Raw genomic sequence first — 54053 nt, forward strand, 5'->3', positions numbered from 1 at the left:
CTGATCGGGCCGATGATCTGGCCCGAAACGCCCCATCAACGCGAAGCATTGGCTGGCGGATAAGGTTGTTCAGAGCCGACTAAAAAGAACAGCGCGCCCGCGGCCTTCATCGCTGCCGGTCGAGCGGCCCTGCTGCACATCCAGGCGAACCGCCACCTGCTGCCGAAGTGCCGGGCCAAGTCAAAGACCACCGGCCAGCAATGCCGCCAATTCCCGATGGGGAACGGCCTTTGTTATTACCACGGCGGCAAGACCCCGAAGGGCAAGGATTGGCACCGGCCTCAGTGGCCGAAGAAGTCCTCGCCCGATGCCGAGCGCAAAATGGTGGCGCATCTGCGCGACCTGGAGCGGCGCGAAAAGCAGCGCTTGAAGCGGCTGGCCAGGATGACGGCCGAAGAACGTGCCAGCTATGACAAGTGGCACCGCGACAGGCCGTTGGGAACGCCCGCGCACCGTGCGGCCAAGCGCCTTGCCAGGCAGCAGAACGCAGAGATGCAGGCGCGCTATGCCAGCCCTCATCCTGCGCGCCCCGTCGACCCGGAACTGGCAGCCATACAGAACAGGATCGCTGAACTGCGGGCCCTGATGGCCGCCGTGCAGGGTGCAGACGCCCCGATCGAGGACCACCCAGCAGAAAGGACGCATGATGCCTTGAACAAGCCCTGAAACGGCGCCCTGCACGTGCGTCTGCTTCTGTCGAGACAAGCTGCCACCATCAGCGGGATTAACCTTCAGAACAGGAAAGGGCATCAGATGCCAAAGAAAGACCCCATGACGGCGCAGCGCGATCTGCTGCGCCGTGTCCAGTGCGAAGGCCTGGAAATTGCTTACGACGCGCTGGTAGCGGTCTGCAAAGACCCGAAGGCCCCAGCCCCTGCCAAAGCTACTGCAGGGGCCGCCCTGTTTCGGGCCGGGGGCGCATTCGATAAGGACGCCCAGCGGGGCAACGCCAAGCCGCCCGAAGAAATGACAGCAGAAGAGATTTCCGCCAGACTGGCAGAACTGCGGGCGCAGCAAGCAGAGTTTCTTGCGGGCGCACAAGATGCCGAACTGATCGAGCCCGAAGAAGACAAGGACGACGATACCGGCAGCCCTGACGACGAGGACGACCCCAAAGACCCGTTCGGCTAACGAACAGCGCCTGCGGCAATGGCAGCCACGGGCGCGAGACTGGAACAAGCGGCGGGGCAGCCTCTATGCCCCGCCGCAGTCGCCGGCAATAGTGCTACGCAGGAATGACGTGTGGCAGCAGCAGCAGGACCGTCCAAACCTCGCCTGACGGGGTCAGGACCGAACAACCAACGGGGGCCACGGTGCATCGTCGTCATTGGCCGGTTCAACATAAGGGAACGGTTCTGGGGGCAGGTCCCAGAAGACGTCGAGCGATCCGAAACGATCGGTGCAGCCATTGGTCCGGTATCTGTCTCGGTGCCTGTCCAGTTCCCGGACTGCCCGATTTCGGATAGCAGCATTCTGTGCGCCCAGCGCCAGAAAGGCGATGTCATCTAGCGCCCACCAGATTTCCACTTGATCGCGTAGCAATTTCGCTTTCGCCAGTTCGTTCATGCAGGCGAGAAAAAGCGAGGCTTCGCGGCGGGCGGCGGATTGAGTTTCAATGTCCATGGAAAAAGGTCCTGTCGATAAGCGATGGGCGATTGGTGTGCGCAGTTATCAGGCTGGCGCGGCGTGGTTTAAAATCCGGTAAACGCTGGCGCGGCCAATACCGAGACGCCGGGCTATCTCAGTCCCGCCCACGCCTTCCTTGTGCAGCTTCAGGACGTCTTCAGCCTTGGCTTGGGCCGTGGGCGCGCGTCCCTTGTATTTGCCGGCGGCCTTGGCCTTGGCGATGCCTTCGCGCTGGCGCTCCAGCATGATTTCGCGCTCAAACTCTGCCACGCCGCCTAGGACGGTTAACATCAGCTTGCCGGTAGGGGTGGAGGTATCGATGCCCATTGCCAGAATGCGCAGGGCAACGCCCTTGCTTTCGAGGCGGGCCAGCAACTCGACCAGATGCGCCACAGAGCGCGCCAGGCGGTCCAGCTTTGTAACGACCAGCGTGTCGCCTGTTCGGGCAAAGGCCAGCGCCTCTGCAAGCTGTTCGCGCTTCGCCACGTCGACCGACGAAACTTCCTCCGTAAAGATGCGCTCGCATCCGGCCTGCTCCAGATCGCGCAACTGCGCGGCCAGTCCGGCCTTCTGATCGATCGTCGAGGTTCTGACATATCCTATAAGCATTCTTACGACCCCTTAGTGTGTCTCACTGCTTCTAAGATGTTGTAAGCCGAACTGTCTCACAGCGTCAACAGTATTCTTGCGGGACAATTAACATGCCTTGCCGATACGTCCCGCTAGGGCTTGCTCTACTGGGACAACGTGTCTTTCAGTGGAGAGGAGCAGATGTAGTTGGCCCGAAGGAGCAGAGAGCCTTTCCACATATCAGGTGTAGATATAGCGTCACTACGAGCAACAGGCCGCCGACGGCGGAAGAAAGGATGTCGATGACCCTCAGCATAGATGACTTGGATAAAGCCAAAGCTGATCTCGCCAACTTGGAAGAACGAGACAGCATGGACACATCTGGCAACCCAGAAAAATACCACACCAGGATTCAACAGGCGCGGCGTCACGTGCGTGAGGTAGAAAAGGCACTGAAGGCAGCGGGCGCGATCCCCTACACTGACCAAGAGCGACTGGAACAACAACTAGACGCAGCTTTCCCAAAGGCCAGAAGTAAGGAAACGGTCGATTTCGAGGGGTCGCGCTATCGGCGGCAGTTTAAACCACTGAGCAAAAGTCGGTCTGGGAAGACTGTTACGCAGTGGCATCCCTATTGGGTGAAGCTAGCAGACGACTAATTCTAGACGTCCTAGAAGGCGCCTCAGGCAGGTGAGGAAGGGCGCCCCCGGCCCCTCCCTGGATAGTCCGAAACGCATCCCGAGAGCGGGCGCCCCCGACTGCAAGAAATTTGCTGCCCGCTGGAACTTTGGCCTAGGCCGGGACGCCAAGTATTGTCCGGCGGCGAGCCGTAAGCACATTCTCCTGTCTTGCGTGAACGTGCCCGTTCTGCCGAAGATGAGAGCAAGCGATTCTTCGGAATGTGCCATGACCGAAGCCGAAGCTGCACTGCGCAAGGCCTTGCTGGACGTGCTTATCGCGCTGCCCGTCAGCCGCCATAGCAGTCAGCAGACCTATGAGGAAGCGGCCGCAGCGTATGAAAAGGCAGCCGAGGATGCTCATCCTGCAGTAGCGGAAGTTTTCAGGGAAGCAGCAAAGAAGGTTCGCGGGTGAGCCTGTCCGTGCTGATTGACGGGCAGCCGCAGATGAAGTGGCAATAGTGGCTTTGGAGAGAACTTTGCGTGGATAAGGCTGACATTGCTCTGCTAGTTTCGAGTATTTCCGCAGTAGGCGCCGCTGCGAGCGCTGCTTTTGCTTGGCGACAGTCAAGCCTGACCAAGAGGTCCATGAAGCGGAAAAGGCTATCCGTTGAGCCGCAGATCGGCGCCGTTGCCGATCAAGATGGATGGACGATGGTGCGTCTGGTCATCCGCAATTTCGAGCCGCACGAAGCCCGCGCGACTCGCCTTGTCGCTTCTCGTGGCGCTGTCTTCTATCTTGACCCGAAACACACAAAGGGAGCCATGGACAAAACGCCGCTTCGCACCCGAGATATCGCGGTAAGGATCGCTCCGGCCCCAGCACATGATGTTGCCATCGTCCTCATGGCAAAGGGCGTAAAAGGCGCAAAGGACATCAGAGTAAAATGGCACTGGCTTGACGGAGAGCCGTTGTAACGATCGGCCAAGGTTCAGGCCGCAGCCATCAACAAACTGATGACCAAGGCCATGGACGATCCCAAGCTAGCGGCCGAACTACTGCGCAAGCACAACCCGTATGATGCCCAGGTCATGGGCCGGCAGATGCTGCGCAAGTGGAGCCTGCGGGTGCCGCAACTGGCCAACATCCTGAACGAGGACCTAGGCGGCTACAGCGAACAGGATCAGGCGCTGGACGAATTTATAGACGCAGACTGACTGACTATGATGCCAATCCCCAAGGCTGATTGCGGGACTTGCTATTCTAGCGGCCCCGCGTGGCCCTAAAGGCTCCACAGCAAGGAAGAGATAGACCCTTTCGCTTTTGTCTGTATTAGATCGCCGGAAGGATTCTTCCATCTAAGTTGAGGATTTGATGAAGTACTTGGGAACCGCAGGCGACGACTTTCTTTACGACGAATGGGAAACCATCACCGACGACCTGTTTGACGGGGGCATGGGCAACGACACCATTGCATCCTCCGGGGGCTACGACACCCTGGTGGGGGGAGCAGGAGACGATCTCTTCCGCATCCGGAACCAGGGTGATGTTCGGAAAGTCACCGTTGAAGGCGGCGAAGGACTTGATAGGCTCGTACTCGAGTCTTCGGATATTCCACTGGACGTGTCCGGCGTCGAGGTTCTCGTGCCACAAGGTATCCTTCAGCTGAGTGCGGATTTTCTGAACTCCTTCGAGCAAATTGAAGTGCTCAGGGAAAGCCGTACAGAGGCATACTTTGATGTTGTTGGTCGCGGGACCGTTAAGATACACGCCACCGCCGGTGAGTGGGTGAACAGGTTCCCTGACACTGCAGTTACAATTGGGGCTTCTGAAGAGGGCGGCCGGATTGATGGGTCCGCTTCAACGCTTGCTCTACGTCTAAATGCAAGCAGCCATGATGACGTACTGATCGGCGGGAAAAGTAATGACCACATTTTAATGGGTCAAGGCAAGGACGTCGCCTATGGCGGAAGCGGGAATGATTACATTTACGCCTACTTTGACCACTGGTCGTATACTGGAACAAATAGCCAGTACGGTGAAGGCGGGAATGATACTCTTCAAGGCGGGTATTACGACGATCGTCTGTTTGGCGGCTCCGGCAATGACCGTCTTCTTGGTGCGACCGGGAATGATGTCCTGAATGGTGGCACGGGAGCCGACCGGATGATCGGTGGCGCCGGTAACGATACCTATGTTGTGGACCATGCCAAGGATACGGTCGTTGAGCGGGTCAATGAAGGGCGCGACACGGTCAAGGCGTCCATTGACTACCGTTTGACCGCCAATGTTGAGAACCTTGTTCTTTCTGGGCGTAAGGACCTGAGCGGGATCGGCAATAAGCTGGCGAACGTCCTGGACGGGAATGCCGGTGACAACACACTGAACGGTGCTGCTGGGAACGATCTGCTTCGCGGTGGTGCTGGCAATGATACGTTGCTGGGCGGCCAAGGGGCGGATCGCCTTATCGGCGGTGCAGGCGCCGACCGCCTCAATGGGGGTGGAGGTGCAGACACATTCATCTTCAACTCTGCCTCGGACACCCTTGCGACAGCCCGAGATACGATCTCTGACTTTGGCACGGGCGACAGAATATCGCTGAAAAGAATTGATGCGGATACCTCACTCGCTGGAAATCAAGCTTTCGACTTCCTCGGATATAGCAAATTCACGGGTGATGCTGGTGAGCTAACTCTTTTGTCGAGCAGTCGGGGCACCTTGGTTCGTGGCGATGTGGACGGTGATAAGAAGGCAGATTTTGCGATCTTCGTTCTGGGCGCATCCGACCTAACGGCCGACGCCTTCATCTTCTGATACGAAATTGCTCGCTGCCATTTCTTGGCAAGCACACAACATGGCCCAGGCCGCGTAGCCGCGGCTGGGCCGCATCACTAAATGCGCTAAAATTACGCAGTTCGTTGCCATTGGCCGCCGTGCCGCCATTGCATCCGAACTAGAACTGGGAACATCATACGGCCTAACCGATCAGGCCGCCCAGATACACCCGAAGGCGATCCGCGCTCTCTGCCTGCAGCGCCTTGAACAGTTCGGTCATCGTCTTGACACCTGCCGTCTTCAGCAGCCCTTGGCACGCTCCATAACGGCCTTGTCGCGTAGATGCTCCAGCAGGTCATGGCCGGGCCACTCTGTGGCGTGGATCGAGTAGAGCAGGAAAACTTCGTCGGGCTCAGTTCCTCCGACGCGCTGCATCGTTGCGTCGATGAACCCTTCATTCGCCAGGCGTGCGACATGATATGCAATGGCATGGTCATCCCGGCCCGGCAGCACTATCTTGTGGATGCCGTCATGGGCAACGATCTGGTTCTCCCGATCCAGAGCAGGATGTCTCGAATCAGGTCCAGATCAAGCTTCCCTAATGGAGTCTCCTCAACAGCATGCTGACGGCCCAACGATGCAAGCGGGAAGGCCTAGGGGCAGGGATACAGCAAGCAGAACGGCAGTTGCCTACGCATTGCTTCTAAGCAGCCTGCTTACAAACTGCTTACAGAAGCGCCTAGCCGCGCTGCGGCTTGGCCGCTGCGCTTCAGGCTAACTTCTTGAAAAGAAAGGCTGGTACCCGAGGTCGGACTCGAACCGACATGCCTTGCGGCGGCGGATTTTGAATCCGCTACGTCTACCATTCCGTCACTCGGGCCTCTCTGGTGCCTGCCCTAGCGCGGGGCAGGCGTCTTTGCAAGAGGGGTCAGGCGCGGCCCAGCTTGTGCAGGCGGGCTTGGCGCAGCCGCGCGAAGTCGTCGCCCGCGTGATAGGACGACCGGGTCAACGGCGTGGCCGAGACCATCAGGAAGCCCTTGCCGAAGGCCGCCTTTTCATAGCCCGCGAATTCCTCGGGCGTGACGAAGCGGTCAACGCGGTGATGCTTGGGCGTCGGCTGCAGATATTGGCCGATGGTCATGAAGTCGATGTCGGCCGCGCGCATGTCGTCCATGACCTGCAACACGCTGCTGCGATCCTCGCCCAGGCCTACCATGATTCCCGACTTGGTGAACATCGACGGATCCAGTTCCTTGACCTTCTGCAGAAGGCGCAGGGAATGGAAATAGCGCGCGCCGGGGCGGACGGTGGGATACAGCGCCGGGACGGTTTCAAGGTTGTGGTTGAACACGTCCGGCCGCGCCTCGACCACGATCTCGACCGAGCCGGGCTTCGACTTCAGGAAATCGGGCACCAGCACCTCGATGGTGGAATCGGGGCTGCGGTGGCGAATGGCGCGGATCGTCTGGGCGAAATGGTCCGCGCCGCCGTCGTCGAGGTCGTCGCGGTCCACCGAGGTGATGACCACGTGCTTCAGCCCCAGCTTCTGGACGGCGTGGGCGACGCGGCCGGGCTCGAACACGTCAAGCGCGTTGGGCTTGCCGGTGGCGACGTTGCAGAAGGTGCAGCCGCGCGTGCAGATCTCGCCCATGATCATCATGGTGGCATGGCCCTGCGACCAGCACTCGCCGACGTTCGGGCAGCCCGCCTCCTCGCAGACGGTGGACAGGCGGTTGTCCTTCATGATGTCGCGGGTGCGCTTGTAGCCTTCCGACGTGGGCGCCTTGACGCGGATCCAGGACGGCTTCTTGGGCTGGTCTTGATCCGGCCGATGGGCCTTTTCCGGGTGTCGCTGGTCGGGAATCCGAAGATCGCGCAAGGCCATGTCCTTTCGGTCGCGGTTCCGACTGAAATAGCCCTTTCGGCCGCCGAACGCAACGGAGGGGCGCGATGCGAGATCCGGCAGCAACTAACGGAATGCAAGGAAGGCCGCGCGGTTCCGCCGGAAAGGCCAACAAACTCGTGTCTTCCGATGCGTGGAACCACTGTCGGCTCAAGGGGTTAGTCCGTCAATCAGACCATGAACACATGATGGAGGAATACCAGATGTCTTTCAAGTCGCTTACCGCCCCTGTCGCCCTGGCTGCCGCCCTGGGCTTCGGCTCGACCGCATTCGCCCAGACCATGGTCGGCACGCAGGAAATCAGCGCCGCCGATCTGGCTGCCGTGACCGAACATTGCCGCACCCTGGCCGCCGGGTCGGATGACCAGGCTACAAGCGCGACCGATCCCGGCGGCGAGGCGGGCAATTCCGGCAATGCCGACAACGACTCGGTTTCGGGCACGATGCCGGACACCGATGCGGGCACCATGGACGCAGCCCAGCCCACGACGGGGAACGAAGGCAACCAGGACGACGACTCGCGCGATCCGGCGGCGGCTGCCATGGCCAGCGACAATTCCGCGACGGCCACGACCGGCCTGGAAGGCAACCAGGACGCCGACCAGTTCTCGGGCACGATCAACATGGAGATCATCACCCTGGCCGACTGCCAGGCGGCTGGCCTGTAAAAGCCACGCTGAATATCGGCATTGCCGGATGATCCAGAAAGGCAGCCATCGGGCTGCCTTTTCTTTGTTGCGGCGCGGAGCCTGCGACATTTTCTCCACCCCCGGCCGTCGCGTCATGCGCGCCTTGAAGACCCGGCCCCCGGGGCCCATCTGATGCCTGTGACGGCCGGGCCTTGCCTGACCGCCACGCCTTACCGCACTGCCAAGACGCCGCGAATTGCGCCCGTGCCTGTGGCTTTGCGCCCGTTGACCCCGCTTGCCCACAGGTCTAAACGGACGCTCAGCTAACCCGTCGCGGGCAGCCACAGCTTTTCCGCGGCCGACAAGGGGAACTTGCCCGTGGAAACCTTGCTTCAGGACTATCTGCCGATCCTCGTCTTCGCGGGAATGGCCTCTGCCCTGGCCTTGATCCTGATCCTTGCGGCCGTTGTGGTTGCCGTGCGCAACCCGGACCCGGAAAAGGTCAGCGCCTATGAATGCGGCTTCAATGCCTTCGACGATGCGCGGATGAAGTTCGACGTGCGATTCTACCTGGTGTCGATCCTGTTCATCATCTTCGACCTGGAAGTCGCCTTCCTGTTCCCCTGGGCGGTCAGCTTTGCCGGCCTGTCGGACGTAGCCTTCTGGTCCATGATGGTGTTCCTTGGCGTGCTGACCGTGGGCTTTGCCTATGAATGGAAGAAAGGTGCGCTTGAATGGGCGTGATGACCGGAGCGAATACCGCTGGTCCCGACCGCGAGGTCGCGACCGCCAGCCTGAACCGCGAGTTGCAGGACAAGGGTTTCCTGCTGACCACGACCGAAGACATCATCAACTGGGCGCGCAACGGCTCGCTGCACTGGATGACCTTCGGCCTGGCCTGCTGCGCGGTTGAAATGATGCAGGCTTCCATGCCGCGCTATGATATCGAACGGTTCGGGACCGCGCCGCGCGCCTCCCCCCGCCAGTCGGACCTGATGATCGTCGCGGGCACCGTGACCAACAAGATGGCCCCGGCCGTGCGCAAGGTTTATGACCAGATGCCCGAGCCGCGCTATGTCATCAGCATGGGAAGCTGCGCCAATGGCGGCGGCTATTACCACTACAGCTATTCGGTGCTGCGTGGCGTCGACCGCATCCTGCCCGTGGACATCTATGTTCCCGGCTGCCCCCCCACGGCCGAGGCGCTGCTGTATGGCATCCTGCAACTTCAGCGCCGCATCCGGCGCACCGGCACGCTGGTGAGGTAACCCGATGTCCGTCTATCCCGATCTCGACGCGTTGGAGCAACTGGCCGAGCATATCAAGCTGCGGCGCGGTGATGAAATCCTGGACACCCAGATCGCCTTTGGCGAGCTGACGGTGACCACCGACCTGTCCAGCCTTCTGGACCTGGTCGAGTTCCTGCGCAGCGACAGCAGCTGCCGGTTCACGACCCTGATCGACATGACGGCGGTGGACTATCCCGAACGCGCGCAGCGGTTCGACGTGGTCTGGCACCTGCTGTCGATGTACCAGAACCACCGCGTCCGGCTGAAGATCGCGATCCGGGATGACGAGATCGTGCCGTCGCTTGTGCGGATCTATCCCTGCGCCAACTGGTTCGAGCGCGAGGTCTTCGACATGTTCGGGATCCTCTTCTCGGGGCACCCGGACCTGCGCCGGATCCTGACCGACTATGGCTTCACGGGCTTTCCGCTGCGCAAGGACTTCCCGACGACCGGCTATGTCGAGCTTCGCTATGACGAATCCGAGAAGCGGGTGGTCTATGAACCTGTGCGGCTGACGCAGGAATACCGCCAGTTCGACTTCCTCTCGCCTTGGGAAGGGACGCAATATGTCCTGCCCGGCGACGAAAAGACCAAGGGGTAAGGCCATGGACGGCGATATCCGCACCAACAACTATGACGACGGATCGTCCGACATGCTGGTCGGCGAACAGAAGATCCGCAACTTCAACATCAACTTCGGACCCCAGCACCCGGCGGCCCACGGCGTGCTGCGCATGGTGCTGGAACTGGACGGCGAGATCGTCGAACGCGCGGACCCGCATATCGGCCTGCTTCATCGCGGCACCGAAAAGCTGATGGAAAGCAGGACCTACCTGCAGAACCTGCCTTATTTCGACCGGCTGGACTATGTCTCGCCGATGAACCAGGAACATGCGTGGTGCCTGGCGATCGAACGGCTGACGGGCACCGTGGTGCCGCGCCGTGCCAGCCTGATCCGTGTCCTGTATTCGGAAATCAGCCGCATCCTGAACCACCTGCTGGGCCTGACCACAGGTGCGATGGACGTGGGCGCGCTGACCCCGCCGCTGTGGGGTTTCGAGGCGCGCGAACAATTGATGATCTTCTATGAGCGTGCCAGCGGCGCGCGCCTTCACGCGGCCTATTTCCGGCCCGGCGGCGTTCACCAGGATCTGCCGCCAGATTTGCTGGACGATATCGAGGCCTGGTGCGAAACCTTCCCCAAGGTCGTGGACGACCTGGACACCCTGTTGACCGAAAACCGGATTTTCAAGCAGCGGCTTGTGGGCATCGGCGTCGCCACCGAACAGGATGCGCTTGACTGGGGCTTCACCGGGGTCATGGCGCGCGCCTCGGGCCTTGCCTGGGACCTTCGCCGGTCGCAGCCCTACGAATGCTACAGCGAATTCGACTTCAAGATCCCGATCGGGAAGAATGGCGACAGCTATGACCGCTTCCTGATCCGGATGCAGGAAATGCGGGAATCGACCAGCATCATGAAGCAGGCGATCCAGAAGCTGCGGGCCGAAGGTCCGGGCGATGTCTTGGCGCGCGGCAAGCTGACCCCGCCCAAGCGGGGCGACATGAAGCGCGACATGGAAAGCCTGATCCACCACTTCAAGCTTTACACCGAGGGCTTCCGCGTCCCCGCAGGCGAGGTTTATGCCGCCGTCGAGGCCCCCAAGGGCGAATTCGGCGTCTATCTGGTCAGCGACGGCACGAACAAGCCCTACCGGGCCAAGCTGAAGGCGCCCGGCTTCCAGCACCTGCAGGCCATCGACTATCTGGCGCGGGGGCATCTGCTTGCCGACGTGCCCGCCCTGATCGCCACCATCGACGTCGTGTTCGGAGAGGTTGACCGCTGATGCTCCGCCGTCTTTCGCCCGTCCAGCCGGACAGCTTCGCGTTCACCCCCGCCAACCTGGAATGGGCGCAAGTCCAGATGTCCAAGTATCCGGAAGGTCGCCAGCAGTCGGCGATCATCCCGGTCCTGTGGCGTGCCCAGGAACAGGAAGGCTGGCTGTCGCGGCCTGCCATCGAATATTGCGCGAACCTGCTGGGGATGCCCTATATCCGGGCTCTCGAAGTGGCGACATTCTACTTCATGTTCCAGCTTCAACCGGTTGGCTCGATTGCCAATATCCAGATTTGCGGGACCACGACCTGCATGATCTGCGGCGCCGAGGATCTGATCGCGGTCTGCAAGCGCAAGATCGCGCCCACGCCCCATACCCTGTCGGCCGACGGCAAGTTCAGCTGGGAAGAGGTCGAATGCTTGGGCGCCTGCACCAATGCGCCGATGGCCCAGATCGGCAAGGACTATTACGAGGATCTGACGCCCGCGAAGCTGGAAGAACTGATCGACGCCTTCTCGGCGGGCCAGGTGCCCTTGCCGGGGCCGCAGAACGGCCGCTTCTCCTCCGAACCCCTGGGCGGCCCGGTCGCGCTTGCGGATCTGCAAGGGCAGGGCGATCCGCTGAATGCAAGCGCTGCCCTGGCCCGCGACATTGGCGAGACCGTCAAGCGCATCGACGGGACCGAGGTGCCGATCCTTGCCAAGTGGCTGCGCAAGCCCGAGGCCGCCGTGGACGACCGCACCGGCGTGGATACCGCCCCCGAACGCGCGCCGCGTCCCTCGGCAGGCAAGCCTGCCGATGCGACCGGCGTGACCGAGCAGGAGGCGCAGGCCGCCTCGGCCGCGCGTCCGCAGTCGGATCGCGAACCCGCAGGCGCGCGCGCTGTCGAGCGGTCGGAACAGAAGGACGATGCAACCGACCGCTGATGCGGTCCAGCGACGGGAAAAGGCCATGCGCATGATGATCCTGACCGACAGCGTCGCCTGCCCCGCACGGGCCTGGCGATGACGCGGCAGGGCGGCGACCGCGACGCGCGCCAGATGCGTCTGGCCGGTGCCGTGATTGCCGGGGCCATGGCGGCCTGGTTGCTGGTGCAATGGCTGGGCCAGCATTACGGCTGGGCTGGCAGATGGGCTTATCTGGCGGATCTGGCCGCCATTGGTGCTTTTGTCTGGTCGCTGATCGTGACCTGGCGTATCTGGCGGCGCAGGAACGCGTGACGCCCGGATGAGAGGATTGAGAACAGGATGCTGAAAGATCAGGATCGCATTTTCACCAACATCTACGGGATGGGCGACCGTAGCCTGGCCGGCGCGAAGAAGCGCGGCCATTGGGACGGCACGGCCGAGATCATCTCGCGCGGGCGCGACAAGATCGTGGAACAGATCAAGGCCTCGGGCCTGCGCGGGCGGGGCGGGGCAGGTTTCCCGACCGGCCTGAAGTGGTCCTTCATGCCCAAGGAATCGGACGGCCGCCCGTCCTACCTGGTCATTAACGCCGACGAATCCGAGCCCGCGACCTGCAAGGACCGCGAAATCATGCGCCACGATCCGCATACGCTGATCGAAGGCGCGCTGATCGCCAGCTTCGCGATGGGCGCGCACGCGGCCTATATCTATATCCGGGGCGAGTTCATCCGCGAGAAAGAGTCGCTGCAGACCGCCATCGACGAATGCTATGACGCGGGCCTTCTGGGCGCGAATGCCGCCGGGTCTGGCTGGGACTTCGACATCTACCTGCACCACGGCGCCGGCGCCTATATCTGCGGCGAGGAAACGGCGCTGCTGGAAAGCCTGGAAGGCAAGAAGGGGATGCCCCGCATGAAGCCGCCGTTCCCGGCCGGCGCGGGTCTTTATGGCTGCCCGACCACGGTGAACAACGTCGAATCCATCGCCGTGACGCCGACGATCCTGCGGCGCGGGCCGGAATGGTTCGCGGGCTTCGGCCGCCCGAACAACGCGGGCGTCAAGCTGTTCGGCCTGACCGGCCACCTCAACACGCCCTGCGTGGTCGAGGAAGCCATGTCGATCCCCATGAAGGAGCTGATCGAAAAGCACGGCGGCGGCGTGCGCGGCGGCTGGAAGAACCTCAAGGCCGTGATTCCCGGCGGCGCGTCCTGTCCGGTCCTGACGGCCGAGCAGTGCGAAAACGCGATCATGGACTATGACGGGATGCGCGAATTGCGGTCGTCCTTCGGCACCGCCTGCATGATCGTGATGGACCAGCAGACCGATGTCATCAAGGCGATCTGGCGGCTGTCCAAGTTCTTCAAGCACGAAAGCTGCGGGCAATGCACGCCCTGCCGCGAAGGCACCGGCTGGATGATGCGGGTGATGGAACGCCTGGTGCGCGGCGATGCCGAGGTCGAGGAAATCGACATGCTGCTGGACGTGACCAAGCAGGTCGAGGGCCACACCATCTGCGCCCTGGGCGACGCTGCCGCATGGCCCATCCAGGGCCTGATCCGCAATTTCCGCGAAGAGATCGAGGACCGCATCAAGGCCAAGCGGACCGGACGCATGGGGGCAATGGCCGCGGAATGATCGGGCGGGCGGCATATCACGCCGCTGTCGCGGGGTCGTGTCGGGCAAAGGGCCGGGCCGGTGGTTATGTCATCCGACATCAGCCATCGGAGAAACCTGCCATGATCCGCCAGACCCTTGCCGCGATTGCCGCCCTTGCCGCCTTGTCCGGGCCAGCCGCCGCCCTTCCGCCCTTGTCGCAGGAACGCCATATCAACGACAGCCTTGTGCAGGCCCGTGTGGCCGACATGCTGCGGAAGGGGTGCCCGACCTTGGACGCGCGGTTGATCCGGGCCTTCTCCGAGGCCCGCAAGCTCAAGCGTTACGCGCTTGACCAGGGATACAGTGATGCGCAGATCGACGCCTTTCTCGACAGCCGGGAAGAACGTCGCCGCATCTATGCCGAGGCCGACCGCTACATGGTCGCCAATGGGGTGGTGAGTGGCCAGCCCGAGACATTCTGCCGTCTGGGGCAGCAAGAGATTGAGCGGAAGACGATCGCCGGATCGCTTCTGGTTGCCAGGTAAGGAAGAAACCGATGGCCGATTTGCGGACAATCAAGATTGACGGGACCGAGATCGCGGTCGATCCCAACCTGACCCTGATCCAGGCCTGCGAACTGGCCGGGATCGAGATCCCGCGCTTCTGCTATCACGAACGCCTGTCCATCGCGGGCAACTGCCGGATGTGTCTGGTCGAGGTCGTGGGCGGCCCGCCCAAGCCTGCCGCGTCCTGCGCCATGCAGGTCAAGGATCTGCGCCCCGGTCCCGATGGCGCGCCTTCGGAAATCCGCACCAACAGCCCGATGGTCAAGAAGGCCCGCGAGGGCGTGATGGAGTTCCTGCTGATCAACCACCCGCTGGACTGCCCCATCTGCGACCAGGGCGGTGAATGCGATCTGCAAGACCAGGCAATGGCTTACGGCGTGGACTTCAGCCGGTATCGAGAGCCCAAGCGTGCGGCCGAGGAATTGAACCTGGGCCCGTTGGTCGAGACCCACATGACCCGCTGCATCAGCTGCACCCGCTGCGTGCGCTTCACCAGTGAGGTCGCGGGCATCAGCCAGATGGGCCAGACCGGGCGCGGCGAGGACAGCGAGATCACCAGCTACCTGAACGAGACGCTGGCCTCGAACCTGCAGGGCAACATCATTGACCTGTGCCCGGTCGGCGCATTGGTCAGCCGCCCCTATGCCTTCAAGGCGCGCCCCTGGGAATTGCGCAAGACGGAAACCATCGACGTGATGGATGCGCTTGGCAGCAACATCCGCGTGGACGTGAAGGGCCGCGAAGTGATGCGCATCCTGCCGCGCAACCATGACGGCGTGAACGAGGAATGGATCAGCGACAAGACCCGCTTCGTCTGGGACGGGTTGCGCCGCCAGCGGCTGGACAAGCCCTATATCCGCGAGAATGGCAGGCTGCGCCCCTCGACCTGGGCTGAAGCCCTGTCGGTTGCGGCCACCGCGATGAAGGGCCGCAAGGTTGCGGGCCTGGTGGGCGACCTTGCCTCGGTCGAGGCCGCGTTCAGCCTGAAGCAGTTGATGGAAAGCCTTGGCGGAAACGTCGAATGCCGCACCGATGGCGCACGCCTTCCTGTCGGGAACCGTGGCGCCTATGTCGGCAACGCCACGATTGCCGATATCGACAATGCCAAGCGGATCCTGCTGATCGGCACCAATCCGCGCGACGAGGCGCCGGTCCTGAACGCCCGCATCCGCAAGGCATGGGCGCATGGCGCACAGGTTGCGCTAATCGGCGAGGCCGTGGACCTGACCTATGACTATCACCATCACGGCGCCGATCGCGCGGCGCTCTCCGAACTGGTCAAGGGCGACTTCCAGTCGAGCCAGGGCACGCCGGGCATCGTGATCGTAGGCCAGGGCGCCCTGACCGAGGCCGATGGCGAGGCCGTGCTGGCCAACGCCATGCGCATCTGCGAACTGGACGACTGCAAGCTGCTGGTCCTGCACACCGCAGCGTCCCGCGTGGGTGCGATGGACGTGGGCGCCGTGACCGAGGGCGGCCTGACCGCGGCCATCGACGGGGCCGAGGTGATCTTCAACCTGGGCGCGGACGAGGTCGACATCGCCCCCGGCGCCTTCGTGATCTACCAGGGCAGCCACGGCGACCGCGGGGCGCATCGGGCCGACATCATCCTGCCCGCCGCCTGCTATACCGAAGAAAACGGCCTGTTCGTGAACACGGAAGGCCGGCCGCAGCTTGGCATCCGCGCGAACTTCGCGCCTGGCGATGCCAAGGAGAATTGGGCGATCCTGCGGGCCCTGTCCGCCGAACTGGGCGCGACGCTGCCCTGGGACAGCCTGGCGCAACTGCGCCGCGCGCTGATCCAGGCCGTGCCGCACCTGGCCCGGATCGACGAGGTTGTCGAAAACGACTGGCAGCCCCTGCAGCGGCTGGACCTGGGCCGGGCGAGCTTCCGCAACTCGGTCAAGGACTTCTACCTGACGAACCCAATCGCGCGGTCATCGCCGCTGATGGGCGAGTTGTCGCGAATGGCGGCGGCGCGCAAGGCGCCCGCCCTTGCGGCCGAGTGACATCGATGCGGCCGGCATTTCGCAAGCCCCGGATCCTGATCTCTGCCCTTGCCGGGGCCGTGATCCTGTCCGGCTGCGCGGATGATGCTGGCCGGGACGGACGGCCTCGGCCCAAGCCCGAGACGATGACCGCACGCGTTGCAACCCCCGGCGCCGCTGCCGGAGAGGCGCCGCTGACGCTGGCCCGCATCTCGACCAAGTCGGGCGAGATCCTGATCCTGGAACCGGACGGACAGGTGACGACTATGGCATTGGACAGCCCGGAAGGGCAGGACGCCTTTGCCGTGACCGAAGCGGACCTGATGGCGCTGAACGCCAATCTGGATCTGGACCTGGGCGGGATGGTGGCGGCGGACCTGCCGCCCCGGCAGACGGCCCAGGAAAAGGCGCTCGAGGCCTTTGCGGCGCGAACGCAACCCGCCCTGCCCACCTGGGCCGAGGGGACCGAGGTCGATCCCCGGGATTTCATGGGCGCGCGCGTGGCCTCTCTGGGTCCGAACGGATCATCGGATCTGGTCGAGGTGACAGCGAATTTGCGCGAGGGGGTAGACGCCGATATCGCCTTCTCGTATGCCACCTGCGCATTGGCCGGTTGGGCCCGGCAGAACGGCGAGCCCTATGGCCGCCATGTGCGCACGCTGCAAGATACCCGCGATGGCAAGCTGATGATCGGAGCCGCATTCACGCTGTCGGATCAGAAGCCGATGGGTCTGCGGGTGATGGAAACGGAAGACACCTTGCGTGAATGCAAGGCACGCGGCATTCCCGCGCTGTGATAGGATAGGGACGGGCGCATGGCTGAATTTTGGGCATCCTCTCTGGGCATGACGGTCATCCTGCTGGCGCAGGGTCTGGCGGTCATCGCCTTTGTCATGCTGTCGCTGATCTTTCTGGTCTATGGCGACCGCAAGATCTGGGCCGCGGTGCAGATGCGGCGCGGCCCGAACGTGGTTGGTCCCTGGGGCCTGCTGCAGACCTTCGCCGACGCGCTGAAATACGTGCTGAAGGAAATCGTCATCCCGGCAGGTGCGGACAAGTTCGTCTTCTTCCTGGCGCCCTTCCTGTCGATGACGCTGGCGCTGCTGGCCTTTGTCGCGATCCCCTTCGCGCCCGGCTGGGTGATGGCCGACATCAACGTGGGCATCCTGTTCATCTTCGCCGTTTCCTCGCTCGAGGTGTATGGCGTGATCATGGGTGGCTGGGCCTCGAACTCCAAATACCCGTTCCTGTCGTCGCTGCGCGCGGCGGCGCAGATGATCTCGTACGAGGTCAGCCTGGGCCTGATCATCATCGGGGTCATCATCTCGACCGGCTCGATGAACATCTCGTCCATTGTCGAGGCGCAGTCGGGCGCGGGCCTGCTGTCCTGGTACTGGCTTCCCCATTTCCCGATGCTGATCCTGTTCTTCATCAGCGCCCTGGCCGAAACCAACCGCCCGCCCTTCGACCTGGCCGAGGCCGAATCCGAACTGGTCGCGGGCTTCATGGTGGAATATTCCTCGACGCCCTATCTGCTGTTCATGGCAGGCGAGTATATCGCGATCTGGCTGATGTGCGCCCTGATCTCGCTGCTGTTCTTCGGCGGCTGGCTGTCGCCCATCCCGGGCGTTCCCGACGGCGCGATCTGGATGTTCCTGAAGATGGTCTTCTGGTTCTGGATGTTCGCGATGGTGAAGGCCATTGTCCCGCGGTACCGCTATGACCAACTGATGCGCATCGGCTGGAAAGTGTTCCTGCCGCTGTCGCTGGGCTGGGTCGTGCTGGTTGCCTTCCTTGCCCGCTACGAAGTGTTTGGTTCCTTCTGGGCCCGCTGGGCAGGGGCATAAACCATGGCTTATTCGAACAAGATCGCTGAACTGCTGGCGAACGCCTCGGAAACCGACAAGGCCGAGTTCGCGCATTTCCTGGCAAACAACCTGGACAGCGCCGAGCAGTCCCGTGACGGCGCAAGGATCCGCGACTATGTCGCGGCCTTCGACCGCTTCGCCGCTCCCAAGCAAGGGGAAGATTTCTGATGGCATTCGACATCGCCCGCGCCACCAAGTATTTCCTGCTCTTCGATTTCCTGAAGGGCTTCGGGCTGGGCGTGAAATATTTCTTCGCGCCGAAGCCGACGATCAACTATCCGCATGAAAAGGGCCCGTTGTCGCCGCGCTTCCGGGGCGAACACGCGCTGCGCCGCTATCCCAACGGCGAGGAACGCTGCATCGCCTGCAAGCTGTGCGAGGCGATCTGCCCCGCCCAGGCGATCACCATCGATTCCGAACCGCGCGAGGATGGCAGCCGCCGCACCACGCGCTATGACATCGACATGACCAAGTGCATCTATTGCGGCTTCTGCCAGGAAGCCTGCCCGGTCGATGCCATCGTCGAAGGCCCGAACTTCGAGTTCGCGACCGAAACGCGCGAGGAGCTTTTCTACGACAAGCAGAAGCTTCTGGACAACGGCGCCCGCTGGGAAGCCGAGATCGCCCGCAACCTTGCCATCGACGCGCCCTACAGATGAGCGACGCCTTCACCAAGCTGTTCCAGCAGATGATGCAGTCCGGGCAGGAAATGGCCCGGGCCTTCAACCCTGCGTTGGAAACCTTCGACCCGCGCGCCTTCGAGAAGATGATCCCGACCATGCCGGCGGACATGCTGGAAATGTGGTTCGGGCGCACCTTCAACCGCGACGGGCTGGACGCCAAGACCCGTCTGCTGGTGACGATCGCCGCGCTGACCGTGCAGGGGGCGCATGCCGAACCGCAGCTGCGCCTGACCATCCGCCACGCGATCGAGGCCGGGGCAACGGCGCGCGAGGTGGCCGAGGTCATCTACCAGATGGGGATGTTCGGCGGCATTCCGGCGATGCAGAAGGCCCTGGAGATTGCCCAGGGCGTATTCACCGAACATGAAGGGAAACAGGCCGAATGATCACCTTCGCCTTTTATCTGTTCGCCATCTCGGTCTGCACGGCGGGCTTCATGGTGGTGCTGTCCCGCAACCCCGTCCATTCGGTGCTGTGGCTGATCCTGGCCTTTATCGCCTCGGCCGGCTTGTTCGTGCTGCAGGGCGCCGAATTCGTGGCGATGCTCCTGGTGATTGTCTATGTCGGCGCGGTCGCGGTGCTGTTCCTGTTCGTCGTGATGATGCTGGACGTGGACTTTGCCCAGCTTCGCGGCGAACTGGCGGGCTATCTGCCGCTGGCCGGGCTGATCGGCCTTGTGCTGCTGGCGCTGCTGGTGATTGCCTTCGGCGGGTGGGAGATTTCGAACCAGGCGGTCGACCTGCGCGCGGCACCCGTGGTGGTGCAGACGCAGAACACCAATGCCATCGGCACGATCCTGTATGACCGCTATATCCTGCCCTTCCAGGTGTCCGGGCTGATCCTGCTGGTCGCGATGATTGGCGCCATCACCCTGACCATGCGCCACCGCCGCGACGTCAAGCGTCAGGACGTGCTGGAGCAGATGTATCGGGACCCGGCCAAGACCATGGAACTGCGCGACGTGAAGCCGGGGCAGGGGCTGTAGGGCCCCGCCCGACGCTGCCTGCTGATATTTGACGGGTAAAAGACCCGGAGGGACGAAAGACGATGATCGGATTGACACATTATCTTGTCGTGGGGGCGATATTGTTCGTCGCCGGCATTTTCGGCATCTTCGTGAACCGCAAGAACGTCATCGTCATCCTGATGTCGATCGAACTGATCCTGCTGTCCGTGAACATCAACTTTGTCGCCTTCTCGGCCCATCTGGGCGATCTGGGGGGGCAGGTCTTCACCATGTTCATCCTGACCGTCGCCGCGGCCGAGGCCGCCATCGGCCTGGCGATCCTGGTTGTGTTCTTCCGCAACCGCGGCTCGATTGCGGTGGACGACGTCAACGTGATGAAGGGCTAGGGACACATGGCGCAATTCATCCTGTTCGCGCCCCTTCTGGGCGCGCTGATCGCCGGTTTCGGCTGGCGCATCATCGGCGAGAAAGCCGCGATGATGCTGACGACGGGCATCCTGTTCGTGGCCGCGCTGTTCTCCTGGATCGTCTTTCTGGGCTTTGACGGCCAGACGCAGCACATCCCGGTCATGGACTGGATCGTCTCGGGCGATTTCAGCGCCGAATGGGCGATCCGGCTGGACCGGCTGACGGCGATCATGCTGATCGTGGTGACCTCGGTCTCGGCGCTCGTGCATCTTTATTCGATGGGCTACATGGCCCATGACGACAACTGGACCCATCACGAACACTACAAGGCGCGCTTCTTCGCCTATCTGTCGTTCTTCACCTTCGCCATGCTGATGCTGGTGACCGCCGACAACCTGCTGCAGATGTTCTTCGGCTGGGAAGGCGTGGGCGTCGCATCCTATCTGCTGATCGGCTTCTATTACCGCAAGCCTTCCGCCAACGCCGCCGCCATGAAGGCCTTCATCGTCAACCGGGTCGGCGACTTCGGCTTCCTGATGGGCATCTTCGGCCTGTGGTGGATGACGGGTTCCATCCAGTTCGACGCGATCTTCGCGCAGGTGGCCGATCTGGCGAATGTCCAGATGCGCTTCCTGTGGACCGAATGGAACGCGGCGAACCTGCTGGCCTTCCTGCTGTTCGTCGGCGCGATGGGCAAGTCGGCGCAGTTGTTCCTGCACACCTGGCTGCCGGACGCAATGGAGGGCCCCACCCCGGTGTCGGCGCTGATCCACGCCGCGACCATGGTCACCGCCGGCGTCTTCCTGGTCTGCCGCATGTCCCCGCTGTTCGAATTCGCGCCGGAAACCAAGATGTTCATCACGATCATCGGCGCCTCGACCGCCTTCTTTGCGGCGACGGTGGGACTCGTGCAGAACGACATCAAGCGCGTGATCGCCTATTCGACCTGTTCGCAGCTGGGCTACATGTTCGTGGCGGCAGGCGTGGGCGTCTATTCGGTCGCGATGTTCCACCTGTTCACGCATGCCTTCTTCAAGGCCATGCTGTTTCTGGGCGCGGGTTCCGTGATCCACGCGATGCACCACGAACAGGACATGCGGAACTATGGCGGGCTGAGAAAGAAGATCCCCTTGACCTTCTGGGCCATGCTGATCGGCACGCTGGCCATCACCGGCGTCGGCATCCCGCTGACCCATATCGGCTTTGCGGGCTTCCTGTCCAAGGACGCCGTGATCGAAAGCGCCTATGCCTCTGGCGTCAGCTACGCCTTCTGGCTGCTGGTGATCGCGGCGCTGATGACCAGCTTCTATTCCTGGCGGCTGATGTTCCTGACCTTCTGGGGCGCGCCGCGCCCGCAAAAGGTCTGGGACGCCGAGATCAAGACCGAGGAAGAGGTCCAGCCCTCGGCCTCGCATGGCCATGGCCACGACGCGCATGGACACGGCCACGGCCATGACGCGCACGGGCATCACGACCCGCTGCACGCGCATCACCATGCCCATGAAAGCCCGCCCGTGATGACGGTGCCGCTGGGCATCCTGGCGATCGGCGCGGTCTTCGCCGGCATGATCTGGTACGGCAGCTTCTTCGGCGACGATGTGCAGCGCTTCTTCGGCCTGCCCGAAGCCGCCCACGAACAGGCCGAGGGCGGCCATGGCGAGGCGCTTGACGGTGCCGTGGCCGAGGCGCCGCATGGCGAGCCTGCGGGTGCCGCAACCCATGCCGCCGCCGGCGCCGCCAGCGACCCGGCCGAGGAAACCGCCGCCGACGGCCACGCGGCCCTTGCAGGCTTCGAACGGGGCGCGATCTTCATGCGGTCGGACAACCACGTGATGCATGACGCGCATTACGTGCCGACCTGGGTGAAGCTGTCGCCCTTTGTCGCGATGCTGATCGGCCTGGGCTTGTCCTGGCTGATGTACATTCGCTATCCCGATGCGCCGGCGAAGCTGGCCGCGCAGCAACCGGGATTGTACCGGTTCCTGCTGAACAAGTGGTATTTCGATGAAATCTATCACTTCGTCTTCGTCCGGCCCGCGCTGTGGATCGGTCGCAAGCTGTGGACGGGCGGCGACACAGCGGTTATCGACGGCGCCATCAACGGGGTGGCCATGGGAATCATCCCGCGCCTGACGCGCTTCGCCGGTCGCGTGCAGTCGGGCTATGTGTTCCACTATGCCTTCGCGATGGTCGTGGGCATCGTGGGCTTGCTGATCTGGGTGATTATGCGGGGCGCGCACTGACATGACGAACCTTCTTTCGATCATCACCTTCCTGCCGATCGTGGCAGCGGGGATCCTGGCCCTGTTCCTGCGGGGCGAGGACGAGGCCGCGCAGCGCAATGCCAAGTGGCTGGCGCTTATCGCCACCTCGGCTACCTTCCTCATCTCTTTGTTCGTGCTGGCGGGCTTCGACCCGGCCGACACCGGCTTCCAGTTCGTCGAGGACCACCCCTGGATCATGGGACTGCGCTACCGGATGGGCGTGGACGGCATCTCGGTCCTGTTCGTCATGCTGACGACCTTCCTGATGCCGCTGACGATCCTGTCCACCTGGGACGTGAAGACCCGCGTCAAAGAATACATGATCGCCTTCCTGGTGCTGGAAGGCCTGATGATCGGCGTCTTCACCGCGCTTGACCTGATCCTGTTCTACCTGTTCTTCGAGGCGGGCCTGATCCCGATGTTCCTGATCATCGGCATCTGGGGCGGCGCGAACCGCATCTATGCGACCTTCAAGTTCTTCCTTTACACCTTCCTCGGATCCGTCCTGATGCTGGTGGCGATGATCGCCATGGCGCGCACCGCCGGAACGACCGACATCGCGCAATTGCTGGCCTTCGACTTCCCGTCTGAAACCATGCGCGTCCTGGGCTTCACGGTGGTCGGCGGAATGCAGACGCTGCTGTTCCTGGCCTTCTTCGCCAGCTTCGCGGTCAAGATGCCGATGTGGCCGGTCCATACCTGGCTGCCCGACGCGCACGTCCAGGCGCCGACCGCAGGGTCGGTCGTGCTGGCGGCGGTGCTGCTGAAGATGGGCGGATACGGCTTCCTGCGCTTCAGCCTGCCGATGTTCCCGGTGGCCAGCGACATGCTGCAGCCGCTGGTCTTCTGGATGTCGGCCATCGCCATCGTCTACACCTCGCTGGTGGCTCTGGTGCAATCCGACATGAAGAAGCTGATCGCCTATTCGTCGGTTGCCCACATGGGCTTCGTCACAATGGGGGTGTTTGCCGCGAACCAGCAGGGCCTGGACGGGGCGATCTTCCAGATGGTGTCGCACGGCTTCATCTCGGGCGCGCTGTTCCTGCTGGTGGGCGTGATCTACGACCGGATGCACACGCGGGAAATCGACGCCTATGGCGGCCTGGTCAACCGGATGCCGGTCTATGCCCTGGTCTTCCTGTTCTTCACGATGGCGAATGTGGGCCTTCCCGGCACCTCGGGCTTCGTGGGCGAGTTCCTGACCCTGATGGGAACCTTCAAGGCCAATACCTGGGTGGCCTTTGTCGCGGCGACCGGCGTGATCCTGTCGGCGGGCTATGCGCTGTGGCTTTACCGCCGCGTGACGCTGGGCGCCCTGGTCCGCGAAAGCCTGCGGACGATCACCGACATGACCCCGCGCGAGAAGTGGATCTTCGTCCCGCTGATCGTGATGACGCTGTTCCTGGGCGTTTATCCGCGCGCCGTCACAGACATCACCGGCCCCGCCGTCCAGGCGCTGCTGGTCAATTATCACGATGCCCTGCCGCATGACGGACGCGACGGGCTGGCCGTGACCGCCCAGGCGGAAGCGGCCGACGCCAGCCATTGAGGAAAGCACGATGACCGCGCTCGATCTTTCGACCATCCTGCCGGAACTTGTGCTGGCGATCTATGCGCTTGGCGCGCTGATGGCAGGGGCCTACCTTGGCAAGGACGCCATTGCGCGTCCGGTCCTGTGGACGACCGTGGCGGCGCTGCTGGTGATCGGGCTTTACGTTGGCTTTGCCGACCGCCCGGCCCAGGTGGCCTTCCACGGGATGTTCACCGACGATGCCTTTGCCCGCTTCGCCAAGGTGACGATCCTCGTCTCCGCCGCCGCCGTCCTGGCGATGAGCGCGGATTACATGGAGCGGCACAACCTGCTGCGCTTCGAATACCCGATCCTTCTGACGCTGGCGTCCATCGGCATGATGCTGATGGTGTCGGCCAGCGACCTGCTGTCGCTGTATATGGGGCTGGAACTGCAATCCCTGGCGCTCTACGTCGCCGCCGCCATGCGCCGCGACAGCGTGAAGTCGTCCGAAGCGGGGCTGAAGTATTTCGTCCTCGGCTCGCTGTCCTCGGGGATGCTGCTTTACGGTGCCTCGCTGGTCTACGGCTTCTCGGGGACGACCAGCTTTGCAGGGATCGTGCAGACCGTCGTGGGCGGGCAGCTTTCGGTGGGCCTGCTGTTCGGCCTGGTCTTCCTGCTGGTGGGCCTTGCCTTCAAGGTCTCGGCCGTGCCCTTCCACATGTGGACGCCCGACGTTTACGAAGGCGCGCCGACGCCGGTGACGGCCTTCTTCGCCACCGCGCCCAAGGTCGCCGCCATGGCGCTGATCGCGCGGCTGATGTTCGACGCCTTCGGCAACGTGCCGGGTGACTGGGGCCAGATCATCGCGGCGCTTGCGGTCCTGTCGATGTTCCTGGGATCCATCGCCGGCATCGGTCAGCGCAACATCAAGCGGCTGATGGCCTATTCGTCCATTGCACATATGGGCTTCGCCCTTGTGGGCCTTGCGGCGGGGACGGCCTTCGGTGTGCAGTCGATGCTGCTCTACATGGCGATCTATGCGGTGATGAACGTGGGCTCCTTCGCCTTCATCCTGTCGATGGAACGCGACGGCCGCCCGATCACCGACCTGGAAAGCCTGAACCGCTTTGCCCAGGCAGAACCCATCAAGGGCTTTGCTGTCCTGTTCCTGATGTTCAGCCTGGCCGGCGTGCCGCCCTTCCTGGGCTTCTTCGCGAAATACGGCGTGCTGACGGCTGCCGTTCAGGCGGGCATGTCATGGCTGGCGATCCTGGGCGTCATCGCCTCGGTCATCGGTGCCTTCTACTATCTGCGCATCGTCTACTACATGTTCTTCGGGGCCGAGAACGAGGGCGTTCAAAGCCGGATGGGGGCGGTCCAGTATCTGGCCCTAGTCGTTCCGGCCGCCGTGCTGCTGATCGGCGCGGTTTCCATGTGGGGCATCGACTCCGCCGCGGCGACCGCTGCGGAATCGCTGGTCGGCACGACCCTTGTGCCTGCCGAGGCCGCGCTTCTGCCCGATATCTCGGCCGAGACCCCTGCCGTTGAGTAATGGGGCGCCGCTGACAGCCTGGCCCGAGGGCGTGGCGCGCCACGTCCTGGATCAGGTTGACAGCACGAATGCCGAGGCAATGCGGATGGCGCCCGCGCTGTCCGGGCCGACCTGGATCATGGCGCGCCGCCAGACGGCGGGCCGCGGCCGAAGGGGCAGGGCCTGGACCGACCCCCCCGGCAATTTCGCGGCAACCCTGGTCCTGCGTCCCGAAGGCGGCCCGGCGGATGCCGCGCGTTTGTCCTTTGTCGCGGCGCTGGCCGTCCATGACGCGCTGCGCCAGCTTTGCGGGCCGCAGTTGAACGTGGCGCTGAAATGGCCGAACGACGTGCTGCTGAACGGCGGCAAGCTGTCCGGCATCCTGCTGGAAAGCATCGGATCCGGCGGCACCATCCAGGCCTTGGCCATCGGCATCGGCGTCAACCTGGCCGCCGCGCCGGATGCGGGCTTGGTGGAACCTGGCGCGACCCGCCCGGTCAGCCTGCTGGGCGAGACCGGCCTGACGGTCAGCCCCGACGACTTCCTGTCTGCCCTTGCCCTGGCCTTCGACGACTGGCACCGGCAGATGCGGGCCTATGGCTTCGGCCCCATCCGCGAGGCATGGCTGGCCCGCGCCACCCGCCTGGGCGAGACGATCATCGCCCGCACCGGCACGACCGAGACGACCGGCCGCTTTGACGGGATCGACGAAACCGGCGCGCTGATCCTGTCCGGTCCGCGCGGCAGGCAGGCGATCCCGGCGGCCGACATCTATTTTGCGGGGGTATGACCCGTGCTCTTGTGCATCGACACCGGCAACACCAACACCGTGTTTTCCATCTGGAACGGCGAACGGTTCCTGGCCCATTGGCGCATCGCCACGGACCATCGGCGGACGGCCGACGAATACTTCGTCTGGCTGTCCACGCTGATCGATGGGCAGAAGTTCGCGCTCGACATCGACGCCTGCATCATCAGCTCGACCGCGCCGCGCGTGGTCTTCAACCTGCGCGTCCTGTGCAACCGCTATTTCGACACCCGCCCGCTGGTGGTGGGAAAGCCCGATTGCCTGCTGCCCGTCGCCCCTCGCGTGGACGAAGGCACCGTCGTCGGGCCGGACCGGCTGGTGAACACGGTTGCGGCTTTCGACCGGCACGGGCCGGATCTGATCGTCGTGGATTTCGGCACCGCGACGACCTTTGACGTGGTGGACATGGACGGCGCCTATATCGGCGGCGCGATCGCGCCCGGCGTGAACCTGTCGCTGGAAGCACTCCACATGGGCGCGGCCAGTCTGCCGCATGTGGACGTGACCATGCCGGCCAAGGTGATCGGCACCAACACCGTCGCCTGCATCCAGTCGGGGATCTTCTGGGGCTATATCGGCCTTGTAGACGGCGTGGTCCGCCAGATCCGCGCGGAAAGGGGCCGCCCGATGAAGGTGATTGCAACCGGAGGGCTTGCGCCGCTGTTCGATCAGGGGTTTGACCTGTTCGAGGCAATCGAAGACGATCTGACGATGCACGGGCTGCGGCTCATTCACGATTACAACAAGGAGATGGGCAATGGCTGAGCGCCTGATTTATCTGCCGCTGGGCGGCGCGGGCGAAATCGGCATGAACGCCTATGTCTATGGCTATGGCCAGCCCGGACGCGAACGCCTGATCCTGGTCGACCTGGGCGTCAGCTTCGGCGACATGGACAGCAGCCCCGGCATTGACCTGATCATGCCGGACCTGACCTGGCTGCAAAAGAACCGCGACCGGCTGGACGCGATCTTCATCACCCACGGGCACGAGGATCACCTGGGCGCCCTGGGTCATCTCTACGGGCGGCTGGATGTACCGATCTATGCCCGCCAGTTCACCGGCGCCCTGGTCCGGCTGAAGCTGGAGGATGCGGGCCATTCGCCCTCGGTCGTCAACATCACCGGGCCGCGCCCCGAGGTGACGCAGGTCGGCCCCTTCACCGTACAGTTCGTGCCGGTCAGCCACTCGATTCCCGAAAGCTCGGCCCTGATCATCGACACGCCTGCGGGCCGCGTCGTCCACACGGGCGACTTCAAGCTGGACGGAACCCCGGTCGTGGGCGATCCCTTCGACCCGATCGCCTGGCACGACATTGCCGCCGAAGGGCGGGGCATCAAGGTCCTGGCCTGCGACAGCACCAACATCTTCTCGACCCATCCCGGCCGGTCCGAGGCGATGCTGGCCAATCCGATCCTTGAATGGGTCGTGGCGCAGAAGAACATGGTTGTCGCCACCACCTTCGCCAGCAACATCGCGCGGCTGAAGACCCTTTCTGATGCCGCCATTGCCGCGAACCGCAAGGTCTGCCTGCTGGGCCGGGCCATGCGCAAGATGGTCGCCGTGGGCCTGGAAACCGGCGTCCTCACCGATTTCCCCGACACCATCGGCCCCGAGGAAGCCGCAAGCCTGCCGCGCAACCAGGTCATGCTGCTGGCGACCGGCAGCCAGGGCGAACGACGCGCCGCCAGTGCGCAGCTGTCGCGCGGCCGCTATCTGGGGCTGATGCTGAAGGAAGGCGACAGTTTCCTGTTCAGTTCCAAGACCATCCCCGGCAACGAGAAGTCCGTGGGCCGCATCATGAACTCGCTGAGCGAGTTGGGGGTCGAGGTCTTTGACGCCGATGACGGCCTCTACCACGTCTCGGGCCACGCGAACCGCCCCGACATCGAGGCGCTGCACGAACTGCTGAAGCCGCAGATCGTGATCCCGATGCATGGCGAGCACCTGCATCTGCGGGAACATGTGATGATGGCCCGCGCCAAGGGCATCGCGGCCGAAATCGTCACCAACGGCACGATGCTGGACCTGACGGGCGATACCCCCCGCGTTGTGGACCAGGTGGAAACCGGCCGGCTGTACCTGGACGGCACCGTGCTGATCGGCGCGATGGACGGCGTGGTCCGCGACCGCATCCGCATGGCGCTGAACGGGCACGCGCTTGTCAGCGTGATCGTGGACGAGGATGACAACGTCCTGCCCGACGCCTGGGTGGAACTGATGGGCCTTCCCGGCCGCACCCGGGGCGGCGAGGATCTGGGCGCCCATATAGAAGGCGAGTTGTCCGAGTTCCTGGAGGGCGCCGATGCCCGCGTGGTGCGCGACGACGCCAAGATGGACGAGGCGATCCGCAAGATCACCCGCCAGGTCGCAATGGAGGAGATCGGCAAGAAGCCCGAGGTCACGGTCATCATCAGCCGGCTGATGGGCGAATAGGGCAGCGGGCAGGGGGCTTGACCCGCCGCGACTTGCGGTGCAATCCCCCGGCATGTCCGACACACCGAAATCCGCCTTCGACCCGAACCCGCCGCGCCGCAACTTCTATGGCCGGCGGCACGGGAAGACCCTGCGCCAAAGCCAGAAGGGCTATCTGTCCGAAGATCTGGGCGAGTTGCGCCCGCGCGGCATCACCGTGGGCGACAATCCCGACCGCACGCCGATCGACCCGGCCGCCATCTTCGGGGACGACCGCCCGATCTGGCTGGAGGTCGGCTTCGGCGGGGGCGAGCACATGGTCCACATGGCCGCTCGATACCCCGATATCGGCATCATCGGCTGCGAGCCCTTCATCAACGGCGTCGCCATGCTGCTGGGCAAGATCCGGGGCGCGGGCGTGACCAATGTCAGCGTGCATCCCGGCGATGCGCGCGACCTGATGGACGTGCTGCCGGATGCCTCGATCAGCAGGGCCTTCCTGAACTATCCCGATCCCTGGCCCAAGGCGCGCCATCACCGCCGCCGCTTCGTCACGCCCGAACACCTTATCCCCTTGGCCCGCGTCATGAAGCCCGGGGCCGAGTTCCGGGTTGCCACCGACATCCCCGACTACATGCGCCAGACGCTCGAGGAGGTGCCGCAGGCGGGCTTCGACCTGGTGGGCGACAGCCCGGTCGCCTGGGACGACTGGCTTAGCACCCGCTATGAACAGAAGGCCCTGCGCGAGGGCCGCGTGCCGCACTACGCCACCTTCCGCCGCAAGGGCTGAGGGCGAGGGTGACAGGGCCAAAAAAGCCCCTTGTCACCACCCCGGCCCATCCCTATACCGGCCAGCGGAGTGGTGGCCGAGTGGTCGAAGGCACACCCCTGCTAAGGGTGCAGGCGGGAAACCGTCTCGAGGGTTCGAATCCCTTCCACTCCGCCACTTGCACATCGCAAACCCGAAAATAGAGCTCTTGCGGGGGCCTTTTTTGCTCATGCATCACCGCGCTGACGGATTGTCCCGCTTCCCATGCCGAAACCGATGATCCCGGCCGGGTGCCGATCTGGAAATCCGCGAAGCCCAGCCTGGCCTATCTGCCTGCGTCCACGTCCCATGGCCTAAGACAAACGCTGATCGTTTCGGCGAAATCGGTATAAGTCTCGGCACGCTGGGACGATTTCCGCCAGGCCATGCAGATGCTGCGGGTCGGGGCCGGTGGATTTAGCGGGATGGCGACCACCAGTTCCTCGCGCATGACCTCGGACCGGACATAAAGCGCGGGCAGCAGGGCGATGCCCATTCCTGCAGCGACCATCTGGCGCAGGGTGTCCAGCGTGGTGCCGACATAGTCGCTGGCCTGGATCGCGCCCACGTCGCGGCAAAGGCGGGCCACGTCGTCGGTCGCCCCTTCGCGCCGTTCCATCGTCAGGATCGTCTCGCCGGCCAGATCGGCGGCTTGCACGTGCTTGTGGCCGGCCAGGCGGTGATCCTGCGGCACCACCAGGTGCAGCGGCTCGGTCACCAGGACATGGAAGGCGAAATCCTCGCGCACGGGGATCTCGGGCAGCAGGATCACGTCGTATTGGCCGTCGGCAAGGTTCCCCTGCAGTTCCTCGGACCGTTCCTCGCGGACATGGATACGGGTTTGCTGGTAGGACTGGCGAAGCGTCGGCATGGCGATGGACAGGACATAGGCGCCGACGGTGTGGACGACGCCCATGCGCAGCAGGCTTTGCATGGCATGGGGATCCTCGCGCCGGGCGATGTCGCGGATGTCGTCGATCTCGGCCACGATGATGCGCGCCCGCCTTGCGATCTCGGCGCCGACGGGGGTCAGAAGCACGCGGGTCCGGCTGCGTTCGACCAGCTTCGTGCCCAGCCTGGCTTCCAGTTCCTTGACCTGGATGCTGAGCGTGGGCTGCGTCACATGGCATTGTTCGGCAGCACGGCTGAAGTTCAGCGTATCTGCGATTGCAAGAAGGTATCGAAGCTGCTGGAGCGTCGGCATCGGCATTCCTTATAGAGAATGGCTATCGAACATCGTCTGATTATCAATTTCCATACCTTGCCGATACCGTGATTAAAATCTGGCGAACAAGAGATAGCTTTAAGGAATTGCCATGCTCGACGGCGCGTCTGACGGCGCGGGCCGGATGCTGGGTTATGCAGCGTCAATTCTTGCCGCCCTGATCCTTGTCGGCATGGCGCTGATGGCGCCTGCGGTCGTCGATGACCGTCCTGTCCTGTTCGCCCTGGACTGGGCGCCCTCGCTGGGGATCTCGCTGGCCTTCATGGTGGACGGGCTGTCGCTGATCTTCGGGCTTCTGATCAGCGGGATCGGGTCGTTGATCTTTCTTTATGCCACCGGCTACATGGGTGATCACCCCCAGTTCGGGCGGTTCGTCCTGTTTCTGTTCGCCTTCATGGTGTCGATGCTGGGGCTGGTGCTGGCCCGCGATTTGATCACGCTGTTCCTGTTCTGGGAACTGACCAGCATCACGTCATATCTGCTGATCGGCTTTGATCACGACAATCCCCGCGCCCGCCGCAACGCCTTGCAGGCGATGCTGGTCACGGCGGGCGGGGGATTGGCGCTGCTGGCGGGCTTCATCCTGATCGGCACTGCGGCGGGCGGATACGACCTGGCGCAGATCCTGACGGGTCCGGGGCTTCAGGACAGCAGCCTGTACGGGCCGATCCTGGTGCTGGTGCTGCTAGGCGCATTCACCAAGTCGGCCCAGTTCCCGTTCCATTTCTGGCTTCCGAACGCGATGGCGGCGCCGACCCCGGTATCGGCCTACCTTCATTCGGCCACGATGGTGAAGGCCGGGGTCTATCTGCTGGCCCGCCTGCATCCCGCCCTGGGCGGCACCCTGGCCTGGAGCGTGGCGCTGACAACCGCAGGGGCCATCACGGCGGTGCTGGCCTCGGTCCTGGCGATGCGGCAAAGCGACCTGAAGCAGGCGCTTGCCTATACCACGCTGATGGCCCTGGGCACGATCACGATGCTGCTGGCCGGGGCCCATCCCTATGCCCTGACGGCGGCGGTGACCTTTCTGATCGTCCATTCGCTCTACAAGGCCAGCCTGTTCATGGTCGTGGGCGCCGTCGACCACGGCACCGGCACGCGCGAGGTGGCACAACTGGGCGGGCTGGGGCGGGCCATGCCGCTGACGGCGCTGGCGGCGGTTCTTGCCTGCGCCTCGATGGCGGGCCTGCCGCCCATGATCGGCTGGATCGGGAAGGAGCTGATCTACGCGGGTGCGGAGACCATGACGGGCGCGCCCCTTGTCGCCGCCGCCGCCGTTGCGGCCAATGCCCTGATGTTCGCCGTGGCAGGGATCATCGCGCTGCGCCCGTTCTTCGGCGCGCCCATCACTACGCCCCATCACCCGCACGAGGCGCCGTGGCAGATGCTGGCGGGGCCGGTCATCCTGGCCCTTGGCGGGCTGGTCGTCGGGGTGCTGGCGCAGCCCTTGCTGGGGTCGGTCATCGGCAGCGCCCTGACGGGAAGCCTTTTGCAGGACCGCGCCGCCGGGCTGCACCTGTGGGCCGGGTTCAACCGGGCCTTTGTCCTCAGCCTGCTGACCTTCACGCTGGGGATCATGCTGTATCTGATGCGCGCGCGCTTTGCCGCCTTGGTGGATCCGGTCCTGCGGCGCCTTCCATCGCTTGACGACGGATGGGACAGGGTGCTTGACGGGTTGCGCGTCCTGGCCGCCTGGCAGACCCGGATGCTGCAGACAGGCAGGCTGACGGCCTATCTGATGGCGGTCTTTGCCGTGGTTGCCCTGGCGCTTGGGCTGACCATCATCCGCGGCCGGCCCGAGATCGCGGTGGAACTGCCGCGCTCGGCCTTCCTGTGGCTGACGGCGATCTTTACCGCGGCGGGCGCGGTGCTGGCGCTGAACACCCATTCCCGGATTGCGGCGATCGCAGGGATCGGAACCGTCGGCATCGGCGTCGCCGTGATCTTCATCTATGCGGGCGCCCCCGATGTCGCCACGACGCAGCTGATGGTCGAGACGCTGTCGGCCGTCATGTTCGCCATCGCCGCCCTGCGCCTGCCGGGCATCACCGAGCGTCGAAGCCCCCGTCGCCAGATGGCCCATGGGGTGGTGGCCGTGACCACGGGACTTTGCGTCACCGTGATCATCCTGTCGGTCACGGCATCGCCCCTTGACCGCAGCATCACCAGTTACTTCGAGGAGAACTCTTATGCCTTGGCACATGGGCTCAACATCGTGAACGTCGTTCTTGTCGATTTCCGCGCCTTCGACACCTTCGGCGAACTGATCGTGGTGCTGCTGGCATCCTTTGGCGCCTATGCCGTCCTGAAGCGCAAGCGGAAGGCAGGGCCATGAACTCACTGATCCTTTCGGTCGGCGCGCGGTTCCTGACGGGTCTGTTCCTGCTGTTTTCGCTGTTCGTGCTGCTGCGCGGCCATAACAGCCCGGGCGGCGGCTTCATCGGCGGGCTGATCGGCGCCGCGGGCTTTGTCCTTTACAGCTTCGCGGCGGGGGTCGAGGACGCCCGCCGGGCCCTGCGCGTCGATCCGCGCGCCATCGGCGTCTGGGGCATGGCGATTGCGGTGCTGTCCGGTCTGGCCTCGGCCCTGGCCAGCCTGGATCCGTTCACGGGGCTTTGGCTGATCCTTGAGGATCTTGCCCTGTCCACCGTGCTGGTTTTCGACATCGGCGTCTACCTGGCCGTCTTCGGGGCGATCCTGACGCTGGTCTTCGCGCTCGAGGAGACCGTCTGATGGAAACCCTTGTCGCCTGCCTTGCGGGCTTTCTGGTCAGCATGGCGATCTGGTTGATGCTGTCGGGCAACCTGATGCGCTTTCTGTTCGGCCTGCTGCTGCTGTCCAACGGCGTGAACCTGGCGATCCTGGCTGCGGGCCGCCTGACCCCCGGCGCGCCGCCGCTGCTGGGTGCGTCAGGCGCGTTGCCGCCCGACACAATGGCCAACGCGCTGCCGCAGGCGCTGCTGCTGACGGCCATCGTGATCGGCTTCGGACTGTTCGCCTTTGCCCTGGCCCTGACCATCCGGGCCTATCGCAGCTTCGGCCACCTTGAGGTTGACAGGATGCGCAGTGCCGAACCGGCCGAGGACCGCCGATGAGCTGGGTTCTTGCGCTTCCGATCCTCATTCCATTCATGACTGCGGTCCTGGCCTTCCTGTTGCGCGGCTCGCGGATGGGGGATCTTGCGTCCGTCGCCGGCGCGGTCGCCTCGCTCGGCGTGGCCGTGCTGCTGGTGGGCGTAGTCCTGGACCGGGGGGTGGTCGCAGGGCAGGTGGGTGGCTGGCAGGCCCCCTATGGCATCACCTTGGTAGCCGACCACCTGTCGGCGGCGATGGTGCTGATCACCGCGATCATCGGGCTTGCCGTAGCCGTCTGGTCCCTGGCCGAGATCGGGCCGGAGTCCTCCCGGCTGGGATACCACGCCCTGTTCCAGTCGCTGCTGGGCGGCGTCACCGGCGCCTTCCTGACCGGCGACCTGTTCAACCTTTATGTCTGGTTCGAGGTGCTGCTGATCTCGTCCTTCGGGCTGTTGGTGATCGGGGGCAGGAAGCAGGCGATCGACGGGGCGGTCAAATACGTCACGCTGAACCTGATCGCCACGGTGCTGTTCCTGGCGGGCGCGGGCCTGCTTTACGGCGCGACCGGCACGCTGAACATGGCGGATCTGCGCGGGGCCGTCGCGGCCTCGCCCGACCAGGGGCTGATGACGCTGATCGCGATGATGCTGATGGTGGCCTTCGGGATGAAGGCGGCGGTCTTTCCGCTGTTCTTCTGGCTGCCCGCTTCCTATCATACCCCCCATTACGCGGTCTCGGCGGTGTTTGCGGGGCTGCTGACCAAGGTGGGCGTCTATGCCCTGATGCGCGTCTTCACGCTGATCTTCGTGGGCGACATCGGCTACACGCACGAGATCCTGCTGTGGGTGTCGCTGCTGACGATGCTGACGGGCGTGCTGGGGGCGGCCGCGCAAAGCGATTTCCGCAAGATCCTGTCCTTCCACATCATCAGCCAGATCGGCTACATGGTGCTGGGCCTGGCGCTGATGACGCCCCTGGCCGTGATGGGCGCGGTCTTCTATCTGCTGCACCACATCATCGTGAAGACCAACCTTTTCCTGATCGCCGGTGTGTCGCGCCGCCTGACCGGATCGTCGGATCTCTACGCCATCGGCGGCCTTTACCGCTCCGCGCCGCTGCTGGCGGCCCTGTTCATCATCCCGGCCTTCTCGCTGGCCGGCTTTCCGCCGCTGTCGGGCTTCTGGGCCAAGTTCGTCATCGTCCGCGCATCGCTGGACCTGGGCGAATGGCTGGTGGCGGGGGTCGCGCTGCTGGTCGGGCTGCTGACGATCTTCTCGATGACCAAGATCTGGGCCGAGGCCTTCTGGAAGGCCCATCCCAAAGGACGCCAGCCCGCCTTGGCCGATCTGCCCCAGTCCGCGCGGTGGCAGATGATGGTGCCGATCGTCGCCCTGGCGGTGATGACGGTCGCCATCGGCGCCTTCCCCTCGGCCTTCCTCGACTTTGCGACAAAGGGGGCCGAGCAGCTTCTTGATCCCGCCGCCTATGTCGCGGCCGTTCTGGGCGAGGCGCGCCGATGAAGCTTCTTTCCATCAACGTCTTTCTGGCGCTCGCTTGGTCGGCGCTGTGGAACGGGTTCTCGCTGCCGAACCTTCTCGCGGGCTTTGTCATCGGCTATTGCGCGCTGTGGTTCGCCCGCGACCTGATCGCCCAGGGGGACGAGCGGCGGTATTTCCGCGCCCTGCCGCAGACGCTGGTGCTGATCGCCTATTTCATCAAGGAACTGGTCAAGTCCTCGATCATGGTGGCGCGCGACTGCATCGCCCCGCGCCCGAACCTGCACCCGGCCATCGTGCGGATGCCGCTCGACGGCCAATCGGATGCCGAAATCTTCCTGCTGGCCAGCCTGATCACCCTGACGCCCGGCACCCTCACGCTGGATGTGGCCGAGGACCGCAGCGCTCTTCTGGTCCACTCGATCTACGCCACCGACGAAGCCGCCCTGGTCGCCGACCTGAAGTCCGGGATGGAGCGTCGCATCGGAAAGGTTTTCCGCCCATGACCCCCTTCGACATCATGCAGGCAAGCATCACCCTGGCCCTTGTCATGGTCGGGATCGCCATCAGCATCGGCTTCGTGCGGCTGGCCAAGGGACCAAGCCTGGCAGACCGGGTCGTCGCCCTGGACATGATGACGACCGCCGTGATCGGCGTCTGCGGCCTTTACGCCGTGCGCACGGAATCCGAGGCTTTCCTGGACATCGCGGTGGCCCTGGCCCTTGTCAGCTTCCTGTCGGTGGTGGCCCTTGCCCGCTACGCCGAAAGGCTTGCCCGCAGGAGCGACAGCGATGACTGAGATCCTGACCGCGATCCTTGCGCTTCTGGCCGGAGGCTTTGCCCTGGTCGCGGCCATCGGCATCCTGCGCTTTCCGGACGCGCTGACGCGGATGCACGCCTCGTCCAAGGTGGGCAGTCTGGCGGGGTCGCTGGCCCTGCTGGCTGCGGCGGTCGATATCGGCGGCGTCAGTGCGGCCAGCCGGGCGCTGATCGCCATCCTGTTCCTGCTGATGACCGCGCCGATCGGGGCGCATCTTCTGGGCCGGGCCGCGGCCTGGCGGTCGGGCCAGAAGCCCGATCTGCTGATCCGCCCGTCCGACCGGGGAAAGCCCGGGCCATGAAGCGGATCGCCCTGGTCACCACGAGGGATTGCGATGCGGCCGGGCTTTTGCAGGTCATGGAACGGCTGTCGCGCGGCGGACCGCTTCGGCTGGGGCTGTTTTCGTTGGAGCCGGGGCTGACCGACAGCCAGATGCGCCTGATGGAAGGCTTGGCCGCGATGGGGGCCACGACATCGGCCGTGGCTTCGGTCACCGCCGACTGCCTGCACGACCTGGACGCCGAACTGGTCATCGTCCAGTGCGACCCGGCGATCGGCGGTCCAAGAAGGCGGGAACAGGACTTGCGGCGCGATCTGTCGCGGCACTCGGCCAGGCCGGTCTGGATCATGAACGGCCATACCGGTCCCCCGGCATCGGTGACCGCGCTGATCGACCCGGACCGGGACGACAGCACAGACCCCGCCCTGGCGGCCGAGATACTGCGTGTCTCGTTCACCCTGGCGCGGGCCCTGGATGTTCCGCTGGATATCCTGAATGTCTGGTATTTCCTCGAGGAGGGGCTTTTGCGATCCCGCAGGATCAGGATGCCCGAGCAGGAGATCACCGAAAGAAGGCGCAGGGCGGCCTGGATCGCCCAGTCCTGCTTTGCCAGGCTGGTGGCGAGGCTGCCCCCCGATCTGGCATGGCGCCGCCTTGCGCATGTGCAGGGACCGGTCCTTGACGCGGCGGTGGCCAATATGCCGGAGGACACGCTTGTTGTCGCCGGATCCGAAGGCCGCGACGGTTGGGCGGCACGGCTGCGCCCCAACCTGGCCGAGGACCTGTGCGACCGGCGCAGGATGGGCATCGTGATCGTCAGGCGCCCCGACAACGCCTCTCAAAGATCAAGCGACCATATTGCCCCGGACATCGGCCCAAGCGACGGCACCGACCAATCCGATACCGAAGGTCCGAACCGGCAGCGCAACCTGGCATGAGGTATCGGCCCCATGCCAGGACGGACGGCTGTCAGGCTTTCCCCTTGCGCCGGCTGCGAAGCGCGCCGAGTCCCGCGACCGACAGCCCCAGCAGCCAGACCGAGGCCGGCAGCGGCACCGGCGCCACCTGGGCATCCAGCACCTCGTAGCTCAGCCCCTCGGCCGCCCCTTCGGGGAAGCCCAGCCAGTAGGTGTGGTCGTCCCTGAAGGCGCCGTTCTCGTCCACCGACCAGACGCCATCGCTGCCGTTCTGTTGCAGGTCCAGGTATCGCTGCATGGTCGAATCGCCCTTCAGCTCAAGATCCATCCAGGCAGTCACGAAATGCTGGCCGACATCGTTCATGAAGACCGTGTCCCAGACCGGGTCGGTGTAATGGCCCGAGACACCTGCCGCAATGCTCTCGACGGGGGCAGGGATGGGACCCACCGTGTTGTGGCCGCCGCCCTCGAAGGTCAGGAGGGCACGGTCGACGCCGGTCGCGCCTTCCCAGATCTTGCGGATGCCGTTGTCGTAACCCGAGGTGCGGTCATTCGATCCGGCGATGAACAGCATCGGGATCTCGATCCCCGCCAGGCCTTCGGCATCCCACAGGCCCACATTCATCCCCCAGGGGCCGATCGCGACCGCGGTCTTGATGCGCGGATCGGGCAGGGCGTCATGGGTTTCGCTGCCCTCGCGATGGATCGCCAGCGTATCGCGGGGCCCAAGGCGCATGGCGCTTTCGCTCAGCCCGCCGCCGGCCGAGACGATGGCGCCGTATCCGCCCATCGAATAGCCGATCAGGCCGGTGTTGTCGGTGTCGATCAGCCCGGCGAAATCCGAACCCGCATCCGCGTTCAGCCGGGCCATCTCGTCCAGCACGAACCGCTGGTCCAGAGGTCGGTTGACCAGGGTCGAGGCGAAGGCCCGCTGATCACGATAGGTCGAATCCGTATGGTCGATGGATGCGACCACATAGCCCTTGGAGGCAAGGTTCTCGGCCAGGTGGGACAGCAGGAACCGGTTGCCCGGATAGCCGTGGCTGACCACGACCAGCGGGAAAGGGTTCGATTCCTTCGGAGGCGCCGCGTTGCGGATGGCGCGGCCTTCCAGCGTCACCTCGGTCACGCCGTCGCGCAGATAGGTGTTGAACGACGTGGCGCCGATGGAATCCGTGGCTGCGGGATACCACATCTCGACCGTCAGCGGGCGGTCGTATCGCGCCAATTCGCCGGTGCCCGTGGGGTCGATGGCCGCGACGTCGATCTGGTTCCTGTTCACAAGATCGAACTGCCTGACACCCACGGCATAGCTGCCATAGGCCGAAAGGGCAGGGGCGTTCGGTGCCTGCCCGTCAATCCTGTTCTGCGCCGCAAGCGGCGTGGCCGCAACAGCCAGAAGCGCGGTGCCGAGAACGATGCGTAGCATGGGGTTGCTCCTCAACTTTACTGATGACGATGAACCGCTTTTTCGGGGACGCCGGGGTGGCGACGGTTTCATCCGCCACGCCCGGCCTTGCCCACGGCACGAGAGGACGCGCCGCGGGCGGTTTCTGGGCCTGCCCGGACCAGCCTGGCCTTCTTCCGGCAATCCGGCGGCTCAGGCGGGATCCTGTTGCAGTGTGCGGCTCGTTAACCATTATTGACAATGGTTGAATGACGATGGGGCGACAGGCCAGTGACAGACCGGCGACCCATGGGCCTTCCGCCGCGACAGCGGGGCAGGCCGATTGCAACTTCTCCCCTTCTTCGCTGTTACCCCTGGGACATTGAAAAGGAACATCGGAATGGCCAGAGAACCTGAACCCAAGCGCGGAATGCCGCGGTCGCTGCTGTATGCGTTGATCCCGCTGGGCTTCGTCCTGCTGGTGGCATGGATGGTGCTGTCGGGCCGCGACTCGGCCGAGACGGCGGGCGAGGCAGCGGTCGAAACCAACGAAACCGTGCCCGCGCCCGTGGACGGCGCGCCGGGGACGCAGGAGACGCAGGACCCGATCGGCGGAACAACGGCGCCCGCCAACTAGGCGTTGCACGGACGGGGCCATGTGGGGCGGTCGCCGCTTGACGGCGGGCCCCGCATCGGCCATGCCCCGCCCATGCTGCGCATCGATGACATATCCTATTCCATCCAGGGCCGGCCCTTGTTCGAAGGGGCCACGGCCACCATTCCCGAAGGCCACAAGGTGGGCCTTGTCGGTCCCAACGGTGCTGGCAAGACCACCCTGTTCCGCCTGATCCGGGGCGAACTCAGCCTCGACGGCGGCGACATCAGCCTGCCTAGCCGCGCCCGCATCGGCGGCGTCGCGCAAGAAGCGGCAGGCACGGCAACCTCGGTCCTGGAAACCGTTCTGGCCGAGGACAAGGAACGCGCGGCCCTTCTGGCGGAAAGCCATACCGCCACCGACGCGCATCGCATCGCGGACATCCAGACCCGCCTGGCCGATATCGACGCCTGGTCGGCCGAGGCGCGGGCAGCGTCCATCCTGGACGGCCTGGGTTTTTCCACCGCCGACCAGGCCCGGCCCACCAGCGACTTTTCAGGCGGCTGGCGGATGCGGGTGGCGCTTGCGGGCGTGCTGTTCGCGCAGCCCGACCTGCTGCTGCTGGACGAACCGACCAACTATCTTGACCTGGAAGGCGCGCTGTGGCTGGAAACCTATCTGGCCCGCTATCCGCATACGGTCATCATCATCAGCCACGACCGCGACCTCTTGAACCGCGCCGTGGGCCATATCCTGCATCTCGAGAACCGCAAGCTGACGCTATACACCGGCGGCTATGACGACTTCGCCCGGTTGCGGGCGGAACGCCGCGCCCTGCAGGCGGCCGAGGCGAAGAAGCAGCAGGCCCGCCGCGCGCATCTGCAAAGCTTCGTGGACCGCTTCGGCGCCAAGGCCAGCAAGGCCCGCCAGGCCCAGGCCCGCGTCAAGATGCTGGCCAAGATGGAGCCGATCACCGCCCCCGAGGAAGCCAAGTTCCACCGCTTCGGCTTTCCCCAGCCCGAGGAACTGTCTCCCCCCATCGTCGCGATGGAAGGGACCAGCGTCGGCTATGACGACCGCGCCGTGCTGCGCAAGCTGACCCTGCGCATCGACCAGGACGACCGCATCGCGCTTCTGGGCCGCAACGGGCAGGGCAAGTCGACGCTGTCGAAGCTGCTGGCCGAGCGTCTGGCACCGATGGAAGGCAAGCTGACCCGGTCGTCCAAGCTGCGCATCGGCTATTTCGCGCAGCATCAGGTCGATGAACTGGACCTGGCCGAGACGCCGCTGGATCATATCCGCCGCCTCCGCCCGACCGAGGCGCCGGCACGGCTGCGCGCGCGGCTGGCAGGCTTTGGCCTGATGGAGGCGCAGGCCGAGACCAAGGTGGGCCAGTTGTCGGGCGGCCAGAAGGCGCGGCTGTCGCTGTTGATCGCGACCATCGACGCGCCGCATCTGCTGATCCTGGACGAGCCGACCAACCACCTGGACATCGAATCCCGCGAGGCGCTGACCGAGGCGCTGAACGACTATACCGGCGCCGTCGTGCTGGTCAGCCACGACATGCACCTGCTGGGTCTGGTGGCGGACCGGCTGTGGCTGGTCAAGGATGGCGCGGTCGCCCCTTATGAAGGCGACCTGGACGATTACCGCCGCTTCCTGCTGGGTGGGGACGAACCCAAGGTCGTCGAGGAAAAGCCGAAACCCGCCCCCAAGCGCGCGCCTCGTGATGAAATCCTTGCCTTGCGCGCCGAGGTCCGCCGGGCCGAGGAACGCGTCCAGAAGCTGACCGAGATGCTGGAGAAGCTGGACGTCAAGCTGGCCGATCCTGCGCTCTACAACGACCCGCACGAGGCGAAACGCTGGTCCTCCAAGCGGTCCGAGGCCGTGCAGGCCATGGCGCGGGCCGAGGATTTGTGGATGTCCGCGCTCGAAAGCCTGGACGGGGCGGAACGGGGCGCGGGGCAGGCCTAGGCTGTTGCCCAAATGCGCCGCCTCCTCGATGATCGTCGCAGGCAGGCGCGGCGCGCCTTGTGCGACATCGCGATTCGACCCTAGGTAGCATCTACATCCCGCCGACCCCTCCGAAGGACCCGACCATGAAACATCTGCTGGCCCTGGCCGTTCTTGCCGCATCCGCTGCCACGGGTGCACAGGCGCAGGATCTTGGCTTTGCTGGCCGCGAATTCTCGGTCGATCTTGGGGTCGGCGTGGATGTCGGGCCGGAATATCCCGGTTCCGACGACGCCAAGGCGGGAACCTGGCTGATCTGGCGCAACGCGGGCTTCACCCAGCCGGGCAGCGACCTGCGCGAAGGCTTTGCGATCTCTCCGTCCTTCAACGTCGAGGGCGAGCGCGAGGCGTCGGACAACGACGATCTGGCCGGAATGCGCGACATCGACGCGGCCTATGAACTGGGCCTGCGCGCCAGCTACGGCATGGGCCCGCTGATGACCTTTGGTTCGGTCCGCCGGGGCTTTGACGGCCACGAGGGCCTGACGGGGGAAGTGGGCGCCAAGTATCGCACCGACCTGTCCGAACGCGTGACGCTGTGGTCTGGCCTGTCGCTGGGCTATGGCAACGGCGACTACAACGACACGTATTTCGGCGTGGATGCCGACGAAGCGCGGCCCGGGCGCCCTGCCTATGACATCGGCGGCGGCTTCAACAAGGCCGCGATCACCTTCGAGGCGCGCGTCACCCTGACCGATAATCTGGCCGTCCTGGGCGAGGTCGAATACGGCAAGCTGATCGGTGACGCGGCGGACTCGCCGGTCGTGCAGGACGAATACCAGCCCGCGCTGAAGCTGGGCATCGTGCGGAAGTTCAGCTTCGGGTTCTGATCCCAAGCCGCAAGGACAAACCTGGGCCGCGGTTCACCACCGCGGCTTTTTTTCATGCGCAGCGGCACCAGGATCGTTTGTCACGCTTTGAGGATTGGAGCGGGTGAAGGGAATCGAACCCTCGTATTCAGCTTGGGAAGCTGCTGCTCTACCATTGAGCTACACCCGCGTGGCGCCTTGGCTAAACGAAGGCGCGGGCCTCGTCAAGCATCAGACAAGGCCCATTTCGGCAAGTGCCGCGGCCATTTGCGGGGGCAGGGCTGTGCCGCCTTCCCGGCCGCGCGGCATGTCGGCGGGGGCGTCCTGGGCGGGCAGATAGCGCCAGCCCTGGAAGGGGCGGCGGGGCACGGCGGTCACCGGCACGATGTCGCGGTCAAGGATCAGCGCACATCGGCGGATGCCGTCGTCACGATGATGTTCGTCCAGCCGGACGATCCGCTGGCGGGCCAGCATGACGCCCTTGAACACCCAGAAGATCGAGCCCCCGGCCAGCAATTCTTCCTCGCGCTTGGGCCACATCCGGGTGACATGGATGGCATGGCCGTCGCCAAAGCGGCGCTGCCACTGGACCAGTTCGTCAGGGCCTTCGGCGCCGACGCAAAGCTTTATGAGGTGGAGTTGTGCTGACATGGCCACAAGATAGGGGGAGGGAAAAGCGGTCACAAGATCCGCAAATGAAAAGGCCGCGCGGGTGGCGCGGCCTTTCGGAATGGCGTCAGAAGACGATCAAAGTTCGTCCAGGGCCTCGACGGCCTTTTCCAGTTCTTCCTTGGTCACGGTCTTTTCGCTCAACTGCGCCTGCTCGGCGATGTGGTCGACGACCTTGTCTTCGAAGATGGGCGCGCGCAGTTGCTGCTGGACGGCCTGGTTCTGCTGGACGAACTCGAAGAAGGCGCGTTCCTGGCCGGGATACTGACGGGCGGCGCGCAGCACGGCCTGGGTCATTTCCTGGTCGGTGACGGTCACCTCGGCCTTCTGGCCGATCTCGGCCAGCAGCAGTCCCAGGCGGACGCGACGCTCGGCCAGCTTCTTGTGCTCGTCCGTCGGCTCGATGCTGCCGTGGTTGTGGTCGTGAACCTCAGGGTTTTCCTCGTGCCACAGCTGGTGGGCGATCTGGTGCGCCTCGGCCTCGACCAACGATTCGGGCAGGTCGAACTTCACCTTCTCGTCCAGCTGGTCCAGCAGCGAACGCTTCAGGATCGCGCGGGCGGCGCCGGCATATTCCTGCTCCAGCCGGCCGGCGATCTGCTTCTTCAGGCCCTCCAGGTCCTCGGCGCCGAACTTCTTGGCCAGCTCGTCGTCCAGTTCGGCCGCCTTGGGCGCCTTCACGGCCTTCACCTTGCATTCGAAGGTGGCTTCCTTGCCCGCCAGGTGGGGCGCGCCGTATTCGGTCGGGAAGGTCACGGTGACGGTCACGTCGTCATCGGCCTTGGCGCCGACCAACTGGTCCTCGAAACCGGGGATGAAGCTGTTGGAACCCAGCACCAGCGGGTAATCCTCGCCCGCGCCGCCCTCGAAGGCCTCGCCATCCACAAAGCCCTTGAAATCGATCACGACCTGGTCGCCGTCCTTGGCCTTGCTGCCCTTCTTGCGGTCCTCGAAGGACTGGGCCGACTTCGCCAGGTTTTCCAGCGCCTCGTTGATGGCGGCTTCCTCGGCCGGGACGGTCAGCTTTTCCAGGGTCAGGCTGGTCAGGTCAACCTCGGGGATCGCGGGCAGCGCCTCGTAGGAAACGTTGACGACAACGTCGTCGCCTTCCTTCCAGGTCTCGCCGTTCTGCATTTCCACCTTGGGCTGGGTCGCGGGACGGTCGCCGGACGTTTCCAGGTGGTTCTTCAGCGCGCCGTCGATGGCTTCCTGCATGGCGTCGCCCAGGATACGCTGGCCGAACTGCTTCTTCAGCATGGCCATCGGGACCTTGCCCTTGCGAAAGCCCTTCATCTCGACTTCGGGCTGCGCTTCCTTCAGCTTCGCATCGACCGTCGCGGCCAGATCAGCTGCCGGCAGGGTGAACTGATAGCCCCGCTTGAGACCTTCGTTCTGCGTTTCCGTGACCTGCATCATCGTCCTCATGCCATGATGGCCGCCAAAGCGTGGCGGCCCGAAAAAATTCCCGCCCTTCTAGTCGGGGGGGCGGTTCTCTGCAAGCGGAACCCGCGCAGCGGGCCGCGCGTTTTCCGCTGTCCCTGTCCTGGAAAGGCCCGCCATGACCCGCTTCAGCGTCATCATTGCCACCAGCCTTCTGGCCGCAAGCGCCGCCTGGCCGCAGACCGCGCCCACGCCCGCCGCGCCTGACATGGCCCAGCCCCGCGCCGCAACCCCCGCGCCGGCGGCCCAAACGCAGGTGCAGGGCCAATCGGGCGAAGGCAACTGCCCGGCGCCCGACACGGTGGCCCAGCCCGCCACCCAGCCCCAGCCCGGTTCCGACAGCACCGAGGCCAACAACGCCGGCACCAGCGGGTGGAGCGGCGGCCTTGGCGGATCGCATCTGGGGACGAATGCGCAGGGCGCGGTGAACGCTTCTCCCACCTGGCAGCCGCCCACCGCACGCGGCCTGGACCTGGCCGGACGGGCCGAGCCGGTGGCGGCGCAGCCCGCCGCCTGCTGATCAGTTCAGCATCGGCGGCTGCGGTTCCGCATCGTCCAGCCGCAGCCTCAGCCCGTCGCGGTTCAGGAACTCTCCGTCGCGGATGAGGGTGCGATCGCCGTTCATCGCACGAACAAGCTGGTCCAGCCGGTCGCGGGCGATGTCGTCCTTGACCAGCCCCTCGCGGCCGGCGCGGAACAGGACCACCGCGTCCCAGGCCACACCCGATCCGTCCAGATAGCCCGTCATGTCGGGCCAGCGGATCTCGTCCCCGATCACGTGCAGATAGGCCGACCGCAGCAGATCGACGCGCCCGCCCCCCAAGCCCAGAAGCACGATCAGCATCGTGAAGCCCTGGGTTTCGGCATAAGTCTGCTGCACCCAGTCGTCGAAATCGGTTTCGTTCATGGCTGGCCTTGGGATGATGGCGGAAGGGAATGGGAGTCGAACCCACCCGGGACAGTCTCGCTGCCCCAACCGGAGTTGAAGTCCGGCCGCCCCACCGGGGACGATTCCCTTCCAGGATCGCCGAACAGGTCGGCGCGATGAGGGTTGATGCGACGTAAATCGCCCCGGCGCAAGGTCAGCCCAAGGCGGTCGAAGAAGTCCAGGATCTCGATGGCGACCTTGCGGCCGTTCTGCACGCGGTCGCGAAATGCGGGCGCGGTGAACCAGCCGTCAGGGGCCTGCGCCGCGACATCGTGGATGATCGCCACCATTTCCCGCGTCACCTCGCGCGCGAAGAAATGGTCATGGGCGATCTGGTCGGTGCGGCCCAGTTTCTGCGTCAGGCGCAGGACGCGGCGCACGTCCTTTTCGTCGATGCCGAATTCGGTCGCGAAGTCGCGCACGCGCGGCGGGCGAAAGCGGGTCTCGCCCCCAAGGGCGGGGGCGATGCGGTCCCACAGGGCCTCGTCATCTGGCGTCAGGCGGACCTCGTGGCCGGGCAGGCGGACAAAGGCGCCGTCCAGGACCGCGCGTCCCGCATCAGCCTCGGCCCGCAGGAAGGCCAGGAAGGCGTCCTTCGGCAGGCGCGGGTGCAGTTGCAGGCGCAGGCGTTCGCGGCCCAGCCCCGCCAGGTCGGGATTGCCTTCGTGGAACTGCGTCAGGGTGTCCGTCAACTGGGCTTGCAGCGCGTCCAGCACCGGACGGCCAAGCGCCAAGTCGCCGATGGTCGCCCCATCCGCGTGGCGCAGCGCATCGGCCAGACCGGCGGGCGACAGGCTGCGGTCGCGGGCAAAGGCGGGCAGATCGACCGGTGCCACGGCCAGCATCGCGGCAAGGGCTGCCGCCGGATCCTCGGCGCGGGCGGCGTCCAGCAGCGCCAGCCGTTCGGGCGTGCGGCGCTTGCGGGCCGGGGCGCGCAGGTCGAGGAAGCGCCCGCCGCCGATGGTCCGGCTGGCCGACACGTCGCGCAGGATGAAGCGGTCATGCACCGCCGCGGCAATGGGCCGGTCCAGCACGATCTGCACCGGGCCGCCCTGGCCGGGCTGGATCAGATCGCCCAGAGGCACGATGCGCGCGCCGGTTTCGACCGCATGGCTGTGCAGGCGGGCGGGGAACCAGGTGCCGATGGGCTTGGGTTCCGACGGCAGCACCGTCAGCCAGGCGTCGATCCGGTCGGTCGGCGCGTGCAGCGCGAGCGACAGCACCACATCGCCGCGATGGATGGCGTCCTTGCTGATCGCCTCGCCCGCCAGGTTCAGCGCGCATCGCTGTCCCGCCCGGCCTTCGGTCGCCGGGCGGTTCTGCGCGTGGATGGCGCGGATGCGGGCGGGCAGGCCGCGCGGGCTGACGATCACCTGATCGCCCACGGCGACTCGGCCGGTCAGCATCGTGCCGGTCACGACCGTCCCCGCGCCGGACAGGGTAAAGCTGCGATCCACCGCCAGGCGCATCGGGCCATCGGCATGGCGGGCGGTCGTTTCGGATTCAGCGGCGATCAGCGACGCCCGCAGGGCGTCGATCCCTTTGCCGGTCAGGGACGATACGGGCAGGATCGGCGCATCGGCCAAGGCGGTCCCTGCAAGGGCCTCGCGGATTTCGGCCGCGGCTTCGGCGCGCCGCGCGTCGTCCGCCAGGTCGGCCTTGGTCAGCGCGACAATGCCGCGCCCGATGCCCAGCAGGTCCAGGATCGCCACATGTTCCCGCGTCTGCGGCATTACGCCGTCGTCTGCGGCCACCACCAGCAGCGCCATGTCGATGCCGCCCGCGCCCGCCAGCATGGTGTGGATCAGCCGTTCGTGCCCCGGCACATCGACGAAGCCGGTGATGGTGCCGCCACCCAGGTCGGCATAGGCAAAGCCCAGGTCGATGGTGATGCCGCGCGCCTTCTCCTCGGCCAGGCGGTCGGCATCGGTGCCGGTCAGCGCCTTCACCAGGGCGGTCTTGCCGTGGTCGATATGCCCCGCCGTGCCGACGATCATGCCGACAATGCCCCCAGCAGATCCTCGTCCCGGTCAAGGCAGCGCAGGTCAAGGATCAAGGCGCCCTCGCGGATGTGGCCGACCACCGGGCGGGGCAGGGCGCGCAACTGCGCGGCCAGCCGGTCGGGCGCGTTGCCCCCCGCGCCCGTGATCCGCAGCCCGGCCGAGGGGATGGTGTCGGTGGGCAGCGCGCCCGAGCCGATCTGGCTGGCGCAATCCGTCGTGGTCACCGTGTAGTCTGGCAGCAGCGCACCCACTTGCGGGGCGAGGCGGGCGGCCTGCGCGGCGATGTCGGCTTGCGGGCGCGACAGGTATTGCAGGGTGGGCAGGCGTTCGGCCAGCCGGTCCGGGTCGCGGTAAAGGCGCAAGGTGGCCTCCAAAGCCGCGATGCGGATCTTGTCCAGGCGGACGGCGCGTTTCAGCGGGTTCCTGTTGATCTGCGCGATCAGGTCGCGTCGGCCGACTATGAAACCCGCCTGCGGCCCGCCCAGAAGCTTGTCGCCGGAAAAGGTCACCAGATCCGCGCCTTCGGCCACGGCCTCGGCCACGGTGGGTTCGCGGCGCAACCCCCAGCCAGCCAGATCGACCAGCGACCCCGCGCCCAGGTCATTGAGCAGCACGACCCCCGCCCTGCCCGCGATCTGCGCGAGGTGCGGGGCCGGCACCTCGGCCGTGAAGCCCTCGATGCGATAGTTCGAGGTATGGACCTTCAGGATCAGGCCCGTGTCCGGCGTGATCGCGTCCTGGTAATCGCGGGGATGGGTGCGGTTGGTGGTGCCCACCTCGACCAGATGCGCGCCGGCACGGGCCATGATGTCGGGCATCCGAAAGGCGCCGCCGATCTCGATCAGTTCCCCGCGCGACACGATGGCCTGCCGCCCCTGGCCGAAGGTGTTCAGCGCGATCAGGACGGCGGCGGCATTGTTGTTGACGACGGTGGCGTCCTCGGCCCCGGTCAGCTCGCACAGAAGCCCGCGCAGGTGGTCGTCGCGCTGCCCGCGTCCGCCGCTGCCCAGGTCGAATTCCAGCGCCAGGGGCGCAGACATGGCTGCGCTTGCGGCCGCGATGGCCTCCTCCGCCAGGATCGCGCGACCCAGGTTGGTGTGCAGGACAGTGCCGGTCAGGTTCAGCATCGGCCGCAGGTTGGACTGCGCGGCGGCGGCCAGGTCGGCGGCCAGCAGATGCGGCAGGCGCGCAGCCTCGGCATCGCCGTCGGCGCCGTCGCGGATCGCGGCGCGGGCGGCGTCCAGACGGGCGCGCAGGCCCGCCGTCACTGCCGCGCGGCCGTGGCCGTCGATCAGCGCCCGGCCCATCGGGGACAACAGGAACTGATCGACCGAGGGCAGGGCCCGGAACCCCGTCATCAGTATCCCGCGATGAAGGGGTTGAAGCCGCCGCGCCGGAAGTCGGTGTCCTTCATCAGCATGTCCAGGCCCAGGCTGGACACGTCGTCGGCGATGGGATCGAGGCTGGCGTTCTTGACCTGATACAGGATCTTGACCCAGCCCTTGCAGTCGCCGCAAACCTCGGCCTTGACCGTTGCCTCGCCGGATTCGGCGCTGCGATAGCTGATTGCGGCGTTCGATCCGCAGCAAAGGCAGACGACCCGCACCTCGTTCCACTGGGTCGCGCAGCAGCCGCAGGTGGCGTATCGCGTGCTTTCGATCCCCGCCTGTCCCATCACCGATGAGGTGGCGGGCTTGCCGCCGCAGGTGGGGCAGGTGCCGGTCCTGATCTTGACCAGCTTCGCCCCGTCCAGCGTTCCCGCCAGCCGCGCCAGGTGCAGTTGCACCGCCGCGCTGACGAACAGATGCGGGGCCGCGCTGTCTTCCGGGATGCGGTCGGACAGGATGTTTTCCAGCAGCCAGTGCCGGTCGGCGATGCCCGATGCCGTCACGGCGGACAGCGCAAGGCGGGCCTGTTCCGGCATCTCCACGGCCGCGACCTCGGCCAGGAAGCGGTCCAGCGTGGCGTGCATTCCTTCGTCCGTGGCAAGCGCCATGCGGTCGATAGGGGGCATCCGGCTGGAGCGGGCCAGTTCCACGCGGTCCGAGGGGATCGGAACCGGGGACGGCAATTCGCGGGCCAGCCGCGCCTGCAAAGCGGTCAGGTCGGCCAGAAAGCGCATATAGGGCGCCAGATTGCCGCCGTGATCCGCCAGAAAGGCGAAGCGCCCGGCCCGCTTGTCAAAGACTGCCGCGGCATCGGGCAGAAAGGCCAGCGGCGCCACAGGGACGCCGCCAATGACCGAAGGGTCGGGTTTCAGACTGTTGTTCATCGTCTCTCCGGGCCGGACGGCCTTTATGTCCGGCCACTTGCCTTTGCGTTATTCTGCCGGGCCGTTCTGGCGGCGTCCAGCCAACTCGCGCAGCCACTTGCGGTGGTGGCGATAGGCCCAGCCACCGGTCACGGTCCCCCGCGTCATCGCCCGCAGCGTGCCGCGCGTCCAGAAGGCTGCATAGACGTGCAGGATGAAGACCAGGATGATCGCCACCGCCGCAAGCGCATGAGTCAGCACGGCCCAGCGGCGGGTGGGGATCGAGACAAGCTCGCCGAAGAACTGTTCCCAGATCATGATCCCGGACACGATCAGCACCACGATCAGCAGCGTCATGCCCCAGAAGATGAACTTCTGCCCGGCATTGTATTTGCCAAGCTCGGGCAGGTTCTCTTCGTTGCCCTTCACCACGTCGCCGATCTGGTTAAGCCATTTCCTGTCATCCGGCGTGGGCAGGTTCAGCCGCCACAGCTGGATGAACATGACCATGAAGCTGACGAACAACACTACGCCGATGATCGGATGCAGCCACCGTGCCGTCTGCCCGCCGCCGAACAACCCGGTCAGGAAATACAGCGAGGGGTGGAAGAAGGCCAAGCCCGAGACCAGCAGCAGGATCAGGGACAGGGCCGTGATCCAGTGGTTTGCGCGGATGAACCCCCGGTAACGGCTGACCGTCACCGGGCGGGTCGATTCGATCCGGTCGCCCGGTTCGGAATAAAGGGGGCGCGGCATCAGACAGACCCCCTGTCATCCGAACCGCCGGAAACGACCAGCTTCTCGGCTTCCTTCTCCTCGTGCTCGTCGACCTTGTTGGCGCGGGCGAAGATGCCGTGGATCGCGGCGCCGACGGCGGCCACGCCCATGACGGCAAGCCCGGCAGTCTTGGTCACGCCCTTCCAGCCTTCGACCACGGGCGAGATGCGCGGGTTCTCCGGCAGCTTGTCATAGATAGATGGCTTGTCCGCGTGATGCAGCACATAGAAGACATGCGTGCCGCCGACCCCCGCCGGATCATAGATCCCGGCGTTTTCATAGCCGCGCGACTTCAGATCCTCGACCCGTTCGTTGGCATGGGCGATCATGTCCTCCTTGGTGCCGAAGACGATCGCCTGCGTCGGGCAGGCCTTGGCGCAGGCCGGGCCCTGGCCCACGGCCACGCGGTCGGAACACAAGGTGCATTTATAGCTCTTGTGATCGACCTTGCTGATGCGCGGGATGTCGAAGGGGCAGCCGGTCACGCAATAGCCGCAACCGATGCAGTTCTCGTGGATGAAATCGACGATGCCGTTGGAATACTGCACGATGGCGCCAGGCGCCGGGCAGGCCTTGAGGCAGCCCGGATCCTCGCAATGCATGCAGCCGTCCTTGCGGATCAGCCATTCCAGGTTGTCGGTTTCCGGGTTCACCCATTCCGTGAAACGCATCAGGGTGAACATGTTCGGCGTCAGGTCGTGGGGGTTTTCGTAAACCCCCACGTTGGTCTCGACCTCGGGCTTGGTGTCGTTCCACTCGATGCAGGCGGACTGGCAGGCCTTGCAGCCAATGCACTTGCTGACGTCGATCAGCTTGGCGACCTTTTCCAGTTGCCGCGTGGGCTGCGGCACATCCTTCGTGGCCGAGATTCGGACCACGTCGGACGGCAGCAGGTTCGACGCAATGGGCTGGACCGGGGGGTTTGAGGCCGCGGTCTTGGGTTGGGGCGCGGTTTCGCTCATGCCACCGGCTCCTCTGCCGAAGGTTCAATATTGACCATGAAGGCCTTGAATTCAGGCGTTTCCACGTTGGCGTCGCCCACCTGGGACGTCAGGCTGTTCGGCCCGAAGCCCTTCCTGGCGGCCCCGACGAAGCCCCAGTGCAACGGAATGCCGATCACATGGACGGTCTTGCCGTCGATCTGCATCGGCCGCAGCCGCTTGGTCACCACTGCCTTGGCCCACACCTCGCCCCGCTTGGACCAGACGCGGACGCGCCCACCGCGCGCGATGCCGCGCTCGGCCGCCAGTTCCTCGCTGATCTCCACGAAGAACTCGGGCTGCAACGCGGCGTTCACCGGGTTGTGCTTGGTCCAATAGTGGAAATGCTCGGTCAGGCGATAGGATGTCGCCACGAACGGGAACTCGGGGTCCCCGATGGCGGCGAACTGGTCGGCGGTGCTTTCGAAGACCCGCGCCACCGGGTTGCCCCGCATGCGCGGGTTGAACACGTTGGCGATGGGCGCCTCGAACGGCTCCATATGGGTGGGAAAGGGACCGTCCCGCATCATGCCCCGGCTGAACAGGCGCGAGGCGCCTTCCGGGTTCATGATGAAGGGGCGGACCTCGCCCGGCCTGGCCGTGACCGGCATGTCGGGCACGTCATAGCCTTCCCATTTCTCGCCGGTCCATTCGATGATCTTGCGCGACGGATCCCACGGCTTGCCCTGCGGGTCGCAGGAGGCGGCGTTATACAGGATCCGGCGGTTCGCCGGCCATGCGAAGGCCCAGTTCAGGAACATGCCGGTGTCGTCGGGATCGGTGTTGTCCCGCCGCGCCATCATGTTCCCGGCCTCGGTCCAGCTTCCGGCATAGATCCAGCAGCCGCCCATGGTCGATCCGTCGTCGCGGTAATGCCCGAAGCTGGACAGTTGCTGCCCGGCCTCGGCCATGACCTTGGTGGGATCGGCGGCATCATAGACGGTCGCAAGGGCGCGGCCGTTCATCTCGCGCGCAAGCTCGTCTGCCTTGGGATCGTTGGGGTCGCGATAATCCCAGGTCAGGTTCAGGATCGGGTCGGGGAAGACCCCGCCTTCGTCCTGATAGAGCTTTTTCACGCGCAGGAAGATCTGCGCCATGATCCAGGTGTCATGCTTGGCCTCGCCCGGCGGGGTCGCCCCCGGCCAGTGCCATTGCAGCCACCGACCCGAGTTCACCAGGGCGCCTTCGTCCTCGGCGAAGCAGGTGGTGGGCAGTTCCAGCACCTCGGTCTGGATGGACGCGCTGTCCACGTCGTTGTGGATACCGTGGTTCTGCCAGAAATGCGAGGTTTCCGTCGTCAGCGGGTCCATGACCACCAGCATCTTCAGCTTGGAAAACGCCTCGGTCATCTTGCCGCGGTTCGGGAAGGACAGGATCGGGTTGAAGCCCTGGCAGAAATACAGGTTCACCTTGCCGTGGTTCATCAGCTCGAACATGCGCATCCCGTCATAGGCGGGCACGTCGAGCTTCGGCAGATAGTGATAGGCCCAGTCGTTTTCGGCCGTCGCGGCATCACCCCACATGGCCTTCATGAAGCTGACCATGAACTTGGGATAGTTCTGCCAATAGCTGACCTGGTTCGGCACGATCGGCTTGAAGCCGCGGGTGGACATGTAGGTCGCCCAGTCCGCTTCCTTTTCCGTCGGGATGTTCAGGTATCCCGGGATCAGGTTCGACATCAGGCCGATATCGGTCAGGCCCTGGATGTTGGAATGGCCGCGCAACGCGTTCATGCCGCCGCCCCGGACGCCGATATTGCCCAGGATCAGCTGCAGCATCGCCATGCCGCGGATGTTCTGCGCGCCCTTGGAATGCTGCGTCCAGCCAAGCGCATACATCGAGGTCATGGTCTTGGTCGGCGACGAGCATTCGCCGATCATCTCGGCGATGTGGAGGAACTTGTCCTTGGGCGTGCCGCAGACGCGTTCCACCATCTCGGGCGTGTAGGCGTCCACATGGGCTTTCAGCAGGTTCCAGACGCAGCGCGGGTCCTGCAGCGTGGGGTCGGTCTGGACAAAGCCGTCCTCGCCCATCTTGTAGTCCCAGGACGACTTGTCATAGTCGCGCTTTTCCTCGTCATAGCCGGTGAAAAGCCCGTCGGACCAGCCGAACTCGTCCTTCACCAGGAAAGAGGCGTTGGTGTAGTTGCGGACGTAATCCCACTGCACCTTGTCGTTCTCGATCATCCAGCGGATCATGCCCATCAGGAACACGATGTCGCTGCCCGGACGGATCGGCGCATAATAATCCGACACGGAGGCCGTGCGGGTATAACGCGGATCGACCACGATCAGCTTGGCGCCGCGATGGTGCTTGGCCTCGGTCACCCATTTGAAGCCGCAGGGATGCGCTTCGGCGGCATTGCCGCCCATGACGATGACAAGGTCGGTATTCTTGATGTCGGTCCAGGAGTTGGTCATCGCTCCACGGCCAAATGTCGGGCCCAAACTGGACACCGTGGGGCCGTGTCAGACGCGCGCCTGGTTATCGAATCCGACGATCCCCATGGACCGGACCGTCTTGTAGGTCAGCCATGCGGTTTCGTTTGTGGTTGCCGATGCCGCCAGGAAGCCGGTCGTCGTCCAGCGGTTGACCGGCACGCCGGCCTCGTTCGCCTGGATGAAGTTGGCGTCGCGGTCGTCCTTCATCGCGCGGGCGATCTTGTCCAGCGCCTCTTCCCAGGTGATGTCCTGGAAGTCGCTGGCACCGGCTGCGCGATAGCGCGGCTTGGTCAGGCGGGTGGGCGCATGGACGAAGTCCTTCAGCGCGGCGCCCTTGGGGCACAGCGTTCCGCGGTTGGTCGGATGGTCCGCGTCGCCCTCG

The 54053-nt window shown here is 64.8% G+C and carries 58 protein-coding genes, 4 tRNA genes and 1 pseudogene (1 of these 63 running past the window's edge); 44 read left to right on the plus strand and 19 right to left on the minus strand.

Annotation, left to right across the window (positions count from 1 at the left end; translation table 11 throughout):
* Positions 1-216: 216 nt before the first annotated feature.
* Entirely contained in the window at positions 217-666 is a 450-nt protein-coding gene (locus IE224_RS14330) for a hypothetical protein (RefSeq protein ID WP_191311326.1), read from the plus strand.
* An 87-nt stretch (positions 667-753) separates the two neighbouring features.
* Positions 754-1131 (plus strand): hypothetical protein, encoded by a 378-nt coding sequence (locus tag IE224_RS14335; protein ID WP_191311328.1) that lies wholly within the window; start codon positions 754-756, stop codon positions 1129-1131.
* A gap of 153 nt (positions 1132-1284) precedes the next feature.
* Here IE224_RS14335 and IE224_RS14340 read toward each other — a convergent pair whose 3' ends face one another.
* Both IE224_RS14340 and IE224_RS14345 read right to left on the minus strand, forming a co-directional pair.
* On the minus strand, positions 1285-1623 hold the full coding sequence (locus IE224_RS14340; RefSeq protein WP_191311330.1) for a hypothetical protein: 339 nt from the start codon (positions 1621-1623) through the stop codon (positions 1285-1287).
* A 48-nt stretch (positions 1624-1671) separates the two neighbouring features.
* Positions 1672-2235 (minus strand): recombinase family protein, encoded by a 564-nt coding sequence (locus tag IE224_RS14345; protein WP_191311332.1) that lies wholly within the window; start codon positions 2233-2235, stop codon positions 1672-1674.
* A gap of 257 nt (positions 2236-2492) precedes the next feature.
* On the opposite strand from IE224_RS14345, the gene IE224_RS14350 reads away from it, so the two are divergent.
* From IE224_RS14350 to IE224_RS14370, 5 genes are all read left to right on the plus strand, one after another.
* Complete coding sequence (locus tag IE224_RS14350; protein ID WP_191311334.1) at positions 2493-2855, plus strand: hypothetical protein; 363 nt, start codon at positions 2493-2495, stop codon at positions 2853-2855.
* A 247-nt stretch (positions 2856-3102) separates the two neighbouring features.
* On the plus strand, positions 3103-3288 hold the full coding sequence (locus tag IE224_RS14355; RefSeq protein ID WP_191311336.1) for a hypothetical protein: 186 nt from the start codon (positions 3103-3105) through the stop codon (positions 3286-3288).
* A 173-nt stretch (positions 3289-3461) separates the two neighbouring features.
* Positions 3462-3791, plus strand: a complete 330-nt coding sequence (locus tag IE224_RS14360; protein ID WP_191311338.1) for a hypothetical protein — start codon at positions 3462-3464, stop codon at positions 3789-3791.
* A 51-nt stretch (positions 3792-3842) separates the two neighbouring features.
* Positions 3843-4031, plus strand: a complete 189-nt coding sequence (locus IE224_RS14365; RefSeq protein ID WP_191311340.1) for a hypothetical protein — start codon at positions 3843-3845, stop codon at positions 4029-4031.
* Positions 4032-4188: 157 nt separating this feature from the next.
* Complete coding sequence (locus tag IE224_RS14370; protein ID WP_191311342.1) at positions 4189-5628, plus strand: calcium-binding protein; 1440 nt, start codon at positions 4189-4191, stop codon at positions 5626-5628.
* Between the two features lie 261 nt (positions 5629-5889).
* Here the strand turns inward: IE224_RS14370 and IE224_RS14375 are convergent, their stop codons facing one another.
* From IE224_RS14375 to lipA, 3 genes are all read right to left on the minus strand, one after another.
* A complete protein-coding gene (locus IE224_RS14375) occupies positions 5890-6150 on the minus strand; it encodes a DUF2513 domain-containing protein (protein ID WP_268939200.1) in 261 nt (86 codons plus the stop codon).
* 235 nt (positions 6151-6385) lie between these two features.
* Positions 6386-6469, minus strand: a tRNA-Leu gene (locus IE224_RS14380).
* Positions 6470-6517: 48 nt separating this feature from the next.
* A complete protein-coding gene (gene lipA, locus IE224_RS14385) occupies positions 6518-7474 on the minus strand; it encodes a lipoyl synthase (protein WP_191311347.1) in 957 nt (318 codons plus the stop codon).
* Between the two features lie 221 nt (positions 7475-7695).
* Here lipA and IE224_RS14390 point away from each other — a divergent pair, with 221 nt between their 5' ends.
* The 25 genes from IE224_RS14390 (at position 7696) to IE224_RS14510 (ending at position 29704) form a co-directional block, all read left to right on the plus strand.
* Positions 7696-8160: a hypothetical protein gene (locus tag IE224_RS14390; RefSeq protein WP_167621643.1), complete on the plus strand. Its 465-nt coding sequence runs from the start codon at positions 7696-7698 to the stop codon at positions 8158-8160.
* Between the two features lie 339 nt (positions 8161-8499).
* A complete protein-coding gene (locus IE224_RS14395; RefSeq protein ID WP_167621644.1) occupies positions 8500-8865 on the plus strand; it encodes an NADH-quinone oxidoreductase subunit A in 366 nt (121 codons plus the stop codon).
* The gene (locus tag IE224_RS14400) at positions 8856-9389 is read left to right on the plus strand and encodes a NuoB/complex I 20 kDa subunit family protein (RefSeq protein WP_167621645.1); all 534 of its coding nucleotides are present in this window, start codon (positions 8856-8858) and stop codon (positions 9387-9389) included. Before IE224_RS14395 ends, IE224_RS14400 begins: the two co-directional genes overlap by 10 nt.
* Before the next feature lie 4 nt (positions 9390-9393).
* The gene (locus IE224_RS14405) at positions 9394-10011 is read left to right on the plus strand and encodes an NADH-quinone oxidoreductase subunit C (RefSeq protein ID WP_191311348.1); all 618 of its coding nucleotides are present in this window, start codon (positions 9394-9396) and stop codon (positions 10009-10011) included.
* A 4-nt stretch (positions 10012-10015) separates the two neighbouring features.
* Positions 10016-11254: an NADH-quinone oxidoreductase subunit D gene (locus tag IE224_RS14410; RefSeq protein ID WP_167621647.1), complete on the plus strand. Its 1239-nt coding sequence runs from the start codon at positions 10016-10018 to the stop codon at positions 11252-11254.
* Positions 11254-12171, plus strand: coding sequence for an NADH-quinone oxidoreductase subunit NuoE (gene nuoE, locus IE224_RS14415; protein WP_191311350.1), 918 nt, complete (start codon positions 11254-11256; stop codon positions 12169-12171). The genes IE224_RS14410 and nuoE overlap by 1 nt, the downstream gene beginning before the upstream one ends.
* Positions 12172-12249: 78 nt before the next feature.
* A complete protein-coding gene (locus tag IE224_RS14420) occupies positions 12250-12465 on the plus strand; it encodes a DUF5337 domain-containing protein (RefSeq protein WP_167621649.1) in 216 nt (71 codons plus the stop codon).
* 27 nt (positions 12466-12492) lie between these two features.
* Positions 12493-13788 (plus strand): NADH-quinone oxidoreductase subunit NuoF, encoded by a 1296-nt coding sequence (nuoF, locus tag IE224_RS14425; RefSeq protein ID WP_191311352.1) that lies wholly within the window; start codon positions 12493-12495, stop codon positions 13786-13788.
* Positions 13789-13889: 101 nt separating this feature from the next.
* Positions 13890-14294, plus strand: coding sequence for a DUF5333 domain-containing protein (locus IE224_RS14430; RefSeq protein WP_167621651.1), 405 nt, complete (start codon positions 13890-13892; stop codon positions 14292-14294).
* Between the two features lie 11 nt (positions 14295-14305).
* Entirely contained in the window at positions 14306-16324 is a 2019-nt protein-coding gene (gene nuoG / locus IE224_RS14435; RefSeq protein ID WP_191311354.1) for an NADH-quinone oxidoreductase subunit NuoG, read from the plus strand.
* 5 nt (positions 16325-16329) lie between these two features.
* The gene (locus IE224_RS14440) at positions 16330-17100 is read left to right on the plus strand and encodes a YNQ4 family lipoprotein (RefSeq protein ID WP_191311356.1); all 771 of its coding nucleotides are present in this window, start codon (positions 16330-16332) and stop codon (positions 17098-17100) included.
* Positions 17101-17118: 18 nt separating this feature from the next.
* A complete protein-coding gene (gene nuoH / locus IE224_RS14445) occupies positions 17119-18150 on the plus strand; it encodes an NADH-quinone oxidoreductase subunit NuoH (RefSeq protein ID WP_191311358.1) in 1032 nt (343 codons plus the stop codon).
* A 3-nt stretch (positions 18151-18153) separates the two neighbouring features.
* Positions 18154-18339, plus strand: coding sequence for a hypothetical protein (locus IE224_RS14450; RefSeq protein ID WP_191311360.1), 186 nt, complete (start codon positions 18154-18156; stop codon positions 18337-18339).
* Positions 18339-18830 carry an NADH-quinone oxidoreductase subunit NuoI gene (gene nuoI / locus IE224_RS14455; protein WP_167621656.1) on the plus strand — a complete coding sequence of 164 codons (492 nt, stop codon included), beginning with the start codon at positions 18339-18341 and terminating at the stop codon, positions 18828-18830. Before IE224_RS14450 ends, nuoI begins: the two co-directional genes overlap by 1 nt.
* On the plus strand, positions 18827-19240 hold the full coding sequence (locus tag IE224_RS14460; protein ID WP_167621657.1) for a carboxymuconolactone decarboxylase family protein: 414 nt from the start codon (positions 18827-18829) through the stop codon (positions 19238-19240). Before nuoI ends, IE224_RS14460 begins: the two co-directional genes overlap by 4 nt.
* Positions 19237-19839: an NADH-quinone oxidoreductase subunit J gene (locus IE224_RS14465; protein WP_191311362.1), complete on the plus strand. Its 603-nt coding sequence runs from the start codon at positions 19237-19239 to the stop codon at positions 19837-19839. Before IE224_RS14460 ends, IE224_RS14465 begins: the two co-directional genes overlap by 4 nt.
* Before the next feature lie 62 nt (positions 19840-19901).
* Positions 19902-20207 (plus strand): NADH-quinone oxidoreductase subunit NuoK, encoded by a 306-nt coding sequence (gene nuoK, locus IE224_RS14470; protein WP_167621659.1) that lies wholly within the window; start codon positions 19902-19904, stop codon positions 20205-20207.
* A 6-nt stretch (positions 20208-20213) separates the two neighbouring features.
* Complete coding sequence (nuoL, locus tag IE224_RS14475) at positions 20214-22472, plus strand: NADH-quinone oxidoreductase subunit L (protein WP_191311364.1); 2259 nt, start codon at positions 20214-20216, stop codon at positions 22470-22472.
* A 1-nt stretch (position 22473) separates the two neighbouring features.
* Complete coding sequence (locus IE224_RS14480; RefSeq protein WP_191311366.1) at positions 22474-24042, plus strand: NADH-quinone oxidoreductase subunit M; 1569 nt, start codon at positions 22474-22476, stop codon at positions 24040-24042.
* A 10-nt stretch (positions 24043-24052) separates the two neighbouring features.
* Positions 24053-25558 (plus strand): NADH-quinone oxidoreductase subunit NuoN, encoded by a 1506-nt coding sequence (gene nuoN, locus IE224_RS14485; protein WP_191311368.1) that lies wholly within the window; start codon positions 24053-24055, stop codon positions 25556-25558.
* A gap of 10 nt (positions 25559-25568) precedes the next feature.
* Positions 25569-26327: a biotin--[acetyl-CoA-carboxylase] ligase gene (locus IE224_RS14490; RefSeq protein WP_191311471.1), complete on the plus strand. Its 759-nt coding sequence runs from the start codon at positions 25569-25571 to the stop codon at positions 26325-26327.
* 3 nt (positions 26328-26330) lie between these two features.
* The gene (locus IE224_RS14495) at positions 26331-27110 is read left to right on the plus strand and encodes a type III pantothenate kinase (RefSeq protein ID WP_167621663.1); all 780 of its coding nucleotides are present in this window, start codon (positions 26331-26333) and stop codon (positions 27108-27110) included.
* Positions 27103-28779: a ribonuclease J gene (locus tag IE224_RS14500; RefSeq protein ID WP_191311370.1), complete on the plus strand. Its 1677-nt coding sequence runs from the start codon at positions 27103-27105 to the stop codon at positions 28777-28779. The genes IE224_RS14495 and IE224_RS14500 overlap by 8 nt, the downstream gene beginning before the upstream one ends.
* A 52-nt stretch (positions 28780-28831) precedes the next feature.
* The gene (gene trmB, locus IE224_RS14505) at positions 28832-29548 is read left to right on the plus strand and encodes a tRNA (guanine(46)-N(7))-methyltransferase TrmB (RefSeq protein ID WP_191311371.1); all 717 of its coding nucleotides are present in this window, start codon (positions 28832-28834) and stop codon (positions 29546-29548) included.
* A gap of 66 nt (positions 29549-29614) precedes the next feature.
* A tRNA-Ser gene (locus tag IE224_RS14510) sits at positions 29615-29704 on the plus strand.
* 148 nt (positions 29705-29852) lie between these two features.
* Here the strand turns inward: IE224_RS14510 and IE224_RS14515 are convergent.
* Positions 29853-30770, minus strand: coding sequence for a LysR family transcriptional regulator (locus tag IE224_RS14515; protein ID WP_191311373.1), 918 nt, complete (start codon positions 30768-30770; stop codon positions 29853-29855).
* A gap of 112 nt (positions 30771-30882) precedes the next feature.
* On the opposite strand from IE224_RS14515, the gene mbhE reads away from it, so the two are divergent.
* The 8 genes from mbhE to IE224_RS14555 are packed head-to-tail and all read left to right on the plus strand — an operon-like array spanning position 30883 to position 37399.
* The gene (gene mbhE / locus IE224_RS14520; RefSeq protein ID WP_191311374.1) at positions 30883-33126 is read left to right on the plus strand and encodes a hydrogen gas-evolving membrane-bound hydrogenase subunit E; all 2244 of its coding nucleotides are present in this window, start codon (positions 30883-30885) and stop codon (positions 33124-33126) included.
* Entirely contained in the window at positions 33123-33524 is a 402-nt protein-coding gene (locus tag IE224_RS14525) for an MnhB domain-containing protein (protein WP_167621709.1), read from the plus strand. The genes mbhE and IE224_RS14525 overlap by 4 nt, the downstream gene beginning before the upstream one ends.
* Positions 33524-33886 carry a Na+/H+ antiporter subunit C gene (locus IE224_RS14530; protein ID WP_167621710.1) on the plus strand — a complete coding sequence of 121 codons (363 nt, stop codon included), beginning with the start codon at positions 33524-33526 and terminating at the stop codon, positions 33884-33886. Before IE224_RS14525 ends, IE224_RS14530 begins: the two co-directional genes overlap by 1 nt.
* Positions 33883-35385 (plus strand): Na+/H+ antiporter subunit D, encoded by a 1503-nt coding sequence (locus IE224_RS14535; RefSeq protein ID WP_191311376.1) that lies wholly within the window; start codon positions 33883-33885, stop codon positions 35383-35385. The genes IE224_RS14530 and IE224_RS14535 overlap by 4 nt, the downstream gene beginning before the upstream one ends.
* Positions 35382-35867, plus strand: coding sequence for a Na+/H+ antiporter subunit E (locus tag IE224_RS14540; RefSeq protein ID WP_167621712.1), 486 nt, complete (start codon positions 35382-35384; stop codon positions 35865-35867). The genes IE224_RS14535 and IE224_RS14540 overlap by 4 nt, the downstream gene beginning before the upstream one ends.
* Entirely contained in the window at positions 35864-36160 is a 297-nt protein-coding gene (locus tag IE224_RS14545; protein ID WP_167621713.1) for an MrpF/PhaF family protein, read from the plus strand. Before IE224_RS14540 ends, IE224_RS14545 begins: the two co-directional genes overlap by 4 nt.
* A complete protein-coding gene (gene mnhG / locus IE224_RS14550) occupies positions 36153-36482 on the plus strand; it encodes a monovalent cation/H(+) antiporter subunit G (RefSeq protein WP_167621714.1) in 330 nt (109 codons plus the stop codon). Before IE224_RS14545 ends, mnhG begins: the two co-directional genes overlap by 8 nt.
* Positions 36479-37399: a hypothetical protein gene (locus IE224_RS14555; RefSeq protein ID WP_191311378.1), complete on the plus strand. Its 921-nt coding sequence runs from the start codon at positions 36479-36481 to the stop codon at positions 37397-37399. The genes mnhG and IE224_RS14555 overlap by 4 nt, the downstream gene beginning before the upstream one ends.
* A gap of 31 nt (positions 37400-37430) precedes the next feature.
* On the opposite strand, the gene IE224_RS14560 is transcribed toward IE224_RS14555, so the two are convergent.
* Positions 37431-38807 (minus strand): poly(ethylene terephthalate) hydrolase family protein, encoded by a 1377-nt coding sequence (locus IE224_RS14560; protein ID WP_191311380.1) that lies wholly within the window; start codon positions 38805-38807, stop codon positions 37431-37433.
* A gap of 358 nt (positions 38808-39165) precedes the next feature.
* On the opposite strand from IE224_RS14560, the gene IE224_RS14565 reads away from it, so the two are divergent.
* From IE224_RS14565 to IE224_RS14575, 3 genes are all read left to right on the plus strand, one after another.
* Positions 39166-39402: a hypothetical protein gene (locus tag IE224_RS14565; RefSeq protein ID WP_167621717.1), complete on the plus strand. Its 237-nt coding sequence runs from the start codon at positions 39166-39168 to the stop codon at positions 39400-39402.
* A gap of 72 nt (positions 39403-39474) precedes the next feature.
* The gene (locus IE224_RS14570) at positions 39475-41334 is read left to right on the plus strand and encodes an ABC-F family ATP-binding cassette domain-containing protein (protein WP_191311382.1); all 1860 of its coding nucleotides are present in this window, start codon (positions 39475-39477) and stop codon (positions 41332-41334) included.
* Between the two features lie 125 nt (positions 41335-41459).
* Positions 41460-42203 carry a MipA/OmpV family protein gene (locus IE224_RS14575; protein WP_167621719.1) on the plus strand — a complete coding sequence of 248 codons (744 nt, stop codon included), beginning with the start codon at positions 41460-41462 and terminating at the stop codon, positions 42201-42203.
* 95 nt (positions 42204-42298) lie between these two features.
* Here IE224_RS14575 and IE224_RS14580 read toward each other — a convergent pair.
* The 3 genes from IE224_RS14580 to tig all read right to left on the minus strand — a co-directional run bounded on the left by IE224_RS14580 (position 42299) and on the right by tig (position 44264).
* Positions 42299-42372 (minus strand) — tRNA-Gly (locus IE224_RS14580).
* A 41-nt stretch (positions 42373-42413) separates the two neighbouring features.
* On the minus strand, positions 42414-42833 hold the full coding sequence (locus IE224_RS14585) for a DUF1489 family protein (RefSeq protein ID WP_191311473.1): 420 nt from the start codon (positions 42831-42833) through the stop codon (positions 42414-42416).
* A gap of 96 nt (positions 42834-42929) precedes the next feature.
* Positions 42930-44264 carry a trigger factor gene (gene tig, locus IE224_RS14590; RefSeq protein ID WP_167623396.1) on the minus strand — a complete coding sequence of 445 codons (1335 nt, stop codon included), beginning with the start codon at positions 44262-44264 and terminating at the stop codon, positions 42930-42932.
* A gap of 145 nt (positions 44265-44409) precedes the next feature.
* Here tig and IE224_RS14595 point away from each other — a divergent pair, with 145 nt between their 5' ends.
* The gene (locus IE224_RS14595; protein WP_191311384.1) at positions 44410-44811 is read left to right on the plus strand and encodes a hypothetical protein; all 402 of its coding nucleotides are present in this window, start codon (positions 44410-44412) and stop codon (positions 44809-44811) included.
* Here IE224_RS14595 and IE224_RS14600 read toward each other — a convergent pair whose 3' ends face one another.
* The 9 genes and pseudogenes from IE224_RS14600 to IE224_RS21545 form a co-directional block, all read right to left on the minus strand.
* Positions 44812-45198, minus strand: a complete 387-nt coding sequence (locus IE224_RS14600; protein ID WP_167621722.1) for a hypothetical protein — start codon at positions 45196-45198, stop codon at positions 44812-44814.
* Between the two features lie 17 nt (positions 45199-45215).
* A tRNA-Sec gene (locus tag IE224_RS14605) sits at positions 45216-45311 on the minus strand.
* Positions 45312-45359: 48 nt separating this feature from the next.
* Positions 45360-47216: pseudogene (gene selB, locus IE224_RS14610) on the minus strand (selenocysteine-specific translation elongation factor); the annotation flags it as partial.
* Positions 47213-48580 carry an L-seryl-tRNA(Sec) selenium transferase gene (selA, locus tag IE224_RS14615; protein ID WP_191311386.1) on the minus strand — a complete coding sequence of 456 codons (1368 nt, stop codon included), beginning with the start codon at positions 48578-48580 and terminating at the stop codon, positions 47213-47215. The pseudogene selB and the gene selA, both read right to left, overlap by 4 nt.
* Positions 48580-49494, minus strand: a complete 915-nt coding sequence (fdhE, locus tag IE224_RS14620; RefSeq protein ID WP_191311388.1) for a formate dehydrogenase accessory protein FdhE — start codon at positions 49492-49494, stop codon at positions 48580-48582. The genes selA and fdhE overlap by 1 nt, the downstream gene beginning before the upstream one ends.
* A 48-nt stretch (positions 49495-49542) precedes the next feature.
* The gene (locus IE224_RS14625) at positions 49543-50229 is read right to left on the minus strand and encodes a formate dehydrogenase subunit gamma (protein ID WP_167621725.1); all 687 of its coding nucleotides are present in this window, start codon (positions 50227-50229) and stop codon (positions 49543-49545) included.
* Positions 50229-51212 carry a formate dehydrogenase subunit beta gene (gene fdxH / locus IE224_RS14630; RefSeq protein WP_191311390.1) on the minus strand — a complete coding sequence of 328 codons (984 nt, stop codon included), beginning with the start codon at positions 51210-51212 and terminating at the stop codon, positions 50229-50231. The genes IE224_RS14625 and fdxH overlap by 1 nt, the downstream gene beginning before the upstream one ends.
* On the minus strand, positions 51209-53686 hold the full coding sequence (fdnG, locus tag IE224_RS14635; RefSeq protein ID WP_202380190.1) for a formate dehydrogenase-N subunit alpha: 2478 nt from the start codon (positions 53684-53686) through the stop codon (positions 51209-51211). Before fdnG ends, fdxH begins: the two co-directional genes overlap by 4 nt.
* A 12-nt stretch (positions 53687-53698) precedes the next feature.
* On the minus strand, positions 53699-54053 hold the 3' portion of the coding sequence (locus IE224_RS21545) for a twin-arginine translocation signal domain-containing protein (protein WP_202380189.1). 245 nt of this gene lie beyond the right edge of the window; 355 of the gene's 600 nt are visible here — the last part of the coding sequence; the start codon falls outside the window, past its right edge — the gene reads right to left on this strand; the stop codon is at positions 53699-53701.

Origin of the sequence: Paracoccus aerius (assembly GCF_014656455.1) — a bacterium.
GTDB lineage: Bacteria > Pseudomonadota > Alphaproteobacteria > Rhodobacterales > Rhodobacteraceae > Paracoccus > Paracoccus aerius.

Excerpts from the sequence above, each read along its gene's own strand:
- IE224_RS14330 (WP_191311326.1), top strand. The coding sequence starts at position 217 with ATGGGGAACGGCCTTTGTTATTACCACGGCGGCAAGACCCCGAAGGGC.
- IE224_RS14335 (WP_191311328.1), top strand. The coding sequence starts at position 754 with ATGCCAAAGAAAGACCCCATGACGGCGCAGCGCGATCTGCTGCGCCGT.
- IE224_RS14340 (WP_191311330.1), bottom strand. The coding sequence starts at position 1,623 with ATGGACATTGAAACTCAATCCGCCGCCCGCCGCGAAGCCTCGCTTTTT.
- IE224_RS14345 (WP_191311332.1), bottom strand. The coding sequence starts at position 2,235 with ATGCTTATAGGATATGTCAGAACCTCGACGATCGATCAGAAGGCCGGA.
- IE224_RS14350 (WP_191311334.1), top strand. The coding sequence starts at position 2,493 with ATGTCGATGACCCTCAGCATAGATGACTTGGATAAAGCCAAAGCTGAT.
- IE224_RS14355 (WP_191311336.1), top strand. The coding sequence starts at position 3,103 with ATGACCGAAGCCGAAGCTGCACTGCGCAAGGCCTTGCTGGACGTGCTT.
- IE224_RS14360 (WP_191311338.1), top strand. The coding sequence starts at position 3,462 with ATGAAGCGGAAAAGGCTATCCGTTGAGCCGCAGATCGGCGCCGTTGCC.
- IE224_RS14365 (WP_191311340.1), top strand. The coding sequence starts at position 3,843 with ATGGACGATCCCAAGCTAGCGGCCGAACTACTGCGCAAGCACAACCCG.
- IE224_RS14370 (WP_191311342.1), top strand. The coding sequence starts at position 4,189 with ATGAAGTACTTGGGAACCGCAGGCGACGACTTTCTTTACGACGAATGG.
- lipA (WP_191311347.1), bottom strand. The coding sequence starts at position 7,474 with ATGGCCTTGCGCGATCTTCGGATTCCCGACCAGCGACACCCGGAAAAG.
- IE224_RS14390 (WP_167621643.1), top strand. The coding sequence starts at position 7,696 with ATGTCTTTCAAGTCGCTTACCGCCCCTGTCGCCCTGGCTGCCGCCCTG.
- IE224_RS14400 (WP_167621645.1), top strand. The coding sequence starts at position 8,856 with ATGGGCGTGATGACCGGAGCGAATACCGCTGGTCCCGACCGCGAGGTC.
- IE224_RS14405 (WP_191311348.1), top strand. The coding sequence starts at position 9,394 with ATGTCCGTCTATCCCGATCTCGACGCGTTGGAGCAACTGGCCGAGCAT.
- IE224_RS14410 (WP_167621647.1), top strand. The coding sequence starts at position 10,016 with ATGGACGGCGATATCCGCACCAACAACTATGACGACGGATCGTCCGAC.
- nuoE (WP_191311350.1), top strand. The coding sequence starts at position 11,254 with ATGCTCCGCCGTCTTTCGCCCGTCCAGCCGGACAGCTTCGCGTTCACC.
- IE224_RS14420 (WP_167621649.1), top strand. The coding sequence starts at position 12,250 with ATGACGCGGCAGGGCGGCGACCGCGACGCGCGCCAGATGCGTCTGGCC.
- nuoF (WP_191311352.1), top strand. The coding sequence starts at position 12,493 with ATGCTGAAAGATCAGGATCGCATTTTCACCAACATCTACGGGATGGGC.
- IE224_RS14430 (WP_167621651.1), top strand. The coding sequence starts at position 13,890 with ATGATCCGCCAGACCCTTGCCGCGATTGCCGCCCTTGCCGCCTTGTCC.
- nuoG (WP_191311354.1), top strand. The coding sequence starts at position 14,306 with ATGGCCGATTTGCGGACAATCAAGATTGACGGGACCGAGATCGCGGTC.
- IE224_RS14440 (WP_191311356.1), top strand. The coding sequence starts at position 16,330 with ATGCGGCCGGCATTTCGCAAGCCCCGGATCCTGATCTCTGCCCTTGCC.
- nuoH (WP_191311358.1), top strand. The coding sequence starts at position 17,119 with ATGGCTGAATTTTGGGCATCCTCTCTGGGCATGACGGTCATCCTGCTG.
- IE224_RS14450 (WP_191311360.1), top strand. The coding sequence starts at position 18,154 with ATGGCTTATTCGAACAAGATCGCTGAACTGCTGGCGAACGCCTCGGAA.
- nuoI (WP_167621656.1), top strand. The coding sequence starts at position 18,339 with ATGGCATTCGACATCGCCCGCGCCACCAAGTATTTCCTGCTCTTCGAT.
- IE224_RS14460 (WP_167621657.1), top strand. The coding sequence starts at position 18,827 with ATGAGCGACGCCTTCACCAAGCTGTTCCAGCAGATGATGCAGTCCGGG.
- IE224_RS14465 (WP_191311362.1), top strand. The coding sequence starts at position 19,237 with ATGATCACCTTCGCCTTTTATCTGTTCGCCATCTCGGTCTGCACGGCG.
- nuoK (WP_167621659.1), top strand. The coding sequence starts at position 19,902 with ATGATCGGATTGACACATTATCTTGTCGTGGGGGCGATATTGTTCGTC.
- nuoL (WP_191311364.1), top strand. The coding sequence starts at position 20,214 with ATGGCGCAATTCATCCTGTTCGCGCCCCTTCTGGGCGCGCTGATCGCC.
- IE224_RS14480 (WP_191311366.1), top strand. The coding sequence starts at position 22,474 with ATGACGAACCTTCTTTCGATCATCACCTTCCTGCCGATCGTGGCAGCG.
- nuoN (WP_191311368.1), top strand. The coding sequence starts at position 24,053 with ATGACCGCGCTCGATCTTTCGACCATCCTGCCGGAACTTGTGCTGGCG.
- IE224_RS14500 (WP_191311370.1), top strand. The coding sequence starts at position 27,103 with ATGGCTGAGCGCCTGATTTATCTGCCGCTGGGCGGCGCGGGCGAAATC.
- trmB (WP_191311371.1), top strand. The coding sequence starts at position 28,832 with ATGTCCGACACACCGAAATCCGCCTTCGACCCGAACCCGCCGCGCCGC.
- IE224_RS14515 (WP_191311373.1), bottom strand. The coding sequence starts at position 30,770 with ATGCCGACGCTCCAGCAGCTTCGATACCTTCTTGCAATCGCAGATACG.
- mbhE (WP_191311374.1), top strand. The coding sequence starts at position 30,883 with ATGCTCGACGGCGCGTCTGACGGCGCGGGCCGGATGCTGGGTTATGCA.
- IE224_RS14525 (WP_167621709.1), top strand. The coding sequence starts at position 33,123 with ATGAACTCACTGATCCTTTCGGTCGGCGCGCGGTTCCTGACGGGTCTG.
- IE224_RS14530 (WP_167621710.1), top strand. The coding sequence starts at position 33,524 with ATGGAAACCCTTGTCGCCTGCCTTGCGGGCTTTCTGGTCAGCATGGCG.
- IE224_RS14535 (WP_191311376.1), top strand. The coding sequence starts at position 33,883 with ATGAGCTGGGTTCTTGCGCTTCCGATCCTCATTCCATTCATGACTGCG.
- IE224_RS14540 (WP_167621712.1), top strand. The coding sequence starts at position 35,382 with ATGAAGCTTCTTTCCATCAACGTCTTTCTGGCGCTCGCTTGGTCGGCG.
- IE224_RS14545 (WP_167621713.1), top strand. The coding sequence starts at position 35,864 with ATGACCCCCTTCGACATCATGCAGGCAAGCATCACCCTGGCCCTTGTC.
- mnhG (WP_167621714.1), top strand. The coding sequence starts at position 36,153 with ATGACTGAGATCCTGACCGCGATCCTTGCGCTTCTGGCCGGAGGCTTT.
- IE224_RS14555 (WP_191311378.1), top strand. The coding sequence starts at position 36,479 with ATGAAGCGGATCGCCCTGGTCACCACGAGGGATTGCGATGCGGCCGGG.
- IE224_RS14560 (WP_191311380.1), bottom strand. The coding sequence starts at position 38,807 with ATGCTACGCATCGTTCTCGGCACCGCGCTTCTGGCTGTTGCGGCCACG.
- IE224_RS14565 (WP_167621717.1), top strand. The coding sequence starts at position 39,166 with ATGGCCAGAGAACCTGAACCCAAGCGCGGAATGCCGCGGTCGCTGCTG.
- IE224_RS14570 (WP_191311382.1), top strand. The coding sequence starts at position 39,475 with ATGCTGCGCATCGATGACATATCCTATTCCATCCAGGGCCGGCCCTTG.
- IE224_RS14575 (WP_167621719.1), top strand. The coding sequence starts at position 41,460 with ATGAAACATCTGCTGGCCCTGGCCGTTCTTGCCGCATCCGCTGCCACG.
- IE224_RS14585 (WP_191311473.1), bottom strand. The coding sequence starts at position 42,833 with ATGTCAGCACAACTCCACCTCATAAAGCTTTGCGTCGGCGCCGAAGGC.
- tig (WP_167623396.1), bottom strand. The coding sequence starts at position 44,264 with ATGCAGGTCACGGAAACGCAGAACGAAGGTCTCAAGCGGGGCTATCAG.
- IE224_RS14595 (WP_191311384.1), top strand. The coding sequence starts at position 44,410 with ATGACCCGCTTCAGCGTCATCATTGCCACCAGCCTTCTGGCCGCAAGC.
- IE224_RS14600 (WP_167621722.1), bottom strand. The coding sequence starts at position 45,198 with ATGAACGAAACCGATTTCGACGACTGGGTGCAGCAGACTTATGCCGAA.
- selA (WP_191311386.1), bottom strand. The coding sequence starts at position 48,580 with ATGACGGGGTTCCGGGCCCTGCCCTCGGTCGATCAGTTCCTGTTGTCC.
- fdhE (WP_191311388.1), bottom strand. The coding sequence starts at position 49,494 with ATGAACAACAGTCTGAAACCCGACCCTTCGGTCATTGGCGGCGTCCCT.
- IE224_RS14625 (WP_167621725.1), bottom strand. The coding sequence starts at position 50,229 with ATGCCGCGCCCCCTTTATTCCGAACCGGGCGACCGGATCGAATCGACC.
- fdxH (WP_191311390.1), bottom strand. The coding sequence starts at position 51,212 with ATGAGCGAAACCGCGCCCCAACCCAAGACCGCGGCCTCAAACCCCCCG.